Source organism: Halopolyspora algeriensis, from assembly GCF_003337235.1.
Classification (GTDB): Bacteria; Actinomycetota; Actinomycetes; order Mycobacteriales; family Pseudonocardiaceae; genus Haloactinomyces; species Haloactinomyces algeriensis.
Genome location: NZ_QPJC01000001.1, coordinates 171,590 through 218,823, shown reverse-complemented (window position 1 = coordinate 218,823; position 47,234 = coordinate 171,590). Strand labels below are relative to the sequence as shown.

46 protein-coding genes, 1 tRNA gene and 1 pseudogene are annotated in these 47,234 nt (G+C 67.2%); 25 read left to right on the top strand and 23 right to left on the bottom strand.

Annotation, left to right across the window (positions count from 1 at the left end):
- The first annotated feature begins 298 nt into the window (after window positions 1–298).
- The 17 genes from DFQ14_RS01035 to DFQ14_RS00955 all read left to right on the top strand — a co-directional run bounded on the left by DFQ14_RS01035 (window position 299) and on the right by DFQ14_RS00955 (window position 20,517).
- A complete protein-coding gene (locus DFQ14_RS01035) occupies window positions 299–1,597 on the top strand; it encodes a geranylgeranyl reductase family protein (protein WP_114451124.1) in 1,299 nt (432 codons plus the stop codon).
- 162 nt (window positions 1,598–1,759) lie between these two features.
- Entirely contained in the window at window positions 1,760–2,125 is a 366-nt protein-coding gene (locus DFQ14_RS01030; protein WP_114451123.1) for an NADH-quinone oxidoreductase subunit A, read from the top strand.
- A gap of 106 nt (window positions 2,126–2,231) precedes the next feature.
- Window positions 2,232–2,936: a NuoB/complex I 20 kDa subunit family protein gene (locus tag DFQ14_RS01025; protein WP_114451122.1), complete on the top strand. Its 705-nt coding sequence runs from the start codon at window positions 2,232–2,234 to the stop codon at window positions 2,934–2,936.
- A 5-nt stretch (window positions 2,937–2,941) separates the two neighbouring features.
- Window positions 2,942–3,730 carry an NADH-quinone oxidoreductase subunit C gene (locus DFQ14_RS01020; RefSeq protein WP_114451501.1) on the top strand — a complete coding sequence of 263 codons (789 nt, stop codon included), beginning with the start codon at window positions 2,942–2,944 and terminating at the stop codon, window positions 3,728–3,730.
- Between the two features lie 70 nt (window positions 3,731–3,800).
- Window positions 3,801–5,165, top strand: coding sequence for an NADH-quinone oxidoreductase subunit D (locus DFQ14_RS01015; protein WP_114451121.1), 1,365 nt, complete (start codon window positions 3,801–3,803; stop codon window positions 5,163–5,165).
- The gene (gene nuoE, locus DFQ14_RS01010; RefSeq protein WP_114451120.1) at window positions 5,166–5,978 is read left to right on the top strand and encodes an NADH-quinone oxidoreductase subunit NuoE; all 813 of its coding nucleotides are present in this window, start codon (window positions 5,166–5,168) and stop codon (window positions 5,976–5,978) included. It begins immediately after the preceding gene.
- 9 nt (window positions 5,979–5,987) lie between these two features.
- Window positions 5,988–7,379, top strand: a complete 1,392-nt coding sequence (gene nuoF / locus DFQ14_RS01005; protein WP_114451119.1) for an NADH-quinone oxidoreductase subunit NuoF — start codon at window positions 5,988–5,990, stop codon at window positions 7,377–7,379.
- The gene (locus tag DFQ14_RS01000; protein ID WP_114451118.1) at window positions 7,376–9,988 is read left to right on the top strand and encodes an NADH-quinone oxidoreductase subunit G; all 2,613 of its coding nucleotides are present in this window, start codon (window positions 7,376–7,378) and stop codon (window positions 9,986–9,988) included. The genes nuoF and DFQ14_RS01000 overlap by 4 nt, the downstream gene beginning before the upstream one ends.
- Window positions 9,985–11,328 carry an NADH-quinone oxidoreductase subunit NuoH gene (gene nuoH, locus DFQ14_RS00995; RefSeq protein ID WP_114451117.1) on the top strand — a complete coding sequence of 448 codons (1,344 nt, stop codon included), beginning with the start codon at window positions 9,985–9,987 and terminating at the stop codon, window positions 11,326–11,328. The genes DFQ14_RS01000 and nuoH overlap by 4 nt, the downstream gene beginning before the upstream one ends.
- Complete coding sequence (gene nuoI, locus DFQ14_RS00990; protein ID WP_114451116.1) at window positions 11,315–11,881, top strand: NADH-quinone oxidoreductase subunit NuoI; 567 nt, start codon at window positions 11,315–11,317, stop codon at window positions 11,879–11,881. The genes nuoH and nuoI overlap by 14 nt, the downstream gene beginning before the upstream one ends.
- Complete coding sequence (locus tag DFQ14_RS00985) at window positions 11,881–12,957, top strand: NADH-quinone oxidoreductase subunit J (protein ID WP_114451115.1); 1,077 nt, start codon at window positions 11,881–11,883, stop codon at window positions 12,955–12,957. Before nuoI ends, DFQ14_RS00985 begins: the two co-directional genes overlap by 1 nt.
- Window positions 12,954–13,253 carry an NADH-quinone oxidoreductase subunit NuoK gene (nuoK, locus tag DFQ14_RS00980; RefSeq protein ID WP_114451114.1) on the top strand — a complete coding sequence of 100 codons (300 nt, stop codon included), beginning with the start codon at window positions 12,954–12,956 and terminating at the stop codon, window positions 13,251–13,253. The genes DFQ14_RS00985 and nuoK overlap by 4 nt, the downstream gene beginning before the upstream one ends.
- Window positions 13,254–13,317: 64 nt before the next feature.
- Window positions 13,318–15,240: an NADH-quinone oxidoreductase subunit L gene (gene nuoL / locus DFQ14_RS00975; RefSeq protein WP_114451500.1), complete on the top strand. Its 1,923-nt coding sequence runs from the start codon at window positions 13,318–13,320 to the stop codon at window positions 15,238–15,240.
- 46 nt (window positions 15,241–15,286) lie between these two features.
- Window positions 15,287–16,891, top strand: coding sequence for a complex I subunit 4 family protein (locus DFQ14_RS00970; protein ID WP_114451113.1), 1,605 nt, complete (start codon window positions 15,287–15,289; stop codon window positions 16,889–16,891).
- Between the two features lie 50 nt (window positions 16,892–16,941).
- On the top strand, window positions 16,942–18,540 hold the full coding sequence (gene nuoN, locus DFQ14_RS00965) for an NADH-quinone oxidoreductase subunit NuoN (RefSeq protein WP_179951477.1): 1,599 nt from the start codon (window positions 16,942–16,944) through the stop codon (window positions 18,538–18,540).
- Between the two features lie 48 nt (window positions 18,541–18,588).
- Window positions 18,589–19,626 (top strand): polyprenyl synthetase family protein, encoded by a 1,038-nt coding sequence (locus tag DFQ14_RS00960; protein WP_420810112.1) that lies wholly within the window; start codon window positions 18,589–18,591, stop codon window positions 19,624–19,626.
- A 48-nt stretch (window positions 19,627–19,674) separates the two neighbouring features.
- Window positions 19,675–20,517, top strand: a complete 843-nt coding sequence (locus DFQ14_RS00955; protein ID WP_114451111.1) for a hypothetical protein — start codon at window positions 19,675–19,677, stop codon at window positions 20,515–20,517.
- A gap of 72 nt (window positions 20,518–20,589) precedes the next feature.
- Here the strand turns inward: DFQ14_RS00955 and DFQ14_RS00950 are convergent, their stop codons facing one another.
- Entirely contained in the window at window positions 20,590–21,030 is a 441-nt protein-coding gene (locus DFQ14_RS00950; RefSeq protein ID WP_114451110.1) for an Lrp/AsnC family transcriptional regulator, read from the bottom strand.
- Between the two features lie 75 nt (window positions 21,031–21,105).
- Here DFQ14_RS00950 and ddaH point away from each other — a divergent pair, with 75 nt between their 5' ends.
- A complete protein-coding gene (gene ddaH, locus DFQ14_RS00945) occupies window positions 21,106–21,975 on the top strand; it encodes a dimethylargininase (protein WP_114451109.1) in 870 nt (289 codons plus the stop codon).
- A 137-nt stretch (window positions 21,976–22,112) separates the two neighbouring features.
- Here the strand turns inward: ddaH and DFQ14_RS00940 are convergent, their stop codons facing one another.
- Complete coding sequence (locus DFQ14_RS00940; RefSeq protein ID WP_114451108.1) at window positions 22,113–23,012, bottom strand: YceI family protein; 900 nt, start codon at window positions 23,010–23,012, stop codon at window positions 22,113–22,115.
- Window positions 23,013–23,271: 259 nt separating this feature from the next.
- On the opposite strand from DFQ14_RS00940, the gene htpX reads away from it, so the two are divergent.
- Window positions 23,272–24,144, top strand: coding sequence for a zinc metalloprotease HtpX (htpX, locus tag DFQ14_RS00935; protein ID WP_114451107.1), 873 nt, complete (start codon window positions 23,272–23,274; stop codon window positions 24,142–24,144).
- A gap of 61 nt (window positions 24,145–24,205) precedes the next feature.
- Here the strand turns inward: htpX and rfbA are convergent, their stop codons facing one another.
- Complete coding sequence (gene rfbA, locus DFQ14_RS00930; protein ID WP_114451106.1) at window positions 24,206–25,087, bottom strand: glucose-1-phosphate thymidylyltransferase RfbA; 882 nt, start codon at window positions 25,085–25,087, stop codon at window positions 24,206–24,208.
- A gap of 16 nt (window positions 25,088–25,103) precedes the next feature.
- Window positions 25,104–25,595 (bottom strand): YajQ family cyclic di-GMP-binding protein, encoded by a 492-nt coding sequence (locus DFQ14_RS00925; RefSeq protein ID WP_114451498.1) that lies wholly within the window; start codon window positions 25,593–25,595, stop codon window positions 25,104–25,106.
- 125 nt (window positions 25,596–25,720) lie between these two features.
- On the opposite strand from DFQ14_RS00925, the gene DFQ14_RS00920 reads away from it, so the two are divergent.
- Window positions 25,721–25,801: transfer RNA gene (locus DFQ14_RS00920), tRNA-Tyr, on the top strand.
- A gap of 123 nt (window positions 25,802–25,924) precedes the next feature.
- Here DFQ14_RS00920 and DFQ14_RS00915 read toward each other — a convergent pair.
- The 12 genes from DFQ14_RS00915 to DFQ14_RS00860 all read right to left on the bottom strand — a co-directional run bounded on the left by DFQ14_RS00915 (window position 25,925) and on the right by DFQ14_RS00860 (window position 35,288).
- On the bottom strand, window positions 25,925–27,283 hold the full coding sequence (locus tag DFQ14_RS00915; protein ID WP_114451105.1) for a tyrosine-type recombinase/integrase: 1,359 nt from the start codon (window positions 27,281–27,283) through the stop codon (window positions 25,925–25,927).
- Complete coding sequence (locus DFQ14_RS00910) at window positions 27,280–27,471, bottom strand: helix-turn-helix transcriptional regulator (protein WP_114451104.1); 192 nt, start codon at window positions 27,469–27,471, stop codon at window positions 27,280–27,282. The genes DFQ14_RS00915 and DFQ14_RS00910 overlap by 4 nt, the downstream gene beginning before the upstream one ends.
- Window positions 27,452–28,948, bottom strand: a complete 1,497-nt coding sequence (locus DFQ14_RS00905; protein ID WP_246195721.1) for a DUF3631 domain-containing protein — start codon at window positions 28,946–28,948, stop codon at window positions 27,452–27,454. The genes DFQ14_RS00910 and DFQ14_RS00905 overlap by 20 nt, the downstream gene beginning before the upstream one ends.
- Complete coding sequence (locus tag DFQ14_RS00900) at window positions 28,945–29,853, bottom strand: bifunctional DNA primase/polymerase (RefSeq protein ID WP_114451103.1); 909 nt, start codon at window positions 29,851–29,853, stop codon at window positions 28,945–28,947. Before DFQ14_RS00900 ends, DFQ14_RS00905 begins: the two co-directional genes overlap by 4 nt.
- A 49-nt stretch (window positions 29,854–29,902) precedes the next feature.
- A complete protein-coding gene (locus DFQ14_RS00895; protein WP_114451102.1) occupies window positions 29,903–30,511 on the bottom strand; it encodes a GGDEF domain-containing protein in 609 nt (202 codons plus the stop codon).
- An 81-nt stretch (window positions 30,512–30,592) separates the two neighbouring features.
- A complete protein-coding gene (locus DFQ14_RS00890) occupies window positions 30,593–30,775 on the bottom strand; it encodes a hypothetical protein (RefSeq protein WP_114451101.1) in 183 nt (60 codons plus the stop codon).
- Window positions 30,776–30,794: 19 nt separating this feature from the next.
- On the bottom strand, window positions 30,795–31,055 hold the full coding sequence (locus tag DFQ14_RS00885) for a hypothetical protein (RefSeq protein ID WP_114451100.1): 261 nt from the start codon (window positions 31,053–31,055) through the stop codon (window positions 30,795–30,797).
- 140 nt (window positions 31,056–31,195) lie between these two features.
- Entirely contained in the window at window positions 31,196–33,460 is a 2,265-nt protein-coding gene (locus DFQ14_RS00880) for an FtsK/SpoIIIE domain-containing protein (RefSeq protein WP_114451099.1), read from the bottom strand.
- Entirely contained in the window at window positions 33,457–34,380 is a 924-nt protein-coding gene (locus DFQ14_RS00875; protein WP_114451098.1) for an ABC transporter permease, read from the bottom strand. Before DFQ14_RS00875 ends, DFQ14_RS00880 begins: the two co-directional genes overlap by 4 nt.
- The gene (locus DFQ14_RS00870; protein WP_338072553.1) at window positions 34,377–34,622 is read right to left on the bottom strand and encodes a hypothetical protein; all 246 of its coding nucleotides are present in this window, start codon (window positions 34,620–34,622) and stop codon (window positions 34,377–34,379) included. The genes DFQ14_RS00875 and DFQ14_RS00870 overlap by 4 nt, the downstream gene beginning before the upstream one ends.
- A gap of 95 nt (window positions 34,623–34,717) precedes the next feature.
- Window positions 34,718–34,933, bottom strand: a complete 216-nt coding sequence (locus DFQ14_RS00865; protein WP_141921371.1) for a hypothetical protein — start codon at window positions 34,931–34,933, stop codon at window positions 34,718–34,720.
- A 76-nt stretch (window positions 34,934–35,009) separates the two neighbouring features.
- Window positions 35,010–35,288 carry a hypothetical protein gene (locus tag DFQ14_RS00860; RefSeq protein ID WP_114451096.1) on the bottom strand — a complete coding sequence of 93 codons (279 nt, stop codon included), beginning with the start codon at window positions 35,286–35,288 and terminating at the stop codon, window positions 35,010–35,012.
- Between the two features lie 114 nt (window positions 35,289–35,402).
- On the opposite strand from DFQ14_RS00860, the gene DFQ14_RS00855 reads away from it, so the two are divergent.
- The 4 genes from DFQ14_RS00855 to DFQ14_RS00840 all read left to right on the top strand — a co-directional run bounded on the left by DFQ14_RS00855 (window position 35,403) and on the right by DFQ14_RS00840 (window position 39,474).
- On the top strand, window positions 35,403–35,753 hold the full coding sequence (locus tag DFQ14_RS00855; RefSeq protein ID WP_114451095.1) for a GntR family transcriptional regulator: 351 nt from the start codon (window positions 35,403–35,405) through the stop codon (window positions 35,751–35,753).
- A gap of 150 nt (window positions 35,754–35,903) precedes the next feature.
- Window positions 35,904–37,505, top strand: coding sequence for a helix-turn-helix domain-containing protein (locus tag DFQ14_RS00850; RefSeq protein ID WP_114451094.1), 1,602 nt, complete (start codon window positions 35,904–35,906; stop codon window positions 37,503–37,505).
- Window positions 37,505–37,855, top strand: a complete 351-nt coding sequence (locus DFQ14_RS00845; protein WP_114451093.1) for a signal peptidase I — start codon at window positions 37,505–37,507, stop codon at window positions 37,853–37,855. The genes DFQ14_RS00850 and DFQ14_RS00845 overlap by 1 nt, the downstream gene beginning before the upstream one ends.
- Before the next feature lie 212 nt (window positions 37,856–38,067).
- Window positions 38,068–39,474 (top strand): decaprenylphosphoryl-beta-D-ribose oxidase, encoded by a 1,407-nt coding sequence (locus tag DFQ14_RS00840; RefSeq protein WP_114451092.1) that lies wholly within the window; start codon window positions 38,068–38,070, stop codon window positions 39,472–39,474.
- Window positions 39,475–39,516: 42 nt separating this feature from the next.
- Here DFQ14_RS00840 and DFQ14_RS00835 read toward each other — a convergent pair whose 3' ends face one another.
- A complete protein-coding gene (locus DFQ14_RS00835) occupies window positions 39,517–40,479 on the bottom strand; it encodes a MerR family transcriptional regulator (RefSeq protein ID WP_114451091.1) in 963 nt (320 codons plus the stop codon).
- Window positions 40,480–40,719: 240 nt separating this feature from the next.
- Here DFQ14_RS00835 and DFQ14_RS00830 point away from each other — a divergent pair, with 240 nt between their 5' ends.
- The gene (locus DFQ14_RS00830; protein ID WP_114451090.1) at window positions 40,720–41,370 is read left to right on the top strand and encodes a LysE family translocator; all 651 of its coding nucleotides are present in this window, start codon (window positions 40,720–40,722) and stop codon (window positions 41,368–41,370) included.
- Between the two features lie 1,109 nt (window positions 41,371–42,479).
- Here DFQ14_RS00830 and DFQ14_RS22585 read toward each other — a convergent pair.
- The 6 genes and pseudogenes from DFQ14_RS22585 to DFQ14_RS00800 form a co-directional block, all read right to left on the bottom strand.
- Window positions 42,480–42,914 (bottom strand): annotated as a pseudogene (locus DFQ14_RS22585) (GNAT family N-acetyltransferase); the annotation flags it as partial.
- A 54-nt stretch (window positions 42,915–42,968) separates the two neighbouring features.
- Window positions 42,969–43,643 carry an enoyl-CoA hydratase-related protein gene (locus DFQ14_RS00820; RefSeq protein ID WP_114451088.1) on the bottom strand — a complete coding sequence of 225 codons (675 nt, stop codon included), beginning with the start codon at window positions 43,641–43,643 and terminating at the stop codon, window positions 42,969–42,971.
- A 34-nt stretch (window positions 43,644–43,677) separates the two neighbouring features.
- Window positions 43,678–44,325 (bottom strand): TetR/AcrR family transcriptional regulator, encoded by a 648-nt coding sequence (locus DFQ14_RS00815; protein ID WP_114451495.1) that lies wholly within the window; start codon window positions 44,323–44,325, stop codon window positions 43,678–43,680.
- A 328-nt stretch (window positions 44,326–44,653) separates the two neighbouring features.
- Complete coding sequence (locus DFQ14_RS00810; protein WP_114451087.1) at window positions 44,654–45,058, bottom strand: type II toxin-antitoxin system VapC family toxin; 405 nt, start codon at window positions 45,056–45,058, stop codon at window positions 44,654–44,656.
- Complete coding sequence (locus tag DFQ14_RS00805) at window positions 45,058–45,288, bottom strand: hypothetical protein (protein WP_246195720.1); 231 nt, start codon at window positions 45,286–45,288, stop codon at window positions 45,058–45,060. Before DFQ14_RS00805 ends, DFQ14_RS00810 begins: the two co-directional genes overlap by 1 nt.
- A gap of 198 nt (window positions 45,289–45,486) precedes the next feature.
- Window positions 45,487–46,968, bottom strand: coding sequence for an NCS1 family nucleobase:cation symporter-1 (locus DFQ14_RS00800; protein ID WP_114451085.1), 1,482 nt, complete (start codon window positions 46,966–46,968; stop codon window positions 45,487–45,489).
- Window positions 46,969–47,234: the final 266 nt, after the last annotated feature.

The following is a 47,234-nucleotide window of genomic DNA, read 5'->3' as shown; positions in this document are numbered from 1 at the left end:
GCCGTGCACCGGGCCGTCAGGCCGGCGAGCTGACTGCCGAGTCCGGGTTCGGGGAGCCGTTCGACCGCAACTGCGGACCTTCGCGCGTTCTCGTCTGCGCGAGAGGCTCGCTGTGCCCGATGCCGTTGCTCGGCAGCCCGACCGGGTGGTGACCCCACCTGCGTGAAGTCCCCGCGGGGGTCGATCGCGGGCGACGTCCGTCCTAGACTCGGAAGCTAGTGAATCAGTTCACAAGCGGTTCACTCGGTGCCGTTCCCTCGGGAAACGAGCACTGCACGCCCCCGAGTCGAGGAGTGTCATGACGAGCCCAACCAGCCGACGCAGCGCCGAGGACGATGCCGAGGTGATCGTGGTCGGGGCGGGCCCTGCAGGAGCGACTGCGGCGGCCTACCTGGCGCGTGCCGGTCTGGACGTCCTGGTGCTGGAAAAGAGCACCTTTCCGCGGGAGAAGGTCTGCGGTGACGGCATCACGCCACGCGGTGTCAAGCAGCTCGTCGATCTGGGCATCGACACCCGCGAGGAGGCGGGCTGGTTGCACAACCGGGGCCTGCGGGTGGTCGGAGGCGGTGTGACGCTGGAACTGGACTGGCCGGATCTCGCCGACTTCCCGCCGTACGGCCTGGTGCGCCCGCGCCACGACTTCGACGACCTGCTCGCGCGCCATGCCGAGAAGGCGGGCGCGCGCATCGTGCAGCACACGTCGGTGACCGGTGCTCTGCGGGATGACCGTACCGGCCGGATCACCGGTGTGGAGGCGAAGTCCGGACCGGAGCGCACCCCGGTGACCTACCACGCGCCGCTGGTGGTGGCCTGCGACGGGGTCTCGGCGCGGCTGGCGTTGTCGATGGGCCTCGACAAGCGCGACGACCGCCCGATGGGGGTGGCCGTGCGCCGCTATTACGACAGCCCGCGCACCTGTGACGACTACCTCGAATCGCACCTGGAGCTGTGGGACCGATCCCACCCCGATGAGCCGAAGCTGCTTCCGGGCTACGGCTGGCTTTTCGGGATGGGCGACGGGACCGTGAACGCCGGGCTGGGAATCCTGTCGACCTCCAAGGCCTACGGCAAGACCGACTACCGCGCGCTGCTCCGAGCCTGGCTGGACGGCACGCCGGAGGAGTGGGGATTCCGGGAGGAGAACGCCAACGGCAAGGTCGGCGGAGCGGCCCTGCCGATGGGTTTCAACCGGACACCGCACTACCGCGACGGGCTGCTGCTGGTCGGTGACGCCGGAGGCATGGTCAACCCGTTCAACGGTGAGGGCATCGCCTACGCGATGGAGTCGGCTCGGCTGGCGGCGGAGTGTGTCGTGCATGCCCGGGCGCGACCCGAGGGGGCGTCCCGGGAGCAAGCGCTGGCCCGTTACCCCGCAGCGGTGTCCGAGGCGCTGGGAGGTTACTTCCGGCTGGGCAACGTGTTCAGCACGTTGATCGGCAATCCCACGGTGATGCGGATGGCCACCAAGCACGGCCTGCCCCGGACCACTCTGATGCGTTTCGTGCTGAAACTGCTGGCGAATCTCCACGACAGCAAAGGCGGTGATGTTGCCGACCGTGTGATTAGTGCCACTACTCGGCTCACGCCTAGCGCCTGACGGCGTCCGTCTGATCAGATGCCGTGCACAGTGTGCGTGACCTCATAAAGTTAGGTTCGCCTCACTACACGAAGGAGCGAGGCGACCGCATAGAGTACGAAGCCATGGCCGCGGGTGGGGTTCTCGCGGTCAGGGGAGGCCGGAGACAGGAGGGCAGGCGCGATGTTGGATCCCTACATCCCGCTGGTGCTGATGTTCGCGTTGGCGCTCGGATTCGCCGTGTTCTCCGTGGCGATCGCGCCACTTGTCGGCCCGCGCCGATACAACAAGGCCAAATTCGACGCCTACGAGTGCGGCATCGAGCCGTCACCGCAGCCCACAGTCGGGGGTGGCCGGATGCCGGTCGCCTACTACCTGACCGCGATGTTGTTCATCCTGTTCGACATCGAGATGGTGTTCCTCTACCCGTACGCGGTCTCGGCGGACTCGCTGGGCATGTTCGGTGTGGCCGCGGTCGTGCTGTTCATCGCCACTTTCGGCTTCGCCGATCTCTACGTCTGGTATCGGGGCGGTTTCGAATGGAACTGACGGGACGGCGACAGGAAGACGGCGACTGAGGTGCGTCCGGCTGCCACGCCCGGCCGGGAACCGGGGGGCGTGGCCGGGTCGGCGATGAGAGGGAAGGAGTGCCGCGATGGGGCTGGAAGAGAGCCTGCCCAACGGCATCCTGTTGGCCAACGTGGAAAAACTCGTCAACTGGACCCGTAAGACCTCGATGTGGCCGGCGACTTTCGGGTTGGCCTGCTGCGCGATCGAGATGATGACCATAGGTGGTTCGCGCTACGACGTCGCACGTTTCGGGATGGAGCGGTTCTCCGCCACTCCGCGCCAGGCCGACCTGATGATCGTGGCCGGCCGGGTGACCAACAAGATGGCACCGGTCCTGCGCCAGATCTACGACCAGATGCCGGAGCCGCGCTGGGTGCTGGCGATGGGGGTGTGCGCCTCCACCGGCGGCATGTTCAACAACTATGCGGTGGTGCAGGGCGTCGACCACGTGGTCCCGGTCGACATGTACCTGCCCGGGTGCCCGCCCCGGCCGGAGATGCTGCTCGACGCGATCCTCAAGCTGCACGCGAAGGTCATGGACGAACCGATCAACGCCAAGCGGGCGCAGCTGCAGGTCGAACGCGGCGATCGGACCGAGCTCGAGGCGTCGTCGCAGAAGTACGCACCGAAAAGCGCCGCCAAACGCAGGATGGCCGAGCGGCAGCAGAACACACAGCGCCGGGAGATGGGCGCGGAGGGTGCACTGGGCGCTCCCGGGATCGAGAGCCTTCCCCCGGGTGGCCAGTCGACGAGCACGGAGAACCGCAACGAACTCGGTGCGGGTAGGTGAGTTCGATGACCGAGAACCAGACCGCTCCGGACCCGGGCGAGAAGGGCTCCAGCGCCGAACGGCCCGGGCCCGGGCTCGAGCCCGCTTCCGAGGGAGAGGGTTCGCAGGCGCAGCAGCACGGCCCGGTGGTGGCGGGACGTTCCCGTCGCGGCATGTTCGGCGTCAGCGGCAGCGGGGACACGTCCGGTTACGGCGGGCTTCGGCTGCCCGCCTACGTCCCACCGGCCTCCGAACGACCGTACGGCGGATGGTTCGACGAGGTGGCCGACAACCTCGTGGTGGCACTGCAGGAAAAGGGCATCCCCGACGCCGTGCAGCAGATTACTGTGGACAGAGGGGAGATCACCTTCTACGTCGATCCGGGGCACCTGGTCGAGACCTGCCGGACACTGCGGGACGATCCGGCGCTGCGCTTCGAGCTGTGCAGTTCGGTGTCCGGTGTGGACTACGGGCCGGACGTGCCGCAGCGGCTGCACTCGGTCTACCACCTGACCTCGCTGACCTACCGTCGCCGGATCCGGGTCGAGGTGGCGGCGGACTGGCCGAACGGCACGGGAGAGCCGCCCCGCGTGCCCTCCGTCGTGGAGGTGTTCCCGACCGCGGACTTCCAGGAGCGGGAAGCGTGGGACATGTTCGGCATCGTCTACGAGGGGCATCCGGCACTGACGCGCATCTTGATGCCGGACGACTGGGACGGGCATCCGCAGCGCAAGGACTATCCCCTCGGCGGGATCCCGGTGGAGTACAAGGGCGCCGAGATTCCACCGCCGGACCAGCGGAGGGCCTACACGTGATCGGGGAAGCGCTCGCGAGCCTCCCGGGACGCCATGGCACGCCCGGGGACTCACGGCCGGAGGAGACAGCATGAGTACCGAACCGCTGACCGATCCCGTCACCGGGGCACGGGCACAGCAGGGCGGGGATCCGTTCGCGGCCTCGGCTCGCGAGACGACCGAGGGCCGGGTCTACACCGTCACCGGCGGTGACTGGGACGAGTTCATCGAGGAGACCTCGGGCGAGGACCGGGTCGTCATCAACCTCGGCCCGCAGCATCCCTCGACGCACGGTGTGCTGCGCCTGGTGCTGGAACTCGAGGGCGAGACCGTTGTCAAGGCCCGCTCGGTGATCGGCTACCTGCACACCGGTATCGAGAAGAACACCGAGTACCGCACGTGGACCCAGGGCGTCACGTTCGTGACGCGCATGGATTACCTCGCCCCGCTGTACAACGAGGCCGCCTACTGCCTCGGCGTGGAGAAGCTGCTGCGCATCGAGGCACCGCAGCGTGCGCAGACGATCCGGGTGCTGCTGATGGAGCTCAACCGGATCTCCTCGCACCTGGTCTTTCTGGCCACCGGTGCGATGGAGCTCGGCTCCACCACGGGGATGACGTTCGGCTTCCGCGACCGCGAGGAAGTGCTGCACCTGCTGGAGTTCCTCACCGGACTGCGGATGAACCACGCCTTCATCCGGCCGGGCGGGGTCGCCCAGGACCTGCCGGAGAACTACCGGGAGAAGATCCTGGAGTTCTGCAAGGTGATGGACTCCCGGCTGCCGGACTACGACAAGCTGTTCTCCGGCCAGCCGATCTGGAAGCAGCGGTTGCAGAATGTCGGCTACCTGCCGCTGGACGCGTGCCTGGCCCTCGGTGCGACCGGGCCACTGCTGCGGTCGGCGGGACTGGCCTGGGATCTGCGCAAGGTCGAACCGTACTGCGGCTACGAGCAGTTCGACTTCGAGGTGCCCACGAGCACCGACGCGGACTGCTTCGCGCGGTTCCTGCTGCGCGTGGAGGAAATCCGCCAGTCGTTGCGCATCATCCGGCAGTGCCTGGACAAGCTGGAGCCGGGACCGGTGATGGTGGACGACCCGAAGATCGCGTGGCCGGCGCAGCTGACCATCGGCCCGGACGGCATGGGCAACTCGCTGGAGCACGTCCGCAAGATCATGGGTCAGTCGATGGAGTCGCTGATCCACCATTTCAAGCTGGTGACCGAAGGCTTCGACGTGCCACCGGGGCAGGCGTACTCACCGGTCGAGGCGCCACGGGGCGAACTCGGTTACCACGTGGTCTCCGACGGGGGCACCCGGCCGATGCGCGTGCACGTACGTGACCCCAGCTTCGTGAATCTGCAGGCTTTTCCGGCAATGGCCGAGGGTGGCCTGGTGGCGGACGTGATCGCGGCCGTCGCCTCCATCGACCCGGTCATGGGTGGGGTGGATCGCTAGATGACCGAACAGTTCGACTTCACGACGACATCCGAATCGGTGGTACATCCGCGCGTCGACACATCGGTGTTCGACGAGGACGTCCGCGCCGACGCGAAGCGGATCGTCGATCGTTACCCGGAATCCCGCTCGGCGCTGCTACCGCTGCTGCACCTGGTGCAGTCGGTGCAGGGACACGTCACGGCCGAGGGCATGGAGTTCTGTGCCGAGCAGCTGGCACTGTCCACAGCCGAAGTCAGCGCGGTCGCGACGTTCTACACCATGTACAAGCGCAAGCCCTGCGGGCAGCACCTGGTCAGCGTGTGCACGAACACGCTGTGTGCCGCGCTCGGTGGCGACGCGATCTACCGGGGACTGTCCGAGCACCTCGGCGTCGGGCACGAGGAGACCGCCGGAACTCCCGGGGAGCAGGGCTCGATCACCCTGGAGCACGCCGAGTGCCTCGCCGCCTGCGATCTCGGCCCGGTGCTGCAGGTCAACTACGAGTACTACGACAAGCAGACCTCGCAGTCGGCGCAGGAACTGGTGGAGGCACTGCAGCGCGGCGAGAAGCCCGCGCCGAGCCGGGGCGCGCCACTGACCGACTTCCGGAGTGCCGAGCGCCAGCTCGCGGGGTTCTTCGACGAGCCCGCCGGGTCCGGAGCCGGGGACGGGCAGCCCGGAACGGCGGATTCCGGTGCTCGGCAGGCGGTACACGGCCCGTCGGCGGCCCCGGAAACGCTGCAGGGAGCCCGGCTGGCCCACGAGAACGGCTGGACGGCTCCGGCGATGCCGGACAACGCCGAACTTCCACCGCTACCGGAAAAGAAGTGAGGGCAGGCGATGACCGAAGCGAATGCCCAGCAAGGCTCTCCGGCCTCCCGGGAAACCGCCCCGCTGACGCCGGTACTGACCCGGCGCTGGCTGTCCCCGGAGTCCTGGACGCTGTCGACCTATGAGCAGCTCGAGGGCTACACGGCGCTGCGAACGGCGCTGCGGGCCGACCCCGACCAGCTCGTCGAGCTGGTCAAGTCCGCGGGTCTGCGGGGACGCGGTGGCGCGGGCTTTCCCGCCGGGGTGAAGTGGGGCTTCATGCCGAAGGAACCGTCCAAGCCGCACTACCTGGTCATCAATGCCGACGAGGGCGAACCGGGCACGTGCAAGGACGTGCCGCTGATGATGGCCGATCCGCACTCGCTGATCGAGGGATGCATCATCGCGAGCTACGCGATGCGGGCGAACCATTGCATGATCTACGTGCGCGGCGAGGCACTGCACTGCGTGCGGCGCCTGCATCACGCCGTGCGCGAGGCCTATGACGCCGGATACCTCGGGACGAACGTCCTGGGGTCCGGCTTCGATCTCGACATCGTGGTGCACGCCGGTGCCGGCGCCTACATCTGCGGTGAGGAGACCGCGCTGCTGGACTCGCTGGAGGGCAAGCGCGGCCAGCCACGACTGAAGCCACCGTTTCCGGCTCAGGCAGGGCTGTACTCCTGCCCCACCACGGTCAACAACGTCGAGACGATCGCGTCGGTGCCCTACATCGTCAACGGCGGATCGGACTGGTTCCGCGCGATGGGCCGGGAGAAGTCGCCGGGCCCGAAGATCTACTCGATCTCCGGGCATGTGGAAAACCCCGGTCAGTACGAGGCACCGCTGGGCACGACACTGCGCGAACTGCTGGAACTCGCCGGAGGGATGAAGGACGGCATCCCGCTGAAGTTCTGGACGCCGGGGGGCTCGTCGACCCCGCTGTTCACCGCGGACCACCTGGACGTGCCGCTCGACTTCGAGGGAGCCACCGAGGCCGGGTCGATGCTGGGCACCACGGCACTGATGATCTTCAACGAGACGGTGTCGGTGCCGTGGGCGGTGATGAAGTGGACACAGTTCTACGAGCACGAGTCCTGCGGCAAGTGCACCCCGTGCCGGGAGGGCTGTTTCTGGCTGGCTCAGGTGCTGGAGCGGATGGTCGACGGCCGCGGCACCGAGGAGGACATCGACACCCTGCTCGATGTCTGCGACAACATCCTCGGTCGCTCCTTCTGCGCGCTCGGTGACGGAGCCGTCAGCCCGATCACCAGTGGAATCAAGTACTTCCGAGAGGAATTTCTCGCCCTGTGCGACCGGAACGAGGGTGCGCGGGGAACACAGGACGAGCGAGACGACAAGGCCGGAGAACACGGCAGGTCCCAGGCAGGCGACCCCGCACTGGCAGGAGCGGCCCGATGACGGTGGCACCAGAAGCAGACACCCGCCCGGTCCCGGAAGGGCACGTGCGGCTGACGATCGACGGCGTGGAAGTCGATGCCCCGGAGGGAGAGCTGCTCATCCGCACCGCCGAGCGGATGGGCATCGTGATCCCGCGGTTCTGCGACCACCCGCTGCTGGATCCGGCCGGGGCATGCCGCCAGTGCCTGGTCGAGGTCGAGGTGAACGGCCGGGCGATGCCCAAGCCGCAAGCCTCCTGCACGATGACCGTCAGTAGCGGCATGGTCGTCAAAACCCAGCGGACCTCACAGGTGGCGGACAAGGCGCAGCAGGGCGTGATGGAACTGCTGCTGATCAACCACCCGCTGGACTGCCCGGTGTGCGACAAGGGCGGCGAGTGTCCGCTGCAGAACCAGGCGCTCAAGCACGGCCGCAGCGATTCCCGCTTCCGCGACTCCAAGCGCACCTTCGCCAAGCCGGTTTCGATCTCCTCGCAGATCCTGCTGGACCGTGAGCGGTGCGTGCTGTGCCAGCGCTGCACCCGGTTTTCCAAGCAGATCGCCGGTGACCCGTTCATCGAACTGCTCGAGCGTGGCGCACTGCAGCAGATCGGCATCGCCGAGCAGCAGCCGTTCCAGTCGTACTTCTCCGGCAACACCATCCAGATCTGCCCGGTCGGAGCACTCACCAGTGCCGACTACCGGTTCCGGTCGCGGCCGTTCGACCTGGTGTCCACCCCCGGTGTCTGCGAGCACTGCTCCTCGGGCTGCGCCCAGCGCACGGACTGGCGCCGGGGCAGGGTGATGCGCAGGCTCGCCGGCGAGGACCCCGAGGTCAACGAGGAGTGGAATTGCGACAAGGGGCGTTTCGCGTTCCACTACGCCACCGCCACCGACCGGTTCACCAGGCCGATGGTGCGCGATGCCGCGACGGGACAGCTCCGTGACTCGTCGTGGACGGAAGCGCTGCGTATCGCGGCGGACGGGCTGATGGCGGCTCGCGATTCCCGCGGTGCCGGCGTGCTGCCGGGCGGGCGATTGACCGTCGAGGACGCCTACGCCTACTCCAAGTTCGCCCGGATGGCACTGGGCACCAACGACATCGACCACCGGGCGCGTGCGCACTCGACGGAGGAGCTGGACTTCCTCGCCTCGACCGTGGTCGGTACCGGCCCGGGCGATGGCGCGGTGACCTACGCGGACCTCGAATCCGCGCCGACGGTGCTGTGCGCGGCCTTCGAGCCGGAGGAGGAATCCCCGATCGTGTTCCTGCGGCTGCGCAAGGCGGCACGCAAGGGACACACGAAGGTCTTCCACCTCGGTCAGTGGGACTCGCCCGGCGTGGAAAAGACCGTCGACATCGTCGGCTCGGGCAGTCCGATCCACTCCGGTGGTCTGCTGCCGTGCCCGCCCGGTGGGGAAGCCGAGATGCTGCAGGAGCTTCCGGCCGAGGTGGACGAGGCGCTGTGTCGTGCGGGCTCGATCCTCGTGCTCGGCGAGCGGGCCGCCCGGGTTCCGGGTCTGTACTCGGCTGCCGTGCGCGTGGCCGAGCGCACCGGAGCCCGGATCGCCTGGATCCCGCGCCGTGCCGGGGAACGCGGGGCTGTGGAAGCGGGCACCCTGCCCACACTGCTGCCCGGTGGCCGTCCGGTCGCCGACGCGGCGGCACGTGCGGACCTCGAGCAGACGTGGGGGCTGGAGCGGGGAGCGCTGCCTGTCGCCCCGGGCCGTGACGTCGACGGCATCCTCGCGGCAGCCGCATCCGGCGAGCTCTCGGGCCTGCTGGTCGGCGGGGTGGATCCGAACGACCTGCCCGACCCCGGGTTGGCCGAGCAAGCACTGCGCAGTGCGGAATTCGTGGTCAGCCTCGAACTACGGCCGAGCGCGGCCACCGAACACGCCGATGTGGTCCTTCCGATCGCACCGACCGTCGAGAAGTCGGGCACCTTCCTGAACTGGGAGGGCCGGGCACGCGAATTCGGCAGCACCATCGAGAGAACGGGAGCGGTTCCGGACTGCCGCGTGCTGGACACGCTCGCGGTGGAGATGGACGTGGACCTGTTCACCCAAACCCCGGCCGCAGTGTCCGGTGAGATCGGGCGGCTCGGCTCCTACAGCGGCAGGCGGCCGCAGGCACCGCGGGTGGCCGCACCATCGCCCCCTCGTCCGGGACCGGGCCAGGCGCTGCTGGCCACGTGGCGCCAGTTGCTCGACAACGGCTCGCTGCAGGACGGCGAACCTCATCTCGCCGGGACGGCACGCCCGCCGGTGGCGCGGCTGTCCGCGGGCACCGCGGGGCGGCTCGGACTGGCCGAGCACCAGCCGGTCACGGTCTCCGGGCCCGCGGGTGCGCTGACCCTTGCCTCCGAGATCACCGAAATGCCCGACGGCGTGGTGTGGCTGCCCGGGAACTCCGGTCCGTCCAGGGTGAACCGTGAACTCGGTGTCGGGCACGGCGCACTGGTCGAACTCGCCGCCGCGGAGGCACCGAGCACGAGCGCGGGGCCGTCCACAGGGGACAACCCGGCACGGCCGGACAACCCGGCGGGAGCGGCGACACAGCTCGGCAGCTCCACCGGCCCCGGCGGGGGGCGTACCGACGACTCGCGCACCGACGGGGGTGAGGGATGACCGAGACCGCCAGGCTGCTCGCCGACGACCCGATCTGGCTCGTCCTGATCAAGGTCGTGGGGACGTTCGCCTTCCTGGTGCTGATGACGCTGCTCACGATCTGGGCCGAGCGGCGCGTGATCGGTCGGATGCAGCATCGGCCGGGGCCCAACCGGGCGGGCCCGTTCGGGATCCTGCAGTCACTGGCCGACGGGCTGAAGCTGGCCTTCAAGGAGGACATCCGGCCGGTCCTGGCCGACAAATGGATCTACATCCTGGCGCCGGTGATCTCGGCGACCCCGGCGCTGGTGGCGTTCTCGGTGATGCCCATCGCCCCACGGGTCACCCTGTTCGGGGAGGAGACCGCCCTGCAGCTGGTGGAGCTGCCGGTCGGGCTGCTCGTCGTGCTCGCAGCCGCGGCCATCGGGGTGTACGGGATCGTGCTGGCCGGATGGTCCTCGGGTTCGCCGTACCCACTGCTGGGGTCACTGCGCTCGGCAGCGCAGGTGATCTCCTACGAGATCGCGATGGGGCTGTCCTTCGTCGCGGTCATCATGTACTCGGGAACCCTGTCCACGGCGGGCATCGTCGAGGCGCAGGAAGGCGGCTGGTTCTTCGCGCTGCTGCCGTTCAGCTTCGCCGTCTACGTGATCGCGATGGTCGGCGAGACCAACCGGGCTCCGTTCGACCTTCCCGAGGCCGAATCCGAACTCGTCGGCGGATTTCACACCGAGTACTCCTCACTGAAATTCGCCCTGTTCTTCCTGGCCGAGTACATCAACATGGTCACGGTGTCCGCGTTGGCCACCACGCTGTTCCTCGGCGGCTGGCACGCGCCGTGGCCGCTGTCGCTGATCGGTGACGGGGTGCTCAACACCGGTTGGTGGCCGGCACTGTGGTTCCTGCTCAAGACCATCGGATTCCTGTTCCTGTTCGTCTGGCTGCGGGCCACGCTGCCGCGCCTGCGTTACGACCAGTTCATGAACCTCGGTTGGAAGGTGCTGATCCCGCTCAGCCTGGTGTGGATCTGCGCGGTCACCGTCATTCGGGGACTGCGCAACGCTGAAGCGGTCAGCGCCCAGCAGTTCCTGCTCATCGGCGGTGGGGCCATCGCCGTGCTGCTCGTGGCGGCGTTCCTCATTCCCGACCGGCCGCCCCAGGAGCCCGAGGAGCCGCAAGCACCGCTGTCCGGTGGAGGGTATCCCGTTCCACCACTGGATCTTCAGGTGCCGCAGACCCCACGGCGGCGCACACCGGTGTCGTCCGGCGCATCGGTTGCCGAACACCCGCAGACGCGGTCGCCGGAAGGCGACGAGGGTGGCAACAGCTCAACGAAGGAGGCACCCGATGGGAGTGTTTGATCCCCTGAAGGGCTTCGGTGTCACGTTCTCGACCATGTTCAAAAAGGTCGTCACCGAGGAGTACCCCGAGGTCAAGAAGATCCCGGCACCTCGGTTCCACGGCAAGCATCAGCTCAACCGGCACCCGGACGGTCTGGAGAAATGCGTCGGGTGCGAGCTGTGTGCGTGGGCGTGCCCGGCCGATGCGATCTTCGTCGAGGGAGGAACGAACACCGAGGAGGAGCGGTACTCGCCCGGTGAGCGGTTCGGCCTCGACTACCAGATCAACTACCTGCGTTGCATCGGTTGTGGCCTGTGCATCGAGGCGTGTCCGACTCGGTCGCTGACGATGACCAACGAGTACGAGACCGCCGACGACAACCGGCAGAACCTGATCTACACCAAGGAAGACCTGCTGGCGCCGCTGCTGCCCGGCATGGAACAGCCACCCCATCCCATGCGCCTGGGTGACGACGAGCAGGACTACTACGTGCACGGTCCCGACCTCGCGCGGGGTGCGGGGATTCCGGAGGACGAGACCGTCGAGACCGGGCACGAGGAGGCCGGACGGTGATGACGTTCGCGGCGACGGCCACCGCCGTCCTCGCCCAGACGCCGTCGCAGGACGTCGTCGGGACCGGGGAGACCGTGGTCTTCTGGATCCTCGGGCCACTGGCCCTGGTCGGTGCACTCGGCATGGTGTTCGCCCGCAGCGCGGTGCATTCCGCACTGTGGCTGGTGCTGACGATGCTGTGCCTGGGAGTGCTGTACATGGCCCAAAGCGCCCAGTTCCTGGGATTCACCCAGATCATCGTCTACACCGGCGCGATCATGATGCTGTTCCTGTTCGTGCTGATGATGGTCGGCAGGGACGCGTCCGACTCGGTGGTCGAGGTGCTGCGCGGTCAGCGGCTCGCCGCCGCCGCACTCGGGATCGGGTTCGCGCTCCTGCTGACGGCAGGGCTCGCTCGCTCGCTGCACGGCGTGCAGCCCGCCGCCCCGCTGGACCCCTGGTCTCCCCAGGGTGGTGGTGCAGGCGGCCTCGGGCGGCTCATTTTCACCGATTACCTGTTCCCGTTCGAGCTGACCTCGGCACTGCTGATCACCGCGGCGCTCGGTGCGATGGTTCTGGCCTACGGGGGCAAGGGGCGCAAGCCTCGCCGGACCCAGCGGGAAACGGTCGAGGCACGATTCCGGGGCGAGCATGCACGGCCCTCGCCACTGCCGGGACCCGGCGTCTACGCGACGGCGAACTCGGTGGCGACCCCCGCACTGCTCCCGGACGGATCGGTGGCGCCGGAATCGTTGTCGGAAATCCTCGACAACACCCCGGTGGAACGCCTGTCCGCCGACCGTGCGGCGATCTCGGGGCACACCCGCGAACCGGATCCCCGCGCCCTGACCGGAAGCACGGCATCCTCGAACGAATCGACCGGACGCACCGACCGGGACACCGGCACGGAAACCGCCGAGAACACCGCTGCGGGCACCGACGACGTCGTGGATCCCGCCGGGCGGTCGTACGGGAGCAACGGCAACGGATTCCACGGTCCCGGCGGCACCGACGGCGACGCGAGCGAGTCCGGTGGTAACGGCCACGACCACGATGCGGACTCCGACCCCACCTCATCCGAGGAGGTCAGGCAGTGACCCCCACCTACTACCTGCTGTTGTCGGCACTGCTGTTCAGCATCGGTGCTGTCGGTGTGCTGGTGCGGCGCAACGCGATCGTCGTCTTCATGTGCATCGAGCTCATGCTCAACGCGGTCAACCTGTCGCTGGTCACGTTCGCGCGGGTCGAAGGCTCGGTGGATGGGCAGGTCATGGCCTTCTTCGTGATGGTCGTGGCCGCCGCCGAGGTCGTGGTCGGACTGGCCATCATCATGTCGATCTTCCGGACGCGCCGGTCGGCCTCCGTCGACGACGCCAACCTGCTGAAGTACTAAGGGAGCCAGCGTGACGAGTTCGTTTCTGGCCACCCCGGCGCCGGTGCAGGCTGCTCAGGGGCCGCTGCAGACCAACGCTTGGTTGATGATCGCGCTGCCGTTGTTGGGTGCGGTCGTGTTGCTGCTTGCCGGTCGGCGGGCGAACGGCTGGGGCCATCTGCTCGGATGCGCCACGGTGATCGGCTCGTTCGTCTACGGGCTGGCACTGTTCGCCTCGGTCGGTAGCGGCCCGGCCCACGAATTGGCCCTGTACTCCTGGATCCCGGTCAATGCGCTGCAGGTCGACTTCGGGCTGCGGATCGATCCGCTGTCGCTGGTCTTCATGCTGCTGATCACCGGAGTCGGGTCGCTGATTCACATCTACTCGATCGGCTACATGGCCCACGACCAGCAGGGCCGGTCCGGTGCGCGCAACACGGAACGACGTCGGTTCTTCGCCTACCTGAACCTGTTCGTCGCCGCGATGCTGATCCTGGTCATGGGAAACAGCTTCGTGATGCTCTATCTCGGCTGGGAAGGCGTCGGTCTCGCCTCCTACCTGCTGATCGGGTTCTGGCAGCAGCGCCCGTCCGCGGCGGGCGCGGCGACGAAGGCGTTCGTGATGAACCGCATCGGCGACGTCGGCCTGGCGTTGGCGATCTTCCTGCTGTTCGCGCAGCTGGGGACCACCCAGTACAGCGAGGTGTTCGCCCGGGCCGGGGAGTTGTCGCCCGGTGTGCTGCTGGCGATCGCTCTGTTGCTGCTGCTGGGTGCCTGCGGAAAGTCCGGTCAGGTTCCGCTGCAGGCGTGGCTGCCGGACGCGATGGAGGGGCCCACGCCGGTGTCGGCGCTGATCCACGCGGCGACAATGGTCACCGCGGGCGTGTACCTGATCGCGCGAGCGAACCCCCTGTACACGCTGTCGCCGGGAGGCCAACTCGCCGTTGCCGTCGTCGGTGCCGTGACGTTGCTGGTCGGGTGCTTGATCGGCTGTGCCTACGACGACATCAAGAAGGTGTTGGCCTATTCCACGGTCAGCCAGATCGGTTACATGATGCTCGCGGTCGGCCTCGGTCCCGCGGGGTACGCGCTGGGGATCATGCACCTGCTCACGCACGGCTTCTTCAAGGCGGGACTGTTCCTGGGTGCCGGATCGGTCATGCACGGCATGAACGACGAGGTCGACATGCGCAAGTTCGGCGGGCTCCGCCGGTACATGCCGATCACTTTCGCCACGTTCGGACTCGGCTACCTGGCCCTGATCGGATTCCCGTTCCTGTCCGGCTACTACTCCAAGGACGCCATCATCGCGGCCGCCTTCGGCCAGAGTGGCTGGCAGGGCTGGGTCTTCGGTGGAGTGGCGGTGCTCGGCGCGGCGCTGACCGCGTTCTACATGACCCGCCTGATGCTGATGACGTTCTTCGGTGAGCGCCGGTGGGAAAGTCTCCGAACGGCCGGCGGCGAGAAGTTCCACCCGCACGAGTCGCCTGCCGTGATGACGGCACCGATGATCGTGCTCGCCATCGGCTCGGTCGCCGCGGGTCTGTTCTTCACTTCCGGCGATCGGCTGGTCGGTTTCCTCACCCCCGCGCTGGGTGAACTGCAGGAAGGCCATGGTGCACTGCCGCACCTGGTGATTCAGCTGCTCACAGTCGGGTTTGCCGCGCTCGGTGTGCTGGCAGCGTGGATGTTCGTCGGACGCAAACGGGTGGCGGTCGAGCGCCCGCAGCGGGTCTCGCTGCCGGTACGGGTCGCGCGCGCCGATCTGTACGGCAACGCGTTCAACCGCGCGATGGTCGTGCGGCCGACCTCCTGGTTGACACGGGGACTGGTGCACGTCGACCGCCAGGGTGTCGACGGAGCGGTCAACGGCGTGGCCGCGCTTCTCGGTGGCGGTTCCCGCGGTCTCCGGCGCTGGCAGAGCGGCTTTGTTCGCTCCTACGCCCTGTCCATGCTCACCGGTGGTGTCCTGCTGGTCGCCGCCATGCTCACCGTGGGGGCCCCATGAGCAACCGGATCCCCGCCCGAACGTGTGACCTGAAAGAGGAGATGCGATGACCCTGCTCCTCGCGCTGATTCTGCTGCCGCTGGCCGGTGCCGTGGTGGTGGCGTTGCTCCGTGGCAACGAGCGAGCCGCCAAGTTCGCCGCATTGGCGTTCTCGCTGGTGGAGCTCGTGCTCGCGGCAGTCGCGTGGATCGTCTACGACCCGGCGGGGCCGCGGTTGCAGTTGACGAGTTCGGTCGAGTGGATTCCGGCCTTCGACATCCGGCTGTCGTTCGGTGTGGACGGGATCGCGCTGGTGATGGTGGCCGTCATCGCGCTGCTGACCCCGCTGGTGCTGGGCTTCAGCTGGCGTGAGCGCATCCCCACCGGTCGCACGCACGGCGGATTCTTCTCCTTGCTGCTGGTGCAACAGGCGCTGACGGTCGCGGTCTTCGCCACGACCGACGTGTTCGTGTTCTACGTGCTGTTCGAGCTCATGCTCATCCCGATGTACTTCCTCATCGGTGGCTACGGCGGGCCGCAACGGCAATACGCGGCCGTGAAGTTCTTCCTGTACTCGTTCCTCGGTGGCCTGATCATGCTGGCCTCCGTGATCGGGGCCTACGCCTATGCTGCACGGGCCACCGGGCAGGGCACCTTCGACTGGGCGAGGTTGACGCAGATACTCGGCGACGCCCCCCTCGGTGTGCAGGTGTGGATCTTCCTGGGCTTTTTCCTCGCCTTTGCGATCAAGGCGCCGCTGGTGCCGTTGCACACGTGGTTGCCCGACGCGGCGGAGCAGGCACCCATCGGGGTGGCGGTGATCGTGGTGGGTGTCCTGGACAAGGTCGGCACCTTCGGATTCCTGCGCTACAGCTTGCCGCTGGCTCCCGATGCCTCCCAGGTGCTCGCGCCGCTGGTGCTGGTCCTGGCGGTGCTCGGAGTCCTCTACGGTTCGCTGCAGGCGTTCGGTCAAGTCGATCTCAAGCGCCTCATCGCCTACGTCTCGATCGCCCACTTCGGGTTCATCGCCCTGGGAATCTTCGCCTTCACCTCCCAGGCGCAGATCGGTTCGGCCTCGTACATGGTCAACCACAGCATCGCCACCGGGATGCTCGTGCTGGTGATCGGCATGATCATCGCGCGCGGTGGTTCCACCCGGATCGACGACTACGGCGGTATGGCGCAGGTGACGCCGCTGCTGGGCGGGATGCTGCTGGTCGCAGGCCTGAGCACGCTGTCGTTGCCCGGGACGAACTCGTTCATCAGCGAGTTCTTGGTGCTGATCGGCTCGTTCGCGACCCGGCCCGTCTACACGGTGCTGGCCACCCTCGGCATGGTCTTGGCCGCCGTCTACGTGTTCCGGCTGTACCAGCGTGTGATGCAGGGGCCGGTGTCCGGCAACGCGCTGATCGGTGCCGCGGGCGGACCGGGTGCGGCGACCGACCCGAACTTGCTCGCCCGAGGGGCGGAGAACGCCTCCGGAGGGGCCTACCGGGCGGGAATCGGCGATCTCGACGCACGGGAGATCGCGGTACTGGCTCCGCTGGTAGTGCTGGTGATCGTCCTGGGGTTCTACCCGGAACCGATGCTCGAGGTCATCACCCCCTCGGTCGAAGCAACCATGAGCGAGATCGGTGTCACCGATCCTGTGACCTCTCAGGGAGGTAACTGACAGTGGGCGTCACGACGCAAACCGGTGCGGTGATTCTCGCGCAGCAGTCCATCGCCCCACCGCCGATCCACTACTCGGCGATCGCGCCCGTGCTGATCGTGCTCGGCGCGGCATGCCTGGCTGTGCTGGTCGAAGCCTTCGTGCCGCGCCGCCTGCGGTGGTCGGTGCAAGTGGGGCTGAGCCTGTGCACGCTGGTCGCCGCGGGAGCGTGGTTGGTCGTCTACGCACGCGGCGAGCCGATGGGTCTGACCACACTGGCGGACACGCTGGCGATCGACACGCCGACCCTGTTCCTGTGGGGCACGCTGCTCGTGCTGGGACTGGCCTCGATCCTGCTCATCGCGGACCGCTCGGTGGAACCGGGGGGTGCTTTCGTCGCCGAGTCGAGTGCGGCACCTTCGCCGTCACCGAGAGCGGCGAGCGGGGGCTCCACCGGTGGCACGGCCACGAGCATCGCTCCGGCGCCAACGCCGGCGCCGGCCAGGGCCACGGCGAGCGTGGCGGAGATGCGGACCGAGGTGTTCCCGCTGGGCCTGTTCTCGCTCGGCGGGATGATGGTGTTCTGCGCCGCCAATGACCTGCTGACGATGTTCATCGCGTTGGAGGCGCTGAGTCTTCCGCTGTACGTGATGTGCGGCCTTGCCAGGCGCCGCCGTCTGCTGTCCCAGGAGGCGGCTGTCAAGTACTTCCTGCTCGGTGCGTTCGCCTCGGCGTTCTTCCTCTACGGGCTGGCGCTGCTGTACGGCTATGCCGGATCGGTGGAACTGTCCGCGATCGCCGATGCCACGGCGGGCAGCCTCCGCTCGGACACTCTGCTGTTCGCCGGATTGGGCCTGCTGGTGGTGGGCCTGCTGTTCAAGGGCTCGGTCGGCCCGTTCCACATGTGGACTCCGGACGTCTACCACGGTGCCCCGACCGCAGTGACGGGTTTCATGGCCGCCTGCACGAAGGTGGCCGCTTTCGGTGCGATCCTGCGGGTGCTGCACGTGGCCTTCGAAGCCTCCAGCTGGGAGTGGCACTGGGTGCTGTGGACCGTGGCGGTGGTGTCGATGGTCATCGGTGCGGTGCTCGGGCTGACCCAGAGCGATATCAAACGCATGGTCGCCTACTCGTCGATCGCTCATGCGGGCTTCTTGCTGATCGGGGCGATCACCCTCACCGACGAGGGGCTGTCCGCCACGTTGTTCTACCTGCTGGCCTACGGGGTCACCACGATCGCGGTGTTCGGTGTCATCAGTCTGGTACGAACTTCCGAGGGTGAGGCTACTCACCTTTCCGCTTGGTCGGGCTTGGCCAAACGATCTCCGCTGATTGCCTGGGTGTTCACGTTCCTGTTGCTCGCGCTCGCCGGTATCCCGCTGACGAGCGGTTTCATGGGCAAATTCGTGGTGTTCTCGGCGGCGCTGACCGCGGGAATGGCGCCACTGGTTGTCATCGCCCTGGTGGCCAGTGCGGTTGCGGCTTTCTTCTATCTTCGTGTCATCGTGCTGATGCACTTCAACGAACCGGCCCCGGATGGCCCGACGGTCAGCGTGCCAGGTGCGTTCACGACAGCGGCGATCACGCTCGGTGTGGTCGTGACGCTGCTGTTGGGCGTCCTGCCCACTCCGGTGCTGGACTGGGCGAGCGTGGGCGGCTTCGTGTCGTAGAGTGCCTGCCCGGAGTGGCTATCGATGGTGGAGTAAGGCGACGGTGACGTGACCAGCCCAGTTGGTGATCCGACCAGCGGCGCATCGGAGGGGACGTACGGTCTCCCCGGTGGCCTTGACATTGCCGACCCGGCGCTTGCTGAGTCGGTTCGCGAGGGTATGGCCCGGGTGGAAGCGCTGCTGCACAATTCGGTGCACAGTGATTTCGATTTCGTCACCCGGGCCTCGCTGCACCTGGTCGATGCCGGGGGGAAGCGGTTCCGGCCGTTGTTCACGTTGCTGGCCGCCCACTTCGGCAAGCCCGACTCCGAGGACGTGATCAAGTCCGCGGCGATCGTCGAACTGGTGCATCTGGCCACGCTCTACCACGACGACGTGATGGACGAAGCCACCATGCGGCGCGGGGCGAGCAGCGCGAACGCGCGGTGGGACAACTCGGTGGCCATCCTCGCCGGTGACTTCCTGTTCGCCCGAGCGTCCCAGCTGGTGGCCGATCTGGGGGCCGATGCCGTACGGCTCATGGCACGGACCTTCGAAGCACTGGTCACCGGGCAGATGCGCGAGACCGTGGGCATCGAGGGTGGTGAGGACAACGTCGAGCACTACCTGGAAGTGATTTCCGAGAAGACCGGGTCGCTGATCGCCACGGCAGGCCGGTTCGGTGCGTCGTTCGCCGGTGTCGAGGGCAAGCGGATGCATGCGCTGGAGCGCATCGGGCAGCTCCTCGGGACCGCCTTCCAGATCTCCGACGACATCATCGATATCGCCTCCCCATCGGCCGAGTCGGGTAAGACCCCTGGAACCGATCTGCGCGAGGGGGTGCCCACGCTGCCGATGCTGTACGCGCTGACCGGGGACAATGTCGACCCGCGGCTGCGGGAGATGCTGTCGGGGCCGCTCAGCGGTGCCGACGAGATCGAGGAGGCGTTGCGGCGGCTGCGAGACTCCGACGGCCTGCTGCGCGCCCGCAGGAAACTCGACGAGTACGCCGAGGACGCTCGTTCGCAGCTGGATTCCCTGCCGGACTGCCCGGCACGTGATTCCCTGTCGGCACTGGTGGATTATGTCGTCGCGCGCACGTACTGATCTCGGCGGGGCATGTCCGGCCCCTGAGACCCGGGGAGGATCTCGCCGGTGACATGGCTGTTTACCCAGGTGTGGTTGTGGAGTCTGGCTGCCTTCGTCCTGGGATCGCTGCTGACCTGGTTGCTGTTCGTGCTGCCGCTGCAGCGGCGCCTCGACGCTGCCCGTTCGCAGACCGACGCGCTCGACACCGTGATCGCCGCGCCGCAGCACGACGGCGGGTTCGGCGACGGACCACTGGTGGTGCGCGAGGAGGAGTACTCGGCCTGGGATCTGTTGCGGGGAGAACAGGACGAGCGTGGTGAGTGGGCAGCGGGTCCGGAGGCTGCGGAGTCCGGCTTGTCCGAGGCAACATCGCCTCACGGCGCGTCGGGAGCTGTGGCAGGTATCGCGGCTTCCGGTGAGGCAGGCGGCGTTTCGCCGGACGTCGCGGAGCCCGGCACGGTCGAGATCCGGGATGTCTCGGAGCGCGAACGGTCCTTCGACAGCACATCCGGCCGGGATCCGCAGCCGCGCTCCGAGGACCCGGACCTGTCCGGCCGACTGGAGTCGCTGTTCGAGCCTCTGGTGTCCCCCCGGATCGAGCAGGACCGCCACGACACCCCCTACGTCCCCCCGCTGGGGCTGGAGGGGGCAGGTGCCTCGGGGGGCGAGGCAGCCGATGTGCAGGGCGACGAGCAGCCGTTGCCGCGCCGCGTCCCCGGTGCGACCTCCAAGCCCGGTACTCCGCCCCAGTACGGGGTGGCGGCACCGAAGTTCCGAGCGGGCCGAGCCGGAGCGGAAGAGTCCGCACAGCACGCTGCGGCCTCGGAGGAGGGCGAGTTGGAAGCTGCTCCTCCGGCGGAACAACCGGAGGGCGGGCCGGCGAAGGGGTCGAACGACTCCCCGTCCTGATCCGCTCGCAGCGCTCCTTTTCGGTGCGGTGCCGAGGGGGCGGGTCGCCGGGTGCCCACCGTTGCCGCCCGGTTACGCCTGCGGGGGGCGATCCAGCAGGCGCGAGAGCACCACGGTCGAGACCGTGCGGTTGATGAACTCGACTCCGCGCAGCCGTTCCAGCGCGGTCTCCAGATGGTGGATGTCGGCGGCACGCAGGTGCACGATCGCATCCGCCGGTCCCGAGACCGTGTAGGCGCCCACGACTTCCGGCAGGGGCTCGACCCCCTCCCGGATGCGCTGGGTGGGCACATTGCCGTGGCAGTGCACTTCGACGAAGGCCTCCGTTCCCCAGCCGAGTGCCTCGGGGTCCACCACGGCGGTGAATCCTCGCAGGATTCCCATGTCGAGCAGCTTGTCGACGCGCCGCTTCACGGCGGGTGCGGACAGTCCGACGGCGTGGCCGATCTCGGCATAGCTCGCGCGTGCGTCGGTGACAAGCTGCGAAATGATTCTTTGGTCCAGCGTGTCCATACGCAATATTCTGCCGTATCAAGCGCAACGCAAGCTTATTGAGTGATACTTCCGGCAGTGATTAGATTTCGAATCATGTCGGTCCCCTCTGCGCTCACGGCCGGGCTCTGGGCACGTGACGAGTCGTCTCCCCGGACGCCGACCCGTCGCCACTACCTGATGTGCCCTCCCGAGTACTTCACGGTCGAGTACTCCATCAATCCGTGGATGGACCCGGACACCCCGGTGGACACCGATCTGGCGATGGCGCAGTGGCGGAGTCTGAAGGCCGCCTACGAGCGTCTCGGACACACTGTCGAGGTGGTCGAGCCACAACCGGGCCTTCCGGACATGGTGTTCTCGGCGAACTCCGCCACCGTGATCGACGGTCGTGTGCTCGGTGCCCGTTTCCGGGCTGCGGAACGTGCCGCCGAGGCCGAGCACTTCCGCCGTTGGTTCAGCGCACGGGGTTACCGCGAGCTGATCATGCCGTCGCGGATCAACGAGGCGGAGGGAGACTTCGCCTGGACCGGTGAGCTGCTCCTGGCGGGCAGCGGTTTCCGCACCGACCCGGAGGCACACGCCGAAGCGCAGGAGGCTCTGGGGGTGCCGGTGATCTCACTGCAGCTGACCGATCCTCGCTACTACCACCTGGACACGGCGCTGTTCGTGCTGGAGACGGGGCCGCAGCCGCAGATCGCCTACTACCCGCAGGCCTTCTCCGCCGGCTCGCTGAAGGTACTGGAGCGGCTGTTTCCCGGGGCCGTGCTCGGCAGTGCCGCCGATGCCGAGTGTCTCGGACTCAACGGGGTCTCGGACGGCAGACACGTCGTTCTGCCGCTGGAGGCGACCGACTTGGCCGGGCAACTCGAGAAGCGTGGTTACGAACCGGTGTTGCTGGACGTTTCGGAACTCCGCAAGTCCGGCGGAGGGCCCAAGTGCTGCACCATGGAAATCCACACCTAGAGATGCGCGGCTTGGCGTGGGCGACCGGTGCCGGTGGCGGAACCTCCGGCGGCGCCTCGCTGCTGAAGAGCCGGCACATCGGAGTAGCCACCACGGCTGCCGCCGCCCGGGACGGAGCCGGCGGCAGCCGTGGTTGTTCACTCGTCCAGGACGGCCTGCACGTCGAGTTCGATCCGCACGGTGGGGCCGACCACGGCGATCCCCTTGTTCAGGATCTCCTGCCAGTTCACCGCGTAGTCCTCACGTCGCAGTTCGGTCTCGCACAGGCACGCGGCGCGCGTTCCGTTCCACGCACGCTGCCCCAGATAGGTCGTGTCGAGTTGTACGGGGCTGGTCGTGCCCCGGATCATGAGGGATCCACTCACCAGCCAGCGATCCCCGCGCATCGGGGTGATCCGATCACTGGTGAAGTGCAGGTTCGGGTGGTTGGCCACGTCGAGGAAGTCGGGCGAGCGCAGGTGGTCGTCACGCATCTTCACGCCGGTGTCGATGCTGGAGGCGTCGATGGTCACCTCGATGCGTGACTGCTCGAACGGGGAAGCGACCTGGATGTAGCCGTCGAGATCGCGGAATGCCCCGTGAATCTTCGACATACCGATGTGCTGGGCGATGAAGCGGGCCTCGGTGTGGTCCGGATCGAACCGCCAGGTCCCCGGCTGCGGCAGTGCCACCGCCGTGTCGGGTTCGAGCTGCACATTCCCGATGGAGGTGTGCCGGTTGGTGCGCACATCGGCTCTCGCGCCTGCGCGGAGGTAACCACCGGCCGTGATGGAGACCTTGTGCACACCGGGGGGCACGGTGGCGAGGTAGAAGCCGTACGAGTCGGTTTTCCCCTGCCCAACCTGCTGGTTGAGTCGATCGACCACGGTCACGGTGGCTTCCGGCAGCGGGCTGCCGCGTTCGTCGTGCACCTGGCAGCTCACGACGCCACCGTCGAGGGGAGTCGGGGGAAGATCGATGCCCGTACCCTGGCGTTGCGGTCTACGGGCAGCGCCCTCGCTGGACGAACGGCGTCGACGCAGCTTGGACAGGATCATGTGACTCCTTTCTGTTCACTCGCCTCGGTACGACCGAAAAATCGCAGAGACGTAGTTACGTGCGAGTAAGTTTACGCGTGCGCCACAGGACCCTTGATCATGGCGTGTTGGAGGCTCGACACTCGGCTGTTCGGCCTCGTGGTGATGGATGTCCCATTGATGTCGAATCGCGGAACTTCGTGCTCCTCCTCGACGTTGACCGGGTGAGCAGTCCACGACAGAACGGGTGGAAAGACTCTCCGGCGGAGGCGCAGGCACAGTGCACAGTCACTTCAACGGCGTGAAGACGGCGCTGCTGTTGGGCGGAATGAGCGCGCTGGTGCTGCTGATCGGCTCCCTGTTCGGCCGGGTCGGCCTTGTCATCGCGCTGATTGCCGCGCTGGCGATGAACGGCTATGCCTACTTCAACTCCGCCGACCTGGCGTTGCGGTCGATGCGGGCCAGGCCGGTCACCGAGCTCGAGCAGCCCACGATGTATCGCATCGTCCGGGAACTGGCGACCTCGGCCAGGCAGCCGATGCCCACGCTGTATGTGAGTCCCACCAACGCGCCGAACGCATTCGCCACCGGGCGCAATCCCCGCAACGCCGCCGTGTGTTGCACGACGGGGATCCTCGGCCTGCTCGACGAGCGCGAGTTGCGCGCGGTTCTCGGCCACGAGTTGTCCCACGTCTACAACCGCGACATCCTGATCTCCAGCGTGGCCGGGGCCCTGGCCAGCGCCGTGACCTTCCTGGCCAATTTCGGGTTGCTGTTCGGAATGTTCGCCGGTGACGGCGAGGACCGGCCCAACCCGCTGGCGATGTTGCTGGTGGCGTTGCTGGGCCCGGTGGCCGCCGGGGTCGTGCAGATGGCCGTGAGCCGCTCCCGCGAGTACCAGGCCGATGCTTCCGGCGCCGCCCTCACCGGGGACCCGATCGCCCTGGCCACGGCATTGCGCAAACTGGAGCGCGGTACTCGGCGGGCGCCCCTGGCGCCGGAGCCGAACGTGGTGTCGCAGTCGCACCTGATGATCGCCAACCCGTTCCGCCCCGGGGAACGCATGGCGCGGTTGTTCTCCACACATCCGCCGATCTCCGACCGCGTCGAGCGGTTGGAGGGGATGGCCGGCCACCGGCTTCCGCCCGCCTGACAGCCGCGGCCGGGAGCTTTGAGGCTGTCGTACCGCTCTTGGCGGGGTGGTTGCCGGACCCTTATCCGTCGGCGCCCGCGGCCCGGGCGACGGACATGACGTAGTCGCCGTATCCGGACTTGGCGAGCTTGGCTCCCAATGCGTAACAGGCCTCGGCGGAGATGTATCCCATCCGCAGAGCGATCTCCTCCAGGCAGGCGATGCGGACACCCTGGCGGTGCTCGAGGACCTGCACGAACTGGGCGGCCTCCAGCAGGGAGTCGTGCGTCCCGGTGTCCAGCCAGGCGAAACCGCGGCCGAGTTCGGTCAGGTGTGCCCGCCCGCGTCGCAGGTACTCCATGTTGACGTCGGTGATCTCGAGTTCACCGCGGGCGGAGGGCCGCAGGTTCCCGGCGATGTCGACGACGTCGTTGTCGTAGAAGTACAGGCCGGTGATGGCCTTGTCGGAGCGAGGCCGGTCGGGCTTTTCCTCGATGGAGACCAGTTGGCCGTCCGGTCCCGTTTCACCGACGCCGTAACGCTGGGGGTCGCGCACCGAGTAGCCGAACAGCATGCAACCGTCGAGTCCGGCCGCGCTTTCCCGCACGAGCCGGGACAGGCCCTGCCCGTAGAAGATGTTGTCGCCGAGGACCAGGGCCACCGAGTCGTCTCCGATGAAGTCCGCCCCGATCACGAACGCCTGGGCGAGCCCGTCGGGCTGGGGCTGCTCGGCGTACTCGATACGCAAGCCGAACTGTGTGCCGTCGCCGAGCAGTCTGCGAAACAGCGGTAGATCGTCCGGCGTGGAGATCAGCAGGATGTCACGGATGTCGGCCAGCATCAGCACCGACAACGGGTAGTACACCAGCGGTTTGTCGTAGACCGGCAGCAACTGTTTGGACACGACCTGCGTGATTGGATGCAGTCTGGTGCCACTGCCTCCGGCCAGCACGATTCCTTTCACCGGTGGGTCCTTTTGCTCAGCGGTAGTTCTCGAACTGCAGTGCGGTGTCGAAGTCCTCGTGCTTGAGTAGTTCGATGACCGCCTGCAGGTCGTCTTTCTTCTTGCCGGACACCCGGAGCTGATCACCCTGGATCTGCGCCTGGACACCCTTGGGGCCGTCGTCGCGAATCCTCTTGGAGATCTTCTTCGCGGTGTCCTGGGCGATGCCCTGCTTGATCTTTCCGGTGACCTTGTACGCCTGTCCGGAACTGGTCGGCTCGCCCATGTCGAGGGCTTTCAGCGAGACGCCGCGCTTGACCAGCTTTTCCTTGAACACGTCGATGGCGGCCTTGCAGCGCTCCTCGGTTTCGGATTCCAGAGTCACGGACTCCTCGCCGGCCCAGCTGATCCTGGTGCCGGTGCCGCGGAAGTCGAACCGGTTCGCCAGTTCCTTGGCCGCCTGGTTGAGTGCGTTGTCGACCTCCTGGCGGTCAACCTTGCTCACCACGTCGAAAGAAGGGTCTGCCACCTGCTCCACCTCCCGGGCGCGTCCTTACTGCGTTGCCGACACGCTACCGGGTCGACCCCCTTGTCGATGGCGTGGACACCGGTATGTATGATTTTCCCTGCAAGCCAGCGGTGCTGGCATGCTTCGCCGGGTTGCCCGAGCGGCCAAAGGGAGCTGACTGTAAATCAGCCGCGCAAGCTTCAGAGGTTCGAATCCTCTACCCGGCACACCAGCCCAGAAGGCCCCCTGACCTGCACCGACAGGCCAGGGGGCCTTCTTCGTGCTCCCCGGCTGTCCCCGGAGCTACCCGGCCGTGTGCGGCTCTCAGTGGCCAATGAATGGCCACGGTTTCACCTCAGAGCCCGGTCGATGCGCGAGCGGGCCTCCTGCTCGCCACCGTCGAGGCACTTGGCGTAGACGCGAAGGAGCACGTGCACGCTGTGGCCCGCCCACTCGGCCACCCGGGTCGGCTCGACACCGGCGTTCAGCCATGTCGACACGGCGGCGTGACGAAGGTCGTAAGGACGCTTGGCCAACGGTGAAGCAGCTACCTCGTCGGTGAACGCATCAGCGCGCGCATTCGCCCATGCACGCCCGTAGACACTGCTGCCGAGTCGCCCTCCGTTTCGCTTGCCCAAGAAGAGCCGTCCGTCCGGTGCTGTGCCGTAGATCGCGAGATGGTTGTGCAGGTGTGCGGTCAGCTCCGGTGGACACGGGACTATCCGGCCGATGTCGTCGTCTCGGTGCTTCAGACTCCGTTCCTCGCTGGCCGTGCGGCTGTCGGTCCACTCGCCGGAGATTTCGGGCGTCGAGCGCTCCAGGTGCAGTTCACCCCAGCCGTTCTGGGGTAGAGACAGGTTGCGCTTGCGCAGGTTGGTCGCTTCCTCCGGGCGAAGAGCTGCGAAGTACATGAGCCCGAAGAACGCGGTCAAGTGCGGAGTGCGGTTGGCAACGGCTTGAAGAAGTGTGCGGGCCTGGACAGGGTTGGCAACGGATCGCCGGTCGACCTGCCGTAGGTTCGTGCTGTTGCGCCGGATCTTGACCTCGTTCAGTGGGTTGCCGATGAGGAACTTCCGCTCGATCGCGTAGTGGATCGCATTCGTCAGGGTGGTACGGCGCAACCTGACGGTATCCGGGGCTGCTCGATATCCGTTCAGGTTGACGTCGAGGGCGGCCAGTACGGACCTGAGAACGTCCGGCTTCGAGAGGTCACCGACACTCCGGCTGTGGGCAGCGATCCACTTGAGTGCGTGCCGAATCTCCGGTGGATGCTCACTGTCTCGGGTCACCGGATTGAACGCGCGGCGGAACGCCTTGTTGAGGACTTTGGGCTCAGGTGCTCCGCGGTTGGTGGTGAGCATGGCTGCCGAGATCGGTGCGAGTGAGTCGACCGTGTTCTTCCGGTGCCCTGGTGAGGCGTCGCGCCACTTCATGTCCATGTACTCGCAGGCGAACTTGAACCACGACATGTCTTCGGTGCTCCGCGTCATCGAGACCGGGAGGCCAGTCTCGATGATGAACGCTTCTCCTTTCCGAGCGGCGCTCAGGAGTTCGGAGCGGAAGCTCTCCGCTTGCGCGCTGTTCTTGAATGACTTGTGACAGTCCTGTGCTGATACCTCCCACCGGACTCGATAGCTGGTGACCTTGCCCTTGGTGTTCTTGCGGGTCTGCATCTTCCAGATGCGGACGTCGTAGGTGGTTTCGGTCATGCGGCGTCCTCCAGGGTGTCGAGCCAGTTTTCGAAGTCGGTGCGGCGGATGCGCAGGGAACCGTTGGGCAGCCGGATGCACTTGGGGCCGCGTTGCTTGGCGCGCCAGTCGTCGAAGGTGGAGCGGGAGACGCCCATCTCTTCGCAGAACTCGGTGACGGTCATCCAGTTACCACTGCGTTTGGCCACGAGTTGCCTCCTGGTGCATTGCGAGCGATGGGGCGCTGACGGATGAGCGGGGTGGTTGCTCGGGGTGCTGGCTGGTATGTGCCGCTACCTCCGCTACCGCCGCTACGTCCCTGGTCAGGCCGGTAGCGGCGGGACTTTCGGTGCCGCTACCGCCGCTACCTGCCTCGGTGTCCGGTAGCGGCGGTAGCGGATCGGGTTTTTCGTCCGCTACCGGTGTGACCTGCGCGGTAGCGTCGGTAGCGCTGGTAGCGGCACTGGCCAGGTAGCGGCGCCAGGCGTCGGCCAGGCCGTCTTCGCCATCGGTGCGGAATCCTTTGGCGACCTGCCCGCCAGGTTGCTTGATGTTCTTGGAGGCCACCCCGTAGCGGGCGAGTTCTTTGGACAGGCGTCGGGCGTCGAGGGGCTTGCCGTACAGATCGCCCCACGGTGCTTCGTCCAGAGCGTGCAGCGCCGAGAGGATGTCGACGGTGGTCATTCGGTCGGCATTCCGGGCGGTGAAGATCTCGCGCAGATCTGCCAGCAGCCGCACCCCGAGCGACTGGGTTCCGGGCCCGGTCGCGTTGACGAAGTGCTGACAGGCCGCGCGGGCGGTCTCAGGCCAGTGCCCGCCTGCTTGATCGGCCAGCGCGAGCAGGGGTTTCCAGATCTCGGCGGCGCGGTCGATGACCCCGGCAGGCATCGCGGGCCGTGCCCCGGCGAGGTGCTCGGCCACACTGTCGACCCAGGCGCTGAGCTCCTCGCGCACGGGGCCGGCTTCCTGCTCGACGTCCTCTTCGATGAACTCTTCGACGGGCTCATCGGGGGCGCGTTTGCGCATGTGGATGGTGATGGCCCGAGTGGTGATGGTGGCGGGCATGTGCCCGGCGATGCCGGCCAGGGCCGCCGGGGCATAGACCGGGAACCGCTCGACCTTCATGGCTTTGGCATCACCGACACAGCGAGCGATGGTCGCCGACCGTTTGTATCCGGCGTTGAGCATGGCGCGCAGGTCTTCGTAGTTGCCGCCGTTTTTGGGGTTGAAGATGGCGTCGACCTCGTCGAATAGGATGGTGATCGGCCCTTCGCTGACCATGCGGAACATGGCCGCCGTGGTCGCCGAGATGGTCATCTCGGGCGCGGCGACGAGATACTGACCCACTTCGAGCACGCGGGTTTTGCCGCTGCCCGGCTCGGCGGAGTCGAGGATGAGCCGCGGGGTGACGTAGAAGCGCTGGGCGGCATGGGTGTGGGCAAACCACAGCGCGATCGTCGGGGCGCAGTGCTCGGAGGGCAGCACCAGAAACCGGCTCAAAAAGCGGGTGACCTCGTCGAGCACGTCGGCGCCGGGCCGCACCGGTCGGTGGGGCTGCTCGTCCTGCTCGGTGACGACGTGCAGGGCGGGCGCGGCAGTCATCGTGGTGTCCTCTTCTCCGGTTTCGTCGGGGGTGGGGCGCTGGATGCGCCCCAGGCCAGGAGTTTGGGGTTGCGGGGTGCTCACGCGGCGTCCTTCTTGCGGTCGGTGAGGCGGCGGGGGCGGTTGGCGGCTGTGCGCAGGCCGGAGCGGATGGTGGCGTCGATGGCTTCGGCGGTCCACGGCTCGGGCTTGGTCTGGGGCAGCCGGGACATGGCGCGGTGCAGCACGGCCCGCACCGTGTCGACGTCGACGGCACCCCCAGCTACCAGACGTCCGAGGGCCAGCGAGGCAGTGAACAGAGTGATGTTCTGCTTGCCTGGTTGGGCCGCAGCGACCCGCTCGGCCTCGTTGCGCAGTGCCGCTTCGACGTAGGCAGAGCGATGCATGGGGGCGATCTCAGAAGGCGCTGAGTCGCCCGTAGACGGCTTGGGAGTGAGGGCCTGGGCCAACCAGCCGGGCAGCCGTGCGGGGTCGGTATCGTCGTAGAGCTCGTAGGCACCCTGATCGAGTACCGAACCCGGGGCAACGACGTAGCCCCCGGCTGCGCGAGTGTCCAACAGCGGCCCGAGTGTCCCGGCCGTGTTGCGCAACCCTGCCGCTGCGGGCACGAGGAAGTACAGGTGCCACCCGCCGGAGGGGGTGGCCACGGTGTAGGTCGGCGGCAACGGCTCCCCGGCTCGGCGGGCCAGGCGGGTCAGGATCTCGGCACCGCTACGGAGCCCGAGTGTCTGCCAGTGGTCCGGCAGCGCCTGCCCGTGCTCAGGCTCGTCGCAGTCGACGACAACCAGGCCGGACGGTCCACACGCCAAACCGATGTTGTAAGCCGCGTGCTGCCAGCACCGGGTGATGCGGTCGGGGTCAGTGGTGGCGCGCTGTTCCCACTGGCGGACCGCCGGACGTTTGCTGCCGGGCAGCAGCGGGAGCACGGCCCACCTCTGTTCGGCCAGGTGCAGCGCGGAGCGCAGCAGTTGCGTCTGACGGGTGTTCATCGGGTGGCCTCCTGGTCGGTGCGGGGTGTGGCGTGCAGACGTAGCTCGATCACGCGGCCTCACCTCCGGGGGTGTGCTGGTCGCGGGTGCGCTGTGCCTGGCCGGTGGGCAGCACGGTCAGGCGGTGGGTGGCTTTGACCTGGTACATGTGCGCGTCGGCGTGGCCGAGCAGCTCGGCCAGTGGGGTGCTGGCGGGGGCGGTGGCGAGTCCGACGCTGCCGAGCACGGTCAGGCGGTGCCCGTCAACCCGGATCGGTTCGGCCAGGGCGGCGGCCACGCTCTCGGCGCGCTGTTCGGCGGCGGTCGTGGTGGGGATGGGGCCGAGCCAGAGGGCGAACTCGTCGCCGTGCAGTCGTACGGCCAGCTCGCCGGGTTTCGTGGCGGTGGCGAGTTGGGTGGCCACGGCGGCCAGGACTTTGTTGCCGAAGTCGTGGCCGTGGGTGTCGTTGATGGCCTTGAACTGGTCGAGATCGACCATGAGCAGTCCGACGAGGCTGCGGGTGAATCGCTCTCGCCGGGCGGTGCGGTGCAGGGCTTGGCGGTTGCCGAGCCCGGTCAGCGGGTCGGTGTGCAACCGGCGGCGATACAGGCACGCGGCGGTGGTGGCGATGATCGCCCATCCGGCGGTGCCCAGCAGCGTCGAGAGTTCTGCGAACATGGAAGGTGCCTCCGAGTGAGGTAGGGGCCCCGCCCGCCGCGATTGGTAGGTGGACGGGCGGGGCCTTCTTGCTGGGGTTGGTCAGTGGCGCTTGTCGTAGGTCCAGCCGGCCTTGCGGTAGCAGCGCGGGCACAGCGGGGCGTTGCGGGCTGCGCCCTCGCCGGGCTTGAGCTTCTTGCCGCAGAAGGCCCGGACACTCATCAGGCCCATCGCGGCCAAGTCGGCGCGGACGGTGTCCGGGGTGATGTGCATGGGTGCAGACATGGGGCTCCTCCCTGGTGGGTCAGCGGTGGCGGGTGCGGCGGCGTCGGCGGTGGCTGGTGGTGCGGTTGTAGAGGTGGCGTCCGATGCGGATGCGGCGTCCGGTGCCCTGGCAGCGGGTGCACAGGCGGAAGGCGGTCACGATGCGGGCGTGGCGTTTGCCGGTGCCGTGGCAGGTTTTGCAGGGTTTGAAGGGCCAGATCACGCACGTGGCAAAGTAACCGAGCGTGATGACCAGGGCAGCGATGGCGAGGGTGGCTAGCGGGCTCAGGGTGGGGGTCATGGGCCTCCTGCCAGGGTTTTTGGGACAGGTCGGCTCGCAGCGCGCTAGCGGCTAGGGCGCTGGGCAGGTTCGGTGTGGGGGTGCTAGCGGGGCCGCTAGGTCTAGCGGGTAGGGCTGCTAGGTCTAGCGGGCCTGCTGGGTTATCCGGCCTCGCGTTTGCGGTTACGCTCCGCAACAATTTTGGCGAGGTCGGCGCGGTGGAAGCCGCGGCGGTTGCGGCCGTGGCCGTGCTCGTCGGTGCCCCACACTTGCCGGTTGGTCTTGATCCCGTGGGGTTTGAGGGCGGCGGTGAGTTGGTCGGCGGTGTAGCTGCCGTAGGTCTCGGGCCACGTCTGTGCGAGTCGGGTGGCGGCGGTTTCGGTCCAGACCTTGTCCTCGTCCGGGCCGAGCAGGCTGAGCAGGTCCTCGGGGAGGGTGTCGGGTTTGCGGTCGGTGGTGGTTTGGCCGAGGGCGTGGCCGGACAGGGTGCCGGCGGCGTGCCGGGCGGCGCGGGCGCGGTCGGTGATGGCGTCGGCGGCGGGGTTGTCCACGTAGGCCGAGCGGGCGATCTGCGGGTCGTCGGCGTTGCCGACGAGGTAGCCGATGCCCTTGTCCTTGGCGGTGAACGTGGACGCCCGGACACCGTTTTTGTACATCGAGGTGCCCAAGACCATGTCGTTTTCCATCTGGCCCATCACCCGCAGGCAGAACCGGATGCCGACGTTGGCGGACACCCCGGTGGGCAGGCTGTCCTTGTCCGGGCGTTGGGTGGCCAGGATCAGGATCACGCCCAGCGCCCGGCCGCGTTTGATGATGGCCGTGGCCAGTTCGCCAGCCTCTTTGCCGAACTCGGGATGGGAGAACAGTTCCTGGCACTCGTCGACGGCCACGACCAGCGGGTGCAGCCCGAGGTCGCTGCGTGCGGCGAGTTCGGGGGTGACCTTGTTCTCCGGCACCAGAGCCTTGTTCTCCCGGGCCAGCCGGGTGATGGTGGCCGCGCGCTTTTCCAGGTCCTGGTAGACCTCCCGCAGCGATTCGAGGGTGGCCTCGACGGTGCCGTCATCCGGGCCCGAGCCGTAGTGGTGCGCGACCTTCTCCAGGCTTTCGAGGTCGCCGGTGCCCTTGAGCTCAAAGATCCGCATCTCGGCGCGGGCATCCAGCGCGGCGGCCAGCAGCAGCACCCGCAGCGCGAACGTCTTGCCCACGCCCGGCATGGCGCCGATGAGCAGGTTGGCATACATCAGCGTGATCGCGACGGGCCTGCCGCGTTGGTCGGTGCCGAACGGGACGGGTTGGAACAGGTCGGCGGTGCCCTTCTTGAGTAGGGGCCAGGCGGGTTGTTTGGCCTGGGCCATGTCCTGATCACCGACCCACAGCACGAGCCGTCCGGCGTGTTCGGTGCCGTCGGATTCCGGCCACACGCAGCCAAGCGGGCGGCGCAGCCCGGAGGCGAGCTTCTCGCGGCGCTCGACGATGTCGGGCACCGTGACGCCGTGCGGCAGGTCGATGTCGGCCCGCCACCCGGGTCCGTCGCGGGTGATGGGTTTCGGGAAGGCGATGCCCGAACCGCGGGGGCCCATGACCTTGTTGATTTCGGCGATGCCGAGCGAGGCCAGGGCGCGTTCGACGATGTCGCTGGTCAGCTTGGCCACCTGGGTGGAGACCACCGCGCGGCCCGGCACGACCGGTTTGTCCCGATGCCCGCCGGCCGCACCGAGGGCCAACACCAGGCCGGCCATGACTGCCCCGGTCAGCAGCATGGGCAGCCCGGTTACGAGGAACACGGTCAGCGGTAGTCCGCCCAGCAGCACTGGCAGCGTCAACGCCAGGCGGGTGCGTACCCGGGCGTCGCGCTGGGTGGTCAGCCGCAGATACTCGGCCGCATCCTCCCTGCGTGCCGCAGCGCTACGCAGGGGCTGGCCTTCGGCATCGAACACCCACCGGGCCGTGCCCGAGATGATCCGAGCCGTACCGCGTGGAGCCTGGCTCGCGAGCTTCGCGGCGTAGACCGGGCAGCGGGCCGCGTGATACCCGGCGGCGTGCGCGTAATGCCCGCCCGCCCACTTGGCCGCTTGGGAAAGCTGGTTCCGTGAGGACAGCCAGGTCGGCAGGATCGCTCGGCGCTCGGCCTGGTTGAGCCGTTCCCAGAACGACGGCCCCCGACCGGACTCCGGCGGGTCCACCTGGGACGTGATGTTCTGCTCGTCCTCGTCGACGAGTTCGCCCTCGAGCACCTCACCGGCCGTGTCCCTCTCGGCGGACTCGGCAGTGCCCCCGTTGCGCTCGTAGTCGGTCTTGTCCTGTGTGGAGTCCTCCCGCTTGCTGGGGAACTCGTAGACGCGGGCATGCTCGCCGGGCTCGGCACGCTGCTCGTCGCGGTGGTCGTCGTACTCGTGATCGTGGTGCTCGGAGTGCTGGTTGATCATCGGTGCGCCTCCTCGTGGGCGGCGGGACTGCGAAGCAGATGCGTCAGGGCTGCGCCCATGCCGAGCACGGCCACGGGCAGGCAGGACACAGCGGTGGTGATCCACCACGGGGCGGCGGTGATGTCGGCGGCGGTCATGAGGTGGTAGGCGATCTGGCCCAGCGCGCCGAGCGCGAGCGAGCCCAGCGCCGACCACTTGGCGAAGCGCCGCGCCTGGTCCGGCACCGCGCCGGACAGCCAGACCCGCAGGGCGTAGGCGGCATAGGTCTCCACCCCGATCGGCAACGTGATCGCGGTATTGATCTGCAGCGAGTCCCAGATCCCGGGCAGCGGGCGGACCATGCCGAACCCGGTCAGCGAGCCCAGCCCGACCCAGCCGGACCAGATCGCCACAAACGCCGGCAGCGCCAACAGCAACACCGGCCACGCGGCCGGAACCCGCCCCGCCCGCTGCGGCGCAGACGCCGGGCTCGTGCCTGGGTTCGTGGGCATGCTCACCGGCTCCGAGGCCTCCGGGGTCGCCGCTGTTGTGTCGGTGTTCGGTGCCGGACTCGGAGCCGCCGCACCGGCGGGTTCGACCGGCTCCGGTGCGGCCACCACCGGGAGCGGCTCGGTCGGCGGATCGACCGGAGCCGCATCCGCCCCGGACTGCTCGGGCTCGGTGGTATCCGGCACCAGGTGCAGCCGGACCGGACCCGCCCCGCTGCCGGACTTGGCGGCGTGGGACTCGCCTGGGGCGGCGGGGCTGGCCTCGAGGGCCTCGCGCAGGGTGGTGGCCTTTTTCGCCCCGATGCGGAACTCACTCATCAACCGGTTGCGCGAGGGGACACCGCCGAGCGTGTCGGCCAGCTCGCGCGCCTGCGGCAACAGTTCATCGACCGAGACCGGATACGCGCTGCGGGACGTGGTGGGAGCGCTCATGCCGACTCGCCCCCACCGGTGTAGAGAAACGCGAGCAGGGCCTGTTGCAGCTCGACCAGGTCGGCGGCGTTGTCGGCGGCGAACGGCCCGCGAAACCCCGGATACCCGTGCTGCTCCAGCACTCGGGCGACGTCGAGGACCAGGCCGGTCGTGAACCGCGGATCGTGATCGGTATGGGCCACCGGATACCGCCGCATCCGAACGGGCGGGGTGGTGTGGCCATCAGCGGGTGTGGTGGTCATGCTGGAGGTCTCCTTACTGCTCATCGGGTGGTGGGGAGCCCGGTCCGGCAGCGAGTTCTTGGCGGAATGACTGCCGGGCCGGGGCACACGGGGGCTCAACTGATCCCCAGATCGGCCAGCACGCCGTTGGCGGCGGTGGTGATCGCGGTGGCAAACGTGTGGGTCACCTCGGCCATCGGCTGCCCGACGACCGTGGGCAGCAGCAAAAAGCCCAGAGCCATCCCACCGATGAGCTGAGTCCAATCCATCCGACGTCGGGCCAACAACAAGATGGCGATCACGATGGCCACGAGAACGTTGTAAGTAATCACAGCGGCACTCCAATCAGGACAAACAACACCGAGATCTGCGCGGAAAGCGGCGGGTCAGAGGCGTCAGCCCGGCGAGTCATGCCGCATCCCCATCGATGGGCCGCGAAGTACTGGAGAGCGCGCGAGCCCTCTGCCGCTGAGCCAAGAGCTTGCGTAGCTCGCCACGGGCACGATCCAGCCGTCGCATTGCGACGGCATCCGTGACGCCCAGGGCTTCCGACTCCAGTACGGCACTCTCGGCGTCGATGACGTTGAGTTCGAGTTTCATGGCGAGGCAGTCCGTAGCCAATGCAGCGCGCTCGCCGTCCATGGGCTCCTCGATGGGGGCGCTGCCTGTCTCGGTGTTCTTACGCATTGCTGACTCCTATCGTTCAACTGAGGCACATTAATGCGCATTAGTGCGCATGATGTCAAGTCTTCGTTTGCGGTGCACTAGTGCGGCTAGGGTGGTTCGGGTTAATCTGGCGATGTGCCGATCAACCAGCAGAGCGCTCAGCCGCTGAGCGCACAGATCGAGGACGACCTACGCCGGAAGATCACGGCTGGTGACGTGCAGGTTGGGGAGAAGCTTCCGTCTCTGCGCTCGCTGGCGGACGAGTACGGCGTTGCCGAGCTGACCGTTCACGTTGCGGTCAAGAAGCTCCAGCACGAAGGGGTCCTGACCTCGGTGAGCGGCCGTGGAACGTTCGTCAACGCCAAGCCGGAAGACCTCGCCGCCGGCGAGGAGACGTCCGAGCTTCAGGCAATCCGGGACGAAGTGCGGGAGCTTCGGGTGCGTGTCGAGGCTGTCGAGCAAGCCCAGTCCGAAGCTGATCGGTGACTCGGCTGGCGGGTTGGTCACTGTGGCCCTCCTGGTGTCCGCTTCTGACTGACACCAGTAATTCAACCCTGTGACCTGCGGAAATATGATGAACCAGCGATGCACCAGCAGTGCACTCACAGTGCACTCGGTTGACGGGAGCGTGCGCCGGTGGACGTGGTCGACGTCTGGACGGGTGGACGAGCCAATGCGCTTCAACGGGCGCTGAGACTGACCAACGAAGCCTTCGCGGAGCGGCTCGGAACGGCCGTGCGGACCGTTGCGAAGTGGAAGGAGAACACCGAATCCGAGCCGGGCAGCGAGCTACAACAAGCCCTCGACACCGTGCTGTATCAGGCACCCGATCCGGTCAAGGCACGCTTTTCCCTGCTCCTGGGGACAAGCGAGGGGGAAGCAGCCCCGGCCGATGCGGGTGAAGGCCATGCTGAACGCGATACGGCGGAGGCAGAACGCCGACTCAGTGCCGACCCGAGCATCGGCGCAGCGCTCGACTGGGTAGAACGGGAGGCAGGCTGGTCCAGTGGGGCCGCTCGCAAGGAGGTACTTGCCCGTCTCGCTGCGTTGGCACCGCACGAACTGCGCGACCGGCGAGCTCGCCGCGGTCGGGTGGACCAGCATCAGCTCGCGGAAGCCCTCACGAGCTACTACGCGGGGGCGCTGGCGGGATGGGGCACCTATACCGCACGAATCGAAGACACCCAGAGCGCGATCACCAGCGTGTTCACCAGCTCGGACTGGTTGGATCTGCGGTGCCCGCTCACGCCGGACCATGACCAACTCGACCTGGAGCGCATGGCGCCCGAGTACGGCGCCGCACTGGACGAGTTCACGACCGATCAGGCCATCCAACGGATCGCCGAGACGCTAGAAGAAGAAACCCGCCTGGTCAACGCCTCCCTGTACCGGCTGCTCGATGTCGACGTCAGACCGGGCAAGCTCGGCGGCTCGTTCGGGATGACCGAGTTCGTGCAATACGCACTGACCATGGATCTCCTCGAAGGCGAAATGGTCGACGCGATCGCGGAGGGCCGCTCAACACGCCCCGGGCATCTCCCGCTGCGTGACCACTACCTTCCTGACGCTGCAGCCGTGCTCAACACCCGTGGGCGTCTCTGTGCTGGTGGTCCACTGGCGCTGTGTGCGATCGCTCGCCCGGCGCGGGGACGTCGCCCTGCTGACTACGTGCTCCTGGTCCAGGAGCGGGGCGGCCACGTGCTGAACGCGTCGCGGCGACTGGCGCCGATCCCGAAGTCGTTCCACGAACCGCTCATCGACCAGCGCGAGGACACCCAGCTCGGCGCCACGCTTCAGCGGGAGATGGAGGAAGAGCTCTTCGGGCGGGATGACGTCGACAACACGGTCTCGCCGCAGCGCAGCGCCGACCCGATGCACCCGAGCAGGCTGTCTGAGCCGATGCGGTGGCTGACCGAGAACAGCGAGAACGGCCAGTGGGCCATGGAGTGCACCGGGCTCGGTCTGAACCTCGTCAGCGGCAACTACGAGTTCGCCAGCCTGATCGTCATCCATGACGAGGAGTTCTGGCAGCGCTTCGGCGGCCAGGTGGAGGCCAACTGGGAGTCGAGCAAGCTCCAGCAGTTCTCCAGCATGGACCGCGAGCTGCTCACCGAGCTGTCGGCCGACGTAGCGTGGAGCAACGAGGGGCTGTTCGCGTTCCTGCAGGGACTTCGACGGCTGTCCGAGCTGGACAGTCCACGCGTGAACGCCCCCGCTATCGAATGGGAGATCCAGTAATGACCCAGTGGTACACCGGCAACGCGGCCGACGACGGCAGTGAGCGTCGCGGCTGGATCCTCGGTCACTTCATCGACCCCAGTGAAGGTGTGCGCCACTCCAAGGACGTCGAAGTCAAGTGGGGCACCCACCCGGCAGGCGAAACCCGCCCCGAGTGGGCACCCGATGACCAGCGCACCACCCTGGTCATGCTCATCCAGGGCAAGTTCCACGTCTACCTCACCGACGACAGCGCCCTCCTACAGCGCCAAGGCGACTACCTCGTCTGGGGCCCAGGCGTCGAGCACTCCTGGGAGGCAGAGGAAGACTCCATCGTCGTCACTGTCCGCTGGCCGTCTCTGCCGAGCTGACCCGCTGTCAGTTCGACATGGCCCAGTTCGGTTGTTGTGGCGAGCCGCAAGGTAGCCAAACCATGTCTCACTGGGGGGATCTGCTTGCGTACGCACGCTAGGGTCCTTCCACTGAGGTTTGTGGAGCCTGTTCGCGGAGTCTGACTTGCGAATGACGTCCTGCGGCCCCCTGCACCTGTCGAGGTCGGATGCTGTGGCTAGGCTCGCTGGTAATGACTGCGGTGACAGGTGCTTTTGCGGAGGGGACGACTCGGTCGCGTGCGCTGCGCGGGTGGGGGCGCGCCAGCGGCACGGTGGCCGAGGTGCTTGCTACGCAGGACATCGAGAGTATCGCTCGCGCCGTCCGGCGTGCGGGTCCGCGCGGGGTGATCGCGCGGGGATTGGGCCGCTCGTATGGGGATCCGGCGCAAAATGCCGGTGGGCTGGTCGTGGATATGACCGTGCTCAATCGGATCCACCACATCGATCCGGAGCAGGCATGGGTCGACGTTGACGCGGGGGTGAGTCTGGATCAACTGATGCGGGCCGCCCTGCCCTATGGCCTGTGGGTCCCAGTGCTGCCCGGCACCCGCCAGGTCACCATCGGCGGCGCCATCGGCATGGACATCCACGGCAAGAACCACCACTCGGCGGGCAGCTTCGGTAACCACGTGCTGTCGCTGGAACTGCTCACCGCCGACGGCGAGGTGCGCACGCTGACCCCTGATGGCGAGCAGGCAGACTTGTTTTGGGCGACGGTCGGTGGGGCCGGGTTGACGGGGATCGTGCTGCGGGCACGGGTGCGGATGAAGCGCACCGAAACGGCCTACTTCCTCGCCGATTACGACCGCACCACCAGCCTCGATGCGACCATGCAGCTGCTCACCGACGGCTCCGATGAACGCTACGACTACTCGGCGGCGGTGCCCGACACGATCTCCACCGGCTCCGGTCTCGGCCGCGCGACGTTCTCGCGCGGCTGGCTGGCCCGGCTCGAGGACCTGCCGCCGAAACTACGCCGGGATCCCCTGCGGTTGGATGCGCCGCATCTGGCCACGGTGCCCGATGTTTTCCCGAACGGGATGGTCAACCAGCTGACATCGCGGCTGGCCGGCACGGTCACCCATCACATGTTTCCCAAGCACGCTCGCGGCAAGATCGCCAATATCGCCCAGTTCCTGCACCCGTTGGACGTCCTCGGCGAGTGGAATCGCGCCTACGGCCGGGACGGGTTCCTGCAGTACCAGTTCTCGATCCCCGCCGGTCGCGAACAGCATATGGCCGACCTGGTCCGCACGATCGCACGCTCCGGGCAGTTGTCGTTTCTCAACGTGTTCAAACGCATGGGCGCTTCCAATCCGGCACCGCTGTCCTGGCCGCATCCGGGCTACATGCTCAGCCTCGACTTCCCCATGAAGCCCGGGCTGCACAAGTTCTGCGAGCACCTCGACGAGCAGGTGCTGACCGCCGGCGGGCGCCTGTACTTCGCGAAAGACTCCCGCACCACGCCTGAGATGGTCCAGCAGATGTATCCCCGGTTGGGCGAGTGGCGCCGCATCCGCGATACCGCCGACCCCGACGGCACCTTCATCTCCGACCTGGCCCGCCGACTCGGCATCACCGCACCCCAAGCCTCGTAAGTCCCGACGAGCGTATGTCCACTCCGTGCAGTTGAGGATGGATCAGTGAACGCTTGAGCGTAACCAGACGAGAACCTCTTGCGCGTGCTGGTTCGGCGGAAAGATTGGATAGAAGGCGTGTTCGATGGTGCTGTCCCGGATCACGAGTGTCAGCCGTTTGTAGAGTGTCATCCCCGGGGCATCGAAGGTCGGCAGGTTCAGCACGTCGGCCAGAGTGAGGCCGGAATCGGAGAGCATGGCGAAGGGCAGCCGCAACCGCTGGACAACTTCACGCTGGTACTCGGTGCTCTGGCTGGAGATCCCGAACACGCGGCTTGCTCCAGCCTCGCGCAGCTCGGCGTGATGATCGCGGAAGTCACACGCCTCGCTGGTGCAGCCCCGTGCTCCGGGAATGGCGTCCCATCCCTCCGGTAGGTCCATGTCTGGTCGCCCGGTCAACGGATACAGATAGAGGATGGTCCGGTCGAGCCCGAGAGTCTCGAGGGAAACCTGCTCACCGGTAGTGCTTGGCAGGGTCAAGTGCGGCAGTGCCTGCCCTGGGAGGTGGTCGGCCGCCCCATCGTCGACGGGGCGGGGCAAATCCTGGGGCAGTTGGGTCACGTCCGGGTCACTCATGGTCACGATCTCCTCGTCACACGCTGCCTGGCCCCCAGTACGATTGGCGGCTCGCTGTAGCTGTGCCGCGAGCGCCCTCCGCCGGGCGGTCAGTGCGGTGATCCGCTTGGTCAGTTCGCTGATCGCGTCTCGATAGGCGACAAGGGAGGCCGGGCAGTCGTCGCTACGTTCTTCCCCGTGAGACAAACATTCTAGGAACGGTCGGGTCCGCTCGACCGGGATCCCGAGTTGGTTGAGGTCACGAATCTCGCGCACCAGTTGGAGATCGTGCGCGCTGTAGTCTCGGTAGCCGTTCGCGAGCCGGGAGGGCGTGATCAGACCCAACGACTCGTAATACCGCACCGCCTTGGTGGTCACGCCGGCGCGTGTCGCAACCTCACCAATCCGCACGAAGTCACCGTAAAGCTTGCCCTCACGGGCAAGGTCAAGCGAAGGCTTCCCGGGCTTCAGTTACCGAACCTCAGCCGTACGTACGGAAGGGACCCCTACTGAGGCCTGGGCCACCGGGTGAGGGCCCGCGCACGCCGATGTTGCCAAACTGCGCGCAGCCTGGCGCGCCGGACGCTGGCCGAGTTCTTCGCAAGTCTGCTGTTCGGGAATGAACACCGATGGAGGGCGGTTATCTGGATCATGATCGATATCACAGCAATGGCGGGGATGGCGGCGGTCGCGCTCGGGCTTGTGCTGACGCCTGGGCCAAACATGATCTACCTAGTATCCCGCTCGATCACACAAGGACCGCGGGCCGGGATGATCTCGCTGACCGGGGTCGCGGTCGGTTTCTTCGCCTACCTGGTGGCGGCGACGACAGGGCTTGTGGCGGTGTTCACGCTGGTCCCAGCGCTGTATACCGTGGTCAAGCTGGCTGGCGCGGCCTACCTGCTGTGGTTGGCCTGGCAGGCGGTACGGCCCGGCGGGCGCAACGCGTTCGTGCCGGAGGAGCTGCCGGTGGTCCGGTCGCGCAGGTTGTTCACCATGGGACTGCTCACCAACCTGCTGAACCCGAAGATCGCCATCCTGTACATGTCGCTGCTTCCGCAGTTCATCGACCCGGCGGCGGGTTCGGTCGCCCTGCAGAGCCTGCTGCTCGGCCTGACTCAGATCTCGGTCGCACTGCTGGTCAACGGACTGATCGTGCTCAGCGCAGGTTCGATTTCGGCGTTCCTGGGGCGACGGCCAGCCTGGCTGCGGCTGCAGCGCTACCTCATGGGTACCGTGCTGGCCGGGCTCGCGGTCAAGCTGGCCTTCGACAGGTCCCGGTCCGTCGCAGTGGCCGGATAGGACGATCCTGCGAGTGCGTCCAGGATCTGCTCGGCGGTCTTGGTCCAGAGGCAGGACGGCCATCGACGGCAGCATGCTGGTCACCGGACCTGCTGTCTTCCTGGTAGAGGGCAGCGGTGCTGTCTCACTGAGGACCCCACTGAGATGACAGGAGCAGGCGTGCACGGACACGACGCAACGCCGCGAGCAGGAACATCGCTGACCAGGGCAGTCTCAGATACCTAGTACGGTGAAAATCTCACTGAGGGGTGGCTAACCGTTACCCTTTTGGGACCACGTTCGGCATCCTGGTTAGCTCCGGAGAACTGGGCTGGTTCGCGAGCTAGCCGCAGCCCGAGCGTGTTCATGCGTGCCCCTGTGCGGCCAATGTGTGGCCGCACAGGCGCTGACTTCGGATACCTGACCTGGTCTGTGCAGGTCAGCGGCTTGTTGTAGCGTCGATCTCGAGAGCCTGTAAATCAGCCGCGCAAGCTTCAGAGGTTCGAATCCTCTACCCGGCACACCAGCCGAAAACGGCCCCTGAACTGCACCGACAGCCAGGGGCCGTTTTCGTGCGTGTCCAGTTGTGTCCGGAGCTGTCCGACCGATGTCGTCGTCACGGTGCTTCAGACTCGAACTGAGGGATGCAGGGGATTGAAACGGGTCCGTGCTCGCACTTGCGTTCGTCCGAGCACGGGCCCGTCCAGCGGTCAGTCGTGTGCTCGCGAGCTGCGGCTGGAAGGGCTGCCGCGCAGTCCCAAGGTGCGGCGTGCCTTGCGTCGAACTTCGTCGAGCATGATGCGAACGGGGTGGAACGCCACGATGAGCAGGAAGGCGTCGCGCGGGCCGAGGATCGTCGCGAACCAGTCGTCGATGTCCGTGCGATCGGACGTGGGGCGTTGCGTCCACAGCCCGGCTTCGGTGTCGTCGTAGGCCTCGGTGATGACCAGGGTGTGAGGATCCAGCCGATCGGCCTGGCCGAGGTCGGCGGCAGCGTCCGCCGCGATGCGCTGGACGTGCTCCGGAACCGCGCCGTCCGGGGCCGGCCAGGTGCTGTCGGTTCTGCCCGTGGCGGCCGACCACGCGCCGTAGACCAGCGGGTTTGCCGTGCGCATGACCGCGTACAGGCTGCGCGGCGCGGCCTTGACGATCGCTGCGCGCAGCAGCGCCCGCCAGATCGTGCTGGAGATTCCGGTGCCCTGGTAGCTCGGGTGCACGCCGGCGGAATTGGCGTAGAAGCAGCTGCGCCCGCCGAATCGCCGGTCATTGCTGGCCACCCATGCCACCGGCAGACCGGTGGAGTCGAGGACGACGACGAGACCGGCCAACCGGTCCAGATTGTCGTCGGACAGCCAGTTCTGCCAGTACTGCTCGGTGGTTGCGGTGAACGCCTGCACCGCGACGGCCGGGAATGTGCCGCGCAGGTACTGCCGGGCCGGGCCGGAGAGCTGTGTTCGCACCCCGGTCCAGAGCAGCCCGGTCAGTCCGGGGCCAACGGAGATCTTCTTCGCTCCGTGGAGCAGTTCGGGCGGGCAGTGCGGGGGTGTCGAGTCGGTGGTGGTCATCTGGCGTCTTTCAGATCAGTTCGCGTTCGTGTTGCTGCCGTGCTGTGCCGGTGGTCAGGGCTGCGCGGCGGGTTCGGGCGCGCGGAGCGCGGTGACCGCCGAGGTGAACATGGTCGACTTGATCGCCCCGAGAGTGTCGCGGTTCTTGCCCGCGAGCGGGCGCACGAGCTCTGCTGCCGTGCGCACCACGTCGCCTTCGTCGGCGACCTGGTCGACCAGACCGCGGTCGCGGGCCTGCACCCCGCCGAAACGCCGTCCCGTCGTCATCGCCTCGACGGCAGCGGCGGGCGTGAGCTTGCCCTGGATCAACGCGGCCATCCCCGGCGTGAACGGGATGTCGATGTCGACCTCGGGGAAGCAGAAGAAACCCCGATCGGCGCGCATGACCCGGTAGTCGTGCGCCAGGGCCAGCATCGCCCCGGCGCCGAACGCGTGGCCCTGCACCGCCGCGACCGCAGGCACGGGCAGCGTCAGAACGCGGGCCAACAGCTTCTGCACGTCGGCGCGGTAAGAAGCCAGCTGATCGGCGTGCTCCATGATCCACTCCAGGTCGAGACCGTTGGAGTAGAACTTGCCCTGTCCCGTGGTGACGAGCGCACCGGAAGCGGAATGGGCGACCACGGCGTCCAGCGACGCGTTCACCTCGTTGAGCCACTCCGGTGAGAACCGGTTCTCGTCATCGCCGAGGTCCAGGACGAAGACGCCGTCATCCTCGTGCAACGTGGGCATCGCAGTTCCTTCCTTGTCAGTGGTCGTGGTCGGTTCACCTGTGCCCCGGTTGCTCTCGATCGAGGATCGCGCGCACGGCCGTTGCCAGACGCGCTCGGACGTCGTCGGTGATCTGCACCGTGCCGTCCGCGGTGACCTGGCTGAGAGCTCGGCGCAGCAGGGCGGTCGGCAGATCCACCACGCAGGTGGTGATCACCTCGGCGCTCGGCCCGTCCCGTCGACCCCACAGCGCCGACGCCAAGCGGCACAGCACCTCGGACACCAGCCTCCGGTCCAACCCGAGCAGCGAGTCGGCGAGCTCCTGAGGGAGGTCGGGACCGAGCAGCTGCTCCCGACGCACCGTCATCAACATCCGAGCCGCCGCCGGACGTCGGTCCGCCAACGCCGCCGGCGCATCGGCGGCGGCAACCACGGCGTTCACCGCCTCCCCGGGCGCCGGTGCTGCACCCAGCGCTTCATCGATGAGCTCCGTCTGCAAATCCAAGAACTCGAGCGCGGCCCGCAGCCACATCCGTCCGCGCAGCGCCGCCAGCGAGCCGAAGGCGTGGTAGATCGCACCGTTGGGCACGCCGCTCTCCGCCGAGAGCCTGCGCACGGTGAGCCGTTCCGGCCCTACGTCGACGACGAGCCGTTCGGCGACGTCCAGCACCTGATCAAGGTCGTGTACACGCGGTCGAGGCACGATCGAAGCATAGTGGAGCACGTGCTCTACAACAAAGCCGGGCACTACCGAGACTCGCCGATGTGTGGTGGTTGCAGCGCATGAAGTCCGCTCTGTGCGGCCAATGCGTGGTCAAACCGACCTGTATCGACGCAACACCGCCTCATCCGTGCAGGCCAACGCGGTCTCGTGCCGTCCGACTGTACCCGGACCCGACCGGCTTTCACCGGTTCTCGGTGGCCACACCCCAGTCAGCCGCGGAACCAACCTCACCGAGCAACACAGTCGGTCAGATGTGGAGCGGGAACCGGGGTCTGACGATCTCGCGTTTGTCCGGTGAGCTGGAGCTCTACGTCCAGGTCTCGACGGTGGCCGCGTGAGCGGCGGCCTTGGCGTATTTGCGGTCGTCGGTGAGCAGGGGCATGCCGAGTGATTCGGCCAGTGCCACGTAGAACGCATCGTAGGCGGTGAAGTTGTCCCGCAGTGCCAGGGCCCGTCGCTGGTAGGGCTGCATCGGGTAGCGCATCAGTGGCAGGTCGGCGAAGTCGTCGAGCATCTCTTCCGCCCGCGCAACTTCGATCTTGAGTGTGGGTTTCGACGTCAGCAGCAGTCCGCGGATCGCGGAAGTCACCTCGGCGTCGATCAGCGTGGGGGCATACACGTACCGGTGCCGGCTGAATCGCTCATGCAGTGCTTCATCACCACGGCGGTTCTGCAACAGTCGCACCACGATCGACGCATCGACGACCGTCATTACCGGCGGCCATCCTCGATGAACGCCCGGATGTCGTCACCACTGGCCTCGATGTTGCCGCGATCGGCGATTCGCCCGAGGACGTCGGCCATCGTCGGCCGTGACGTGTCTTCGTGAATCAGCTCCCGCAGGTAACTCGACAGCGACATATTTCGGGAAGCCGCGCGCGCTCGCAGGACCTCGACATCTTCGGTGGGAACGTCGCGGACCTGGAGAACCTCGGTACTCACACCACTCAGACTACCATTCATTCATGAATGATGCATGCACGATGGTGTCCGGTTGTGTCTGCCCCATGCGAGCCCACGCCCTTCCGTGGGCCGGAGTACTTCATCAGCCACTCTGATGCGAGCACGGTCTCGAAACCGAACCGCCGGACCGGCTGCGGGATGTGCCGTCGTCCGGCGGGTCCCGCAGCCGGCCCGGGGTTACTCGGCTGCGACGGCGATGTCCTCGCCGTCCACGTCCCGGGCGTCGTGCCTGCGGTCGCCGATGACGACGTAGACGGCCGCACCGAGAATCGCTCCGATGAACCAGGAGAACCCGCTGACAGGGGCGAAGACGGGTACCAGTGCCAGCACCACGGAGATCGCAGCCGACGGGACGAACGCCCAGACGGCCTTGGGGTTGTATCCGTTTCGGTAGTGGAACTCGCCCTGCGGGTTGTCCGTGTAGAGGTCCGGAACGTTCACACGGGTCTTCCGCAGCAGCCAGTAGTCCGCCATGATGACGCCGAAGAGGGGGCCGAGCAGCGCACCGAGTCCGCCGAGGAAGTAGTTCACCACGACGGGGCTGTTGTAGAGGTTCCAGGGCAGGATGGCGAGACCGATGGCGGCGCTCACGACTCCCGCGCGGCGGAAGTTCAACGTCCGGGGGAAGAGGTTCACCAGGACGTAGATGGGCGCCACGAAGTTGGCCAGCAGGTTCACCGCGATCGTCAGGATGACGAGCGCGACCGAGACGGCCGCCAGCAGGACCATGTTGGGAACCGTCTGAACGATGTCGGTCGGGCTGGTGATCACCTGCCCGTTGAGTTCGAACTGTGCTCCGCTGAGGACGACGACGATGCCGGCGAAGAAGAGCATGTTCACCGGGATTCCGATCACGTTGCCCCACACGATGGATCGGCGGCTCTTGGCCGAGCGCGTGAAGTCGCAGAAGTTCAGTACGAACGTTCCGTAGATCACCACCCAGAGCGCGGCACCCTCCACGATCTGCAACCACATCGCCGACCCGGTGAGCGGCTGGTCCGTGGACAGGGAGATGGAGCCTCCCGCGCGGACGAACATCCAGATCGCCAGCGAGCACATCGTGACAAGGGCGGTCGGCGCGGCCACCGCCATGTACCTGCGGATCATGTGCATGCCGTAGCTGACGATGACGATCTGGACGACCCAGAGTGCGAGGAAGGTGATCCAGCCGAGCGCCGACAGCCCCAGCACCGACTGGTTCTGCAGGGTCTGCAGCGGGGGGAACATCGCTACGAGGAGGGTGTCCAGTACCGAGGACGCGAGGTAGGTCTGGATGCCGAACCAGGCGATGGCGACGATGCCGCGGACGGCCGCGGGTATCTGTGCCCCCTTGGTGCCGAACGCGATTCGGCTCATCACCGGGAAGGGAACGCCCGTCTTGTGTCCCATGTAGCCGGACAGCGTCAGCAGCAGGAACAGCAGGACCGAGGCGAGCACGAAGGCCAGCAGGATTCCCCACACGCTCAGTCCGAGCGCGAACAGACCGATCGCGAAGGTGTAGTTGCCGAGACTGTGCACATCGTTGGCCCACAGCGTGAAGACGTTGTAGGAGCCCCAGCGACGCCCCTCCTTCTTCGTCGGGGCGAGGTCGTAGCTGTAGAGGCCGGAGCTGGTGGCGCTGGTGGTTTCCGCCGTCGGCCGGTCGTCCGTGGCAGTCATCGGACTGCCTCCGGTGATCCACTGAGCAACATTCGGTTTCCTTGTCTGCTGACGTGGGGACGGTCAGGGAACTCCGGCGCTGGGGGTGGAAGTGCTGTCCGGACGGGGCGGTGCTGTGCGGGCGGTTCCTGAGACATCGAGTTCGCCGATGTGTCGGGAACCGCGCTTGCTCCCGGATCTCGACGTATTATGTATACGTTTTCGTATACTTATGTGTGGTGGGACACTAGAAGCTCCCCCCTCTCTCGTCAAGAGTGGCTTGTGAC

Excerpts from the sequence above, each read along its gene's own strand:
- DFQ14_RS01035 (WP_114451124.1), top strand. The coding sequence starts at position 299 with ATGACGAGCCCAACCAGCCGACGCAGCGCCGAGGACGATGCCGAGGTG.
- DFQ14_RS01030 (WP_114451123.1), top strand. The coding sequence starts at position 1,760 with ATGTTGGATCCCTACATCCCGCTGGTGCTGATGTTCGCGTTGGCGCTC.
- DFQ14_RS01025 (WP_114451122.1), top strand. The coding sequence starts at position 2,232 with ATGGGGCTGGAAGAGAGCCTGCCCAACGGCATCCTGTTGGCCAACGTG.
- DFQ14_RS01020 (WP_114451501.1), top strand. The coding sequence starts at position 2,942 with ATGACCGAGAACCAGACCGCTCCGGACCCGGGCGAGAAGGGCTCCAGC.
- DFQ14_RS01015 (WP_114451121.1), top strand. The coding sequence starts at position 3,801 with ATGAGTACCGAACCGCTGACCGATCCCGTCACCGGGGCACGGGCACAG.
- nuoE (WP_114451120.1), top strand. The coding sequence starts at position 5,166 with ATGACCGAACAGTTCGACTTCACGACGACATCCGAATCGGTGGTACAT.
- nuoF (WP_114451119.1), top strand. The coding sequence starts at position 5,988 with ATGACCGAAGCGAATGCCCAGCAAGGCTCTCCGGCCTCCCGGGAAACC.
- DFQ14_RS01000 (WP_114451118.1), top strand. The coding sequence starts at position 7,376 with ATGACGGTGGCACCAGAAGCAGACACCCGCCCGGTCCCGGAAGGGCAC.
- nuoH (WP_114451117.1), top strand. The coding sequence starts at position 9,985 with ATGACCGAGACCGCCAGGCTGCTCGCCGACGACCCGATCTGGCTCGTC.
- nuoI (WP_114451116.1), top strand. The coding sequence starts at position 11,315 with ATGGGAGTGTTTGATCCCCTGAAGGGCTTCGGTGTCACGTTCTCGACC.
- DFQ14_RS00985 (WP_114451115.1), top strand. The coding sequence starts at position 11,881 with ATGACGTTCGCGGCGACGGCCACCGCCGTCCTCGCCCAGACGCCGTCG.
- DFQ14_RS00970 (WP_114451113.1), top strand. The coding sequence starts at position 15,287 with ATGACCCTGCTCCTCGCGCTGATTCTGCTGCCGCTGGCCGGTGCCGTG.
- DFQ14_RS00950 (WP_114451110.1), bottom strand. The coding sequence starts at position 21,030 with ATGGACACGCTGGACCAAAGAATCATTTCGCAGCTTGTCACCGACGCA.
- ddaH (WP_114451109.1), top strand. The coding sequence starts at position 21,106 with ATGTCGGTCCCCTCTGCGCTCACGGCCGGGCTCTGGGCACGTGACGAG.
- DFQ14_RS00940 (WP_114451108.1), bottom strand. The coding sequence starts at position 23,012 with ATGATCCTGTCCAAGCTGCGTCGACGCCGTTCGTCCAGCGAGGGCGCT.
- DFQ14_RS00915 (WP_114451105.1), bottom strand. The coding sequence starts at position 27,283 with ATGACCGAAACCACCTACGACGTCCGCATCTGGAAGATGCAGACCCGC.
- DFQ14_RS00900 (WP_114451103.1), bottom strand. The coding sequence starts at position 29,853 with ATGAACACCCGTCAGACGCAACTGCTGCGCTCCGCGCTGCACCTGGCC.
- DFQ14_RS00895 (WP_114451102.1), bottom strand. The coding sequence starts at position 30,511 with ATGTTCGCAGAACTCTCGACGCTGCTGGGCACCGCCGGATGGGCGATC.
- DFQ14_RS00890 (WP_114451101.1), bottom strand. The coding sequence starts at position 30,775 with ATGTCTGCACCCATGCACATCACCCCGGACACCGTCCGCGCCGACTTG.
- DFQ14_RS00885 (WP_114451100.1), bottom strand. The coding sequence starts at position 31,055 with ATGACCCCCACCCTGAGCCCGCTAGCCACCCTCGCCATCGCTGCCCTG.
- DFQ14_RS00880 (WP_114451099.1), bottom strand. The coding sequence starts at position 33,460 with ATGATCAACCAGCACTCCGAGCACCACGATCACGAGTACGACGACCAC.
- DFQ14_RS00875 (WP_114451098.1), bottom strand. The coding sequence starts at position 34,380 with ATGAGCGCTCCCACCACGTCCCGCAGCGCGTATCCGGTCTCGGTCGAT.
- DFQ14_RS00870 (WP_338072553.1), bottom strand. The coding sequence starts at position 34,622 with ATGACCACCACACCCGCTGATGGCCACACCACCCCGCCCGTTCGGATG.
- DFQ14_RS00860 (WP_114451096.1), bottom strand. The coding sequence starts at position 35,288 with ATGCGTAAGAACACCGAGACAGGCAGCGCCCCCATCGAGGAGCCCATG.
- DFQ14_RS00845 (WP_114451093.1), top strand. The coding sequence starts at position 37,505 with ATGACCCAGTGGTACACCGGCAACGCGGCCGACGACGGCAGTGAGCGT.
- DFQ14_RS00840 (WP_114451092.1), top strand. The coding sequence starts at position 38,068 with ATGACTGCGGTGACAGGTGCTTTTGCGGAGGGGACGACTCGGTCGCGT.
- DFQ14_RS00830 (WP_114451090.1), top strand. The coding sequence starts at position 40,720 with ATGATCGATATCACAGCAATGGCGGGGATGGCGGCGGTCGCGCTCGGG.
- DFQ14_RS00820 (WP_114451088.1), bottom strand. The coding sequence starts at position 43,643 with ATGCCCACGTTGCACGAGGATGACGGCGTCTTCGTCCTGGACCTCGGC.
- DFQ14_RS00810 (WP_114451087.1), bottom strand. The coding sequence starts at position 45,058 with ATGACGGTCGTCGATGCGTCGATCGTGGTGCGACTGTTGCAGAACCGC.
- DFQ14_RS00800 (WP_114451085.1), bottom strand. The coding sequence starts at position 46,968 with ATGACTGCCACGGACGACCGGCCGACGGCGGAAACCACCAGCGCCACC.